Annotated in this window: 44 protein-coding genes, 4 tRNA genes and 2 pseudogenes; 23 read left to right on the top strand and 27 right to left on the bottom strand. The window is 35.2% G+C overall.

The genetic code is table 11. The features are described from left to right. Nucleotides 1-27 precede the first annotated feature (27 nt). A complete protein-coding gene (gene gatA, locus V3565_RS00525) occupies nucleotides 28-1,527 on the bottom strand; it encodes an Asp-tRNA(Asn)/Glu-tRNA(Gln) amidotransferase subunit GatA (RefSeq protein WP_455478401.1) in 1,500 nt (499 codons plus the stop codon). 31 nt (nucleotides 1,528-1,558) lie between these two features. Then, a complete protein-coding gene (gene gatC / locus V3565_RS00530) occupies nucleotides 1,559-1,846 on the bottom strand; it encodes an Asp-tRNA(Asn)/Glu-tRNA(Gln) amidotransferase subunit GatC (RefSeq protein WP_455478402.1) in 288 nt (95 codons plus the stop codon). 135 nt (nucleotides 1,847-1,981) lie between these two features. Between gatC and ruvX the strand changes: the two genes are divergently transcribed. Beyond that, nucleotides 1,982-2,461: a Holliday junction resolvase RuvX gene (ruvX, locus tag V3565_RS00535; protein ID WP_455478403.1), complete on the top strand. Its 480-nt coding sequence runs from the start codon at nucleotides 1,982-1,984 to the stop codon at nucleotides 2,459-2,461. Here the strand turns inward: ruvX and V3565_RS00540 are convergent. After that, nucleotides 2,446-4,071: an acyl-CoA dehydrogenase family protein gene (locus V3565_RS00540; protein WP_455478404.1), complete on the bottom strand. Its 1,626-nt coding sequence runs from the start codon at nucleotides 4,069-4,071 to the stop codon at nucleotides 2,446-2,448. The two genes, ruvX and V3565_RS00540, sit on opposite strands and share 16 nt — an antisense overlap. A 128-nt stretch (nucleotides 4,072-4,199) precedes the next feature. On the opposite strand from V3565_RS00540, the gene V3565_RS00545 reads away from it, so the two are divergent. From V3565_RS00545 to dprA, 4 genes are read left to right on the top strand one after another with little or no spacing between them, the layout of a single operon-like run. Beyond that, nucleotides 4,200-5,165, top strand: a complete 966-nt coding sequence (locus tag V3565_RS00545; protein WP_455478405.1) for an aspartate carbamoyltransferase catalytic subunit — start codon at nucleotides 4,200-4,202, stop codon at nucleotides 5,163-5,165. Beyond that, nucleotides 5,162-6,463 (top strand): dihydroorotase, encoded by a 1,302-nt coding sequence (locus tag V3565_RS00550; RefSeq protein ID WP_455478406.1) that lies wholly within the window; start codon nucleotides 5,162-5,164, stop codon nucleotides 6,461-6,463. The genes V3565_RS00545 and V3565_RS00550 overlap by 4 nt, the downstream gene beginning before the upstream one ends. Nucleotides 6,464-6,477: 14 nt before the next feature. Next, nucleotides 6,478-7,110, top strand: coding sequence for a glycerol-3-phosphate 1-O-acyltransferase PlsY (gene plsY / locus V3565_RS00555; protein ID WP_455478407.1), 633 nt, complete (start codon nucleotides 6,478-6,480; stop codon nucleotides 7,108-7,110). After that, entirely contained in the window at nucleotides 7,085-8,299 is a 1,215-nt protein-coding gene (dprA, locus tag V3565_RS00560) for a DNA-processing protein DprA (RefSeq protein ID WP_455478408.1), read from the top strand. Before plsY ends, dprA begins: the two co-directional genes overlap by 26 nt. Here dprA and V3565_RS00565 read toward each other — a convergent pair. Continuing rightward, entirely contained in the window at nucleotides 8,229-8,435 is a 207-nt protein-coding gene (locus V3565_RS00565; protein WP_455478409.1) for a hypothetical protein, read from the bottom strand. The genes dprA and V3565_RS00565 overlap by 71 nt on opposite strands. A gap of 244 nt (nucleotides 8,436-8,679) precedes the next feature. On the opposite strand from V3565_RS00565, the gene topA reads away from it, so the two are divergent. From topA to V3565_RS00585, 4 genes are all read left to right on the top strand, one after another. Then, nucleotides 8,680-11,232, top strand: a complete 2,553-nt coding sequence (gene topA / locus V3565_RS00570; RefSeq protein WP_455478410.1) for a type I DNA topoisomerase — start codon at nucleotides 8,680-8,682, stop codon at nucleotides 11,230-11,232. A 3-nt stretch (nucleotides 11,233-11,235) separates the two neighbouring features. After that, nucleotides 11,236-13,482: a ribonuclease R gene (gene rnr / locus V3565_RS00575; protein ID WP_455478411.1), complete on the top strand. Its 2,247-nt coding sequence runs from the start codon at nucleotides 11,236-11,238 to the stop codon at nucleotides 13,480-13,482. A gap of 351 nt (nucleotides 13,483-13,833) precedes the next feature. Further along, entirely contained in the window at nucleotides 13,834-14,001 is a 168-nt protein-coding gene (gene rpmG / locus V3565_RS00580; protein WP_455478412.1) for a 50S ribosomal protein L33, read from the top strand. 196 nt (nucleotides 14,002-14,197) lie between these two features. Continuing rightward, a complete protein-coding gene (locus V3565_RS00585; RefSeq protein ID WP_455478413.1) occupies nucleotides 14,198-14,746 on the top strand; it encodes a thermonuclease family protein in 549 nt (182 codons plus the stop codon). Between the two features lie 491 nt (nucleotides 14,747-15,237). Here V3565_RS00585 and cobT read toward each other — a convergent pair whose 3' ends face one another. The 3 genes from cobT to glpD form a co-directional block, all read right to left on the bottom strand. Then, a complete protein-coding gene (gene cobT, locus V3565_RS00590; protein ID WP_455478414.1) occupies nucleotides 15,238-16,245 on the bottom strand; it encodes a nicotinate-nucleotide--dimethylbenzimidazole phosphoribosyltransferase in 1,008 nt (335 codons plus the stop codon). 369 nt (nucleotides 16,246-16,614) lie between these two features. Further along, complete coding sequence (gene dusA, locus V3565_RS00595; protein WP_455478415.1) at nucleotides 16,615-17,595, bottom strand: tRNA dihydrouridine(20/20a) synthase DusA; 981 nt, start codon at nucleotides 17,593-17,595, stop codon at nucleotides 16,615-16,617. A 466-nt stretch (nucleotides 17,596-18,061) separates the two neighbouring features. Continuing rightward, nucleotides 18,062-19,588: a glycerol-3-phosphate dehydrogenase gene (gene glpD, locus V3565_RS00600; RefSeq protein ID WP_455478890.1), complete on the bottom strand. Its 1,527-nt coding sequence runs from the start codon at nucleotides 19,586-19,588 to the stop codon at nucleotides 18,062-18,064. Between the two features lie 340 nt (nucleotides 19,589-19,928). Here glpD and V3565_RS00605 point away from each other — a divergent pair, with 340 nt between their 5' ends. From V3565_RS00605 to V3565_RS00620, 4 genes are all read left to right on the top strand, one after another. Next, nucleotides 19,929-20,780, top strand: a complete 852-nt coding sequence (locus tag V3565_RS00605) for a DsbA family protein (RefSeq protein WP_455478416.1) — start codon at nucleotides 19,929-19,931, stop codon at nucleotides 20,778-20,780. 205 nt (nucleotides 20,781-20,985) lie between these two features. Next, nucleotides 20,986-21,471 carry an acetyl-CoA carboxylase biotin carboxyl carrier protein gene (accB, locus tag V3565_RS00610; protein ID WP_455478417.1) on the top strand — a complete coding sequence of 162 codons (486 nt, stop codon included), beginning with the start codon at nucleotides 20,986-20,988 and terminating at the stop codon, nucleotides 21,469-21,471. Between the two features lie 14 nt (nucleotides 21,472-21,485). Next, nucleotides 21,486-22,844, top strand: a complete 1,359-nt coding sequence (gene accC, locus V3565_RS00615; protein WP_455478418.1) for an acetyl-CoA carboxylase biotin carboxylase subunit — start codon at nucleotides 21,486-21,488, stop codon at nucleotides 22,842-22,844. Nucleotides 22,845-23,035: 191 nt separating this feature from the next. Further along, nucleotides 23,036-23,109 (top strand) — tRNA-Thr (locus tag V3565_RS00620). Nucleotides 23,110-23,296: 187 nt separating this feature from the next. On the opposite strand, the gene V3565_RS00625 is transcribed toward V3565_RS00620, so the two are convergent. Beyond that, the gene (locus V3565_RS00625) at nucleotides 23,297-23,491 is read right to left on the bottom strand and encodes a hypothetical protein (RefSeq protein WP_455478419.1); all 195 of its coding nucleotides are present in this window, start codon (nucleotides 23,489-23,491) and stop codon (nucleotides 23,297-23,299) included. A 1,840-nt stretch (nucleotides 23,492-25,331) separates the two neighbouring features. Between V3565_RS00625 and V3565_RS00630 the strand changes: the two genes are divergently transcribed. After that, nucleotides 25,332-25,421, top strand: a tRNA-Ser gene (locus V3565_RS00630). Nucleotides 25,422-25,751: 330 nt separating this feature from the next. On the opposite strand, the pseudogene V3565_RS00635 reads toward V3565_RS00630, so the two are convergent. The 8 genes and pseudogenes from V3565_RS00635 to V3565_RS00670 form a co-directional block, all read right to left on the bottom strand. After that, a pseudogene (locus tag V3565_RS00635) lies at nucleotides 25,752-25,964 on the bottom strand (DUF721 domain-containing protein); the annotation flags it as partial. Further along, nucleotides 25,934-26,116, bottom strand: a complete 183-nt coding sequence (locus tag V3565_RS00640) for an AAA family ATPase (protein ID WP_455478420.1) — start codon at nucleotides 26,114-26,116, stop codon at nucleotides 25,934-25,936. The pseudogene V3565_RS00635 and the gene V3565_RS00640, both read right to left, overlap by 31 nt. Further along, entirely contained in the window at nucleotides 26,100-26,657 is a 558-nt protein-coding gene (locus tag V3565_RS00645) for a hypothetical protein (protein WP_455478421.1), read from the bottom strand. Before V3565_RS00645 ends, V3565_RS00640 begins: the two co-directional genes overlap by 17 nt. A gap of 310 nt (nucleotides 26,658-26,967) precedes the next feature. Next, nucleotides 26,968-28,956 (bottom strand): annotated as a pseudogene (locus V3565_RS00650) (transposase domain-containing protein). Beyond that, nucleotides 28,953-29,411, bottom strand: a complete 459-nt coding sequence (locus tag V3565_RS00655) for a hypothetical protein (protein ID WP_455466856.1) — start codon at nucleotides 29,409-29,411, stop codon at nucleotides 28,953-28,955. The pseudogene V3565_RS00650 and the gene V3565_RS00655 overlap by 4 nt, the downstream one beginning before the upstream one ends. Further along, nucleotides 29,408-30,346, bottom strand: coding sequence for a ParB/RepB/Spo0J family partition protein (locus V3565_RS00660; protein ID WP_455478422.1), 939 nt, complete (start codon nucleotides 30,344-30,346; stop codon nucleotides 29,408-29,410). The genes V3565_RS00655 and V3565_RS00660 overlap by 4 nt, the downstream gene beginning before the upstream one ends. Next, nucleotides 30,346-30,756, bottom strand: a complete 411-nt coding sequence (locus V3565_RS00665; RefSeq protein ID WP_455478423.1) for a hypothetical protein — start codon at nucleotides 30,754-30,756, stop codon at nucleotides 30,346-30,348. The genes V3565_RS00660 and V3565_RS00665 overlap by 1 nt, the downstream gene beginning before the upstream one ends. Nucleotides 30,757-30,831: 75 nt before the next feature. Continuing rightward, on the bottom strand, nucleotides 30,832-31,125 hold the full coding sequence (locus tag V3565_RS00670; protein ID WP_455478424.1) for a helix-turn-helix domain-containing protein: 294 nt from the start codon (nucleotides 31,123-31,125) through the stop codon (nucleotides 30,832-30,834). Between the two features lie 147 nt (nucleotides 31,126-31,272). Between V3565_RS00670 and V3565_RS00675 the strand changes: the two genes are divergently transcribed. Then, nucleotides 31,273-31,794, top strand: a complete 522-nt coding sequence (locus tag V3565_RS00675) for a helix-turn-helix domain-containing protein (RefSeq protein ID WP_455478425.1) — start codon at nucleotides 31,273-31,275, stop codon at nucleotides 31,792-31,794. Nucleotides 31,795-32,429: 635 nt separating this feature from the next. Here V3565_RS00675 and V3565_RS00680 read toward each other — a convergent pair. Further along, nucleotides 32,430-32,927, bottom strand: a complete 498-nt coding sequence (locus V3565_RS00680) for an Hsp20 family protein (RefSeq protein WP_455478426.1) — start codon at nucleotides 32,925-32,927, stop codon at nucleotides 32,430-32,432. Nucleotides 32,928-33,199: 272 nt separating this feature from the next. Here V3565_RS00680 and V3565_RS00685 point away from each other — a divergent pair, with 272 nt between their 5' ends. The 3 genes from V3565_RS00685 (at nucleotide 33,200) to V3565_RS00695 (ending at nucleotide 35,371) form a co-directional block, all read left to right on the top strand. Further along, nucleotides 33,200-34,120: a serine aminopeptidase domain-containing protein gene (locus V3565_RS00685; RefSeq protein WP_455478427.1), complete on the top strand. Its 921-nt coding sequence runs from the start codon at nucleotides 33,200-33,202 to the stop codon at nucleotides 34,118-34,120. A 712-nt stretch (nucleotides 34,121-34,832) separates the two neighbouring features. Further along, entirely contained in the window at nucleotides 34,833-35,195 is a 363-nt protein-coding gene (gene cpdR / locus V3565_RS00690) for a cell cycle two-component system response regulator CpdR (RefSeq protein WP_455478428.1), read from the top strand. Between the two features lie 101 nt (nucleotides 35,196-35,296). Beyond that, nucleotides 35,297-35,371 (top strand) — tRNA-Val (locus V3565_RS00695). Nucleotides 35,372-35,990: 619 nt separating this feature from the next. Here the strand turns inward: V3565_RS00695 and V3565_RS00700 are convergent. Continuing rightward, nucleotides 35,991-37,373, bottom strand: a complete 1,383-nt coding sequence (locus tag V3565_RS00700; protein WP_455478429.1) for an amino acid permease — start codon at nucleotides 37,371-37,373, stop codon at nucleotides 35,991-35,993. A 923-nt stretch (nucleotides 37,374-38,296) separates the two neighbouring features. Then, nucleotides 38,297-38,373 (bottom strand) — tRNA-Arg (locus V3565_RS00705). A gap of 291 nt (nucleotides 38,374-38,664) precedes the next feature. Between V3565_RS00705 and V3565_RS00710 the strand changes: the two genes are divergently transcribed. Both V3565_RS00710 and V3565_RS00715 read left to right on the top strand, forming a co-directional pair. Further along, nucleotides 38,665-39,438, top strand: a complete 774-nt coding sequence (locus V3565_RS00710) for an NAD kinase (protein ID WP_455478430.1) — start codon at nucleotides 38,665-38,667, stop codon at nucleotides 39,436-39,438. Nucleotides 39,439-39,582: 144 nt separating this feature from the next. Next, nucleotides 39,583-40,965, top strand: coding sequence for a DEAD/DEAH box helicase (locus V3565_RS00715; protein WP_455478431.1), 1,383 nt, complete (start codon nucleotides 39,583-39,585; stop codon nucleotides 40,963-40,965). Nucleotides 40,966-41,027: 62 nt separating this feature from the next. On the opposite strand, the gene gltX (V3565_RS00720) is transcribed toward V3565_RS00715, so the two are convergent. From gltX (V3565_RS00720) to V3565_RS00750, 7 genes are all read right to left on the bottom strand, one after another. After that, on the bottom strand, nucleotides 41,028-42,407 hold the full coding sequence (gene gltX, locus V3565_RS00720; RefSeq protein WP_455478432.1) for a glutamate--tRNA ligase: 1,380 nt from the start codon (nucleotides 42,405-42,407) through the stop codon (nucleotides 41,028-41,030). Between the two features lie 9 nt (nucleotides 42,408-42,416). Further along, nucleotides 42,417-44,078, bottom strand: a complete 1,662-nt coding sequence (locus tag V3565_RS00725; RefSeq protein WP_455478433.1) for an NAD+ synthase — start codon at nucleotides 44,076-44,078, stop codon at nucleotides 42,417-42,419. A gap of 114 nt (nucleotides 44,079-44,192) precedes the next feature. Then, nucleotides 44,193-45,572 carry a class II 3-deoxy-7-phosphoheptulonate synthase gene (locus V3565_RS00730; RefSeq protein WP_455478434.1) on the bottom strand — a complete coding sequence of 460 codons (1,380 nt, stop codon included), beginning with the start codon at nucleotides 45,570-45,572 and terminating at the stop codon, nucleotides 44,193-44,195. Between the two features lie 72 nt (nucleotides 45,573-45,644). Continuing rightward, the gene (gor, locus tag V3565_RS00735) at nucleotides 45,645-47,036 is read right to left on the bottom strand and encodes a glutathione-disulfide reductase (protein WP_455478435.1); all 1,392 of its coding nucleotides are present in this window, start codon (nucleotides 47,034-47,036) and stop codon (nucleotides 45,645-45,647) included. Nucleotides 47,037-47,266: 230 nt separating this feature from the next. Beyond that, entirely contained in the window at nucleotides 47,267-47,818 is a 552-nt protein-coding gene (locus V3565_RS00740) for a DUF2059 domain-containing protein (protein WP_455478436.1), read from the bottom strand. Nucleotides 47,819-47,917: 99 nt separating this feature from the next. Further along, entirely contained in the window at nucleotides 47,918-48,631 is a 714-nt protein-coding gene (gene rpiA / locus V3565_RS00745; protein WP_455478437.1) for a ribose-5-phosphate isomerase RpiA, read from the bottom strand. A gap of 451 nt (nucleotides 48,632-49,082) precedes the next feature. After that, entirely contained in the window at nucleotides 49,083-51,305 is a 2,223-nt protein-coding gene (locus V3565_RS00750; protein ID WP_455478438.1) for a ComEC/Rec2 family competence protein, read from the bottom strand. 111 nt (nucleotides 51,306-51,416) lie between these two features. Between V3565_RS00750 and gltX (V3565_RS00755) the strand changes: the two genes are divergently transcribed. The 3 genes from gltX (V3565_RS00755) to V3565_RS00765 all read left to right on the top strand — a co-directional run bounded on the left by gltX (V3565_RS00755) (nucleotide 51,417) and on the right by V3565_RS00765 (nucleotide 56,050). Continuing rightward, nucleotides 51,417-52,844 (top strand): glutamate--tRNA ligase, encoded by a 1,428-nt coding sequence (gltX, locus tag V3565_RS00755; protein ID WP_455478439.1) that lies wholly within the window; start codon nucleotides 51,417-51,419, stop codon nucleotides 52,842-52,844. Nucleotides 52,845-53,109: 265 nt separating this feature from the next. Next, a complete protein-coding gene (gene gltA / locus V3565_RS00760) occupies nucleotides 53,110-54,405 on the top strand; it encodes a citrate synthase (protein WP_455478440.1) in 1,296 nt (431 codons plus the stop codon). A 1,324-nt stretch (nucleotides 54,406-55,729) separates the two neighbouring features. Next, entirely contained in the window at nucleotides 55,730-56,050 is a 321-nt protein-coding gene (locus V3565_RS00765) for a hypothetical protein (protein WP_455478441.1), read from the top strand. A gap of 848 nt (nucleotides 56,051-56,898) precedes the next feature. Here V3565_RS00765 and V3565_RS00770 read toward each other — a convergent pair. Then, a complete protein-coding gene (locus V3565_RS00770; protein WP_455478442.1) occupies nucleotides 56,899-57,285 on the bottom strand; it encodes an Mth938-like domain-containing protein in 387 nt (128 codons plus the stop codon). Nucleotides 57,286-57,671 lie beyond the last annotated feature (386 nt).

Here is a 57,671-nt window from a genome sequence, read left to right on the forward strand (position 1 = left end):
AATTTGTTTACAAGATTTGAATTTTCTTCAGGATTTATTGTTGTCTATCCACCACTTTTCAGCATGAAACGTTCCTGCTGCTTGTTCTATCACGTAGGCTATCTTAAAAATTACTTCTTCAGCAAAAGGTTTACCAATTAATTGTAATCCTAGCGGCAAACCATTTGAGGATAAACCGGCAGGAACAGAAATTCCTGGTAAACCAGCCATATTCACTGGTACAGTAAAAATATCGTTGAGATACATTGCAACAGTATCGTTTTTTATTTTTTGATCAGCAATGCCAAAAGCCGATGTTGGAGTTGCAGGCGTGAGAATAGCATCAATACCAGAAGCAAAACATTGATCAAAATCACGCTTTACTAATGTTCTTACTTTTTGAGCTCTAAGATAATAAGCATCGTAATATCCTGACGAAAGAACATAAGTACCAATCAAAAGACGCCGTTTTACTTCATTACCAAAACCAGTTGAACGAGTATTTTCATACATTTCAGTAATATCTTTTCCCGGCATACGAAGACCAAAACGAACGCCATCATAGCGTGCTAAATTAGAAGATGCTTCTGCAGGAGCCACAATGTAATAAGCAGGTAAAGAATATTTCGTATGAGGTAATGAAATATCACTGACCTCAGCCCCGGCCTCTTTTAACCAATTTACTCCTTTTTGCCAAAGCTCAATAATTTCTGTAGACATTCCTTCAAGGTAATATTCTTTTGGAATACCAATTTTCATTCCTTTAATTGATTGACCTATATAATTTTCATAATCTGGTATTGGTAAATTAACTGAAGTAGAATCTTTTTCATCAAAAGAAGCCATTGATTTAAGTAAAATAGCACAATCACGAACATCTCGTCCTATTGGTCCAGCCTGATCAAGAGATGAAGCAAAAGCTACAATCCCCCATCGTGAACAACGACCATAAGTTGGCTTTATACCTACGGTACCCGTGAATGCTGCTGGCTGACGTATAGATCCGCCAGTATCTGTAGCGGTTGCACCAGCGCAAAGCCATGCTGCAACAGCAGCTGCAGAACCTCCTGAAGAACCACCTGGCACAATTTTTGCATCGGATCCTTTTCTCCTCCAAGGGCTAACAACCGGACCATAATATGACGTTTCATTAGAGGATCCCATGGCAAACTCATCCATATTAAGTTTACCCAACATGACTGCCCCATCTCGCCATAAATTAGCAGTTACAGTTGATTCATATTGTGGTTTAAAACCATCAAGGATATGCGAACAAGCCTGAGTATGAATACCTTGTGTTGCAAAAAGATCCTTAATTCCTAAAGGAATTCCTTCTAAAACGCCACCTTGTCCTTTAGCTAAACGCTGATCTGATTCAGTAGCCATTTTTATTGCATGATCTGCTACTATCGCCACATAGGCATTTAAAATAGGATTAGCCAATTCAATTGCTTTTAAATAAGCCTCTGTTAATTCAATTGCTTTAAAATCTTTTTTTGTTAAAGCATTACGAGCTTGTGCAATTGTTAGAGTTGTTAAATCGGTCATATTAATTCTCAAATTTTAAAAATATAAAAAATTACTCAACAATTTTTGAGACAAGAAAAAAATTTTCTTCTGTAACAGGCGCATTTGCAATAATATCTGTCACTTTGTTACCATCTGTAACACTATCTTCACGCATTCGTAAAGTTATAGGCATCACTGATGTTAACGGTATAATCCCACTAACATCAACTTCACTAAGTTGCTCTACAAAACCTAAAATAACATTGAGCTCTTTAGCTACACGTTCTGCTTCGTCATCATGGACAGCAATGCGCGCTAAATGTGCAACCCGCTTGACTGTTTCTTTATCAACAGACATGTTACGCCTTTCTGCTTTTTTTCTTAATATTCACTTATTCATATTGTGACTATACAAGGCTGTGTTTGCAAGCACAAAAATATTGATATATCAAATAAAAATATAGATACGAACCTGAAATATTAAATATACTATATGACCATTATTAGCATAGACGAAATTACTACACATCTTTTACCTAGGCAAACGATAGCCAGCTTAGACTTGGGCACAAAAACTATTGGAGTCGCTGTTTCTGATATTAGTCTAACTTTTTCAAATCCACGTCCTGTACTTAAAAGAAAAAAATTTACAGTAGATGCTCACACACTTATAAAAATTTTTGAAAATGAAAATGTGGGGGTTGCTATTGTCGGCTTTCCTCTTAACATGAACGGGAGTATCGGTCCTCGCGCCCAAGCAACTAGAGCTTTTGTAAGCAACATGGCATTGTATACAAAAATTCCATTTGTCTTTTGGGATGAACGTCTATCGACGATTGCTGCACAACGTTACCTTCTAGAGATGGATGTATCACGTGCTAAAAGAGCAAAGCGTATTGATTCTGCTGCAGCTGCTTTCATATTACAGGGTGCCCTCAATAGAATTAAGGCTATGCATCAAATAGAAGGATAAAGAGTATTTAGTAAGTGTCCTGCATTATATCGTGCGATCAGCATACCATAAGAAGACCTCCATTGTCCTCCAAGACGGCTTTCCATATAGGCATTTGCTACATGCTCTATGTCTACATGATGCAATGACGCAGATGCAGCTGCATATGCCACCTGTTCAACAAAAAATCTACCAGCTGCTTCATTTGTCAACGCCATATCTGCAGCAGACTTAATAATTTCAATTGCACGTGACCCTGCTGGACCAATGTCAGTTGCAATTTTTTCCAATAATTTTTGAAATAATCCAGGCGCTTTCTTAGCTATGAGAATTGCATCTTTTACCAATTGATTAGCAGAACTATTCCTAATAACTCGCGCAGGTCCATCACGTAACATTTGCGATAATGGATTACTTTCTATGAAGCTTTCAATGCCAAGCTGTGAAATAATTTCTCCGATAATGGGAACAACTAACTGGCTCACATGGTAAGCGATAATAGGTGTCATGATTCGTGCAAATGCAGCTTCTGAACGATCATTTGCAGCATTATCAAATGCTCGCGCTAAACGCAAAACCAATGCTTGTGAAGCAGCAATGTCAAGTGCAACATCTGCAAAAATACGTTCTGTCAATGGTGGTAAAGATTGATTCGGATTTTTTTGTCGAAAAAAATCTATACCAAATTGAAGTGCTGCCCGCAAAACACCAGCTGATATTACAGATTGATCGAAGCGCATCATAGTTTCAATATCTTTTATTACCTTAGTACCCTCTCCAGCATTACCTAAAAGCCAACCGAAACTGCCTTGAAAATCGATAACACCTTCTGGTGTTGAAAATTCTCCAGAACGTTTTATCAAATGACGAACTGATATACCATTCAATGTACTGTTTTCTCGCATTCTAGGGACTAAAAAGCAGCTCAAATGGCCATCTAACTCAGCGCTAACAAGGTATCCATCCACAATAGGATTAATAACATTGGTTTTTACAACATTCAAACGATACAGATCACGTCCCATCTTCTCATCAAAAGAAACTTTCTGGATATTTGGAAAATTTACAGAGTATTTTTCATGTTTCTCAACATCATCAAAAGCACAAGTAAGTGAAGCTGCCCTTTTGTTATTAATAGGATTCGATGATAAATCATATTGACGTGATAAAAGTACATTTTGCCATTTTCCGAATAGCTCAGTATCACCAATTAACACCGCAATGGCAGCGCTTGTTATAATAATCTCATTCAAATGTCCCGTTTCTAAACTAGCAGATAAAGCTAAGCGAATAGCACGCGCTTGATAGCGTACTCCATTTTCTGAGGTTGTATTTTCCCATAATGAAGTAGCTAAACCAGCCTGTCTAGAATGTTGTTGAAGTGCTTGGTAAGAGGAATGTAGCTCTAATCGTTCCGTTATTCGCCCCCATTCGTCATTGTATCGCAATACCGGTCGATAATGATTCGCAAAATAAGAAAGATCCTGTGCTTCCTGACTAGCTACAAAATCTCCCATTTCTTCAAAACTTGCTAATAAAAATGTAGGCAAAGTAGAAGCAATACGAAACATAAGTGTATCACTAAGAAATGTATTTTTTTTTCGGGCATTTTGCATAGACACAGCGCTCATAGGCATATTCCTATTATTCCAATTATCCATATCATAGACTATTTGTTTTTTTGCGGTTAAAAAACATTTATTACATTCAAACAACTACCTGTTTAATCTCTTTTTAAAAAGAGATAGAAAAGAATGCTATGACTCAAAACACTTTTTTTTCCATTTTCCCCTACCAACATCTTTTAGGTATTAAAGGTCTGAGTTTGCAAGACCTTACCACATTACTTGATCGTGCAAACAATAATGTTATCCTCTCTAAAGGAATTGATAAAAAAAGATCTACTTTGCATGGGCGCACCCAAATTAACCTCTTCTTTGAAGCTTCTACCCGAACACAATCTTCGTTTGAATTAGCTGGTAAACGATTAGGAGCAGATGTAATGAGTATGTCTATTGGCAATTCATCTGTAAAAAAGGGAGAAACATTAATTGATACAGCAACAACCCTTAATGCAATGAAACCAGATATATTAGTCATTCGTCATAATTGCGCTGGAGCAGCAGCTTTGTTAGCCAAAAAAGTTAATTGTTGCGTTATTAATGCAGGTGATGGAGCCCATGAACATCCAACACAGGCTTTGCTAGATGCTCTGACCATTAAAAAAACAAAAGGCCGTATTGAAGGATTAACAGTTGCAATTTGTGGTGATATCTTACATTCACGCGTCGCACGTTCCAATATCCTTTGTCTTAACACTTTGGGAGCACGCGTTCGTGCCATCGCTCCTTCAACACTTTTGCCTACAGGCATTGCAAACATGGGCGTTGAAGTTTTTAACACGATGAAAGAAGGACTAAAAGATGTTGATGTTATCATGATGCTTCGCCTGCAACATGAACGTATGACAGGTTCTTTTATTCCTTCTATTCGTGAATATTTTCATTATTTTGGTTTACATAAAGAAAATTTATCTTATGCCAAAAAAGATTGCATCATTCTACACCCTGGTCCGATAAACCGTGGCATAGAAATTGCATCTGACGTAGCAGATGGACCACAAAGTGTCATTCACACACAAGTAGAGATGGGGATCGCCGTTCGTATGGCCGTCATGGACGCCTTATTGGATTCGCGCCTTAACGCAAGTGGAGAAAAAAAATGACGAAACCAATAGTTTTTCAAAATGCTCGTATTATTGATCCTTCACGTACAGTCGATGAAATCGGTACAGTTATTGTTGAAAATGGATTGATTACAACTGCTGGGAAAGACTCTCTAAATCAAGGATTTCCTGAAGGAGCAGAGATAATTAATGCACAAAATAAAGCAATTTTACCTGGACTTGTTGATGCTCGCGTCTTTGTTCAAGAATTAGAAGATGAACACCATGAAACAATTGCGTCAACAAGCAAATCAGCAGCAGCAGGTGGAATTACGTCCTTTCTTCTTATGCCAGACACCCATCCAATCATTGATAATGTAGCAATTGTCAAGTTTATCACGCGTACAATACAAGAAACGTCATTAATAAATATTTATCCCGTTGCTAACATTACCCAAGGTTTTAATGGACGAGAGATAGCGGAATTTGGCTTATTAAAGGATGCAGGAGCAATTGCCTTCAGTGAAGGAAAAAAAACAATCCAAAGTTCATCTGTTATGCGGCGTGCAATGGCATATGCGTGCGATTTCAATGTTACACTGATACATGAAACACAAGACAAGGATTTAATAGGGCAAGGTGTTATGAATGAAGGTTTACTAGCAAGTTGGCTTGGACTTTCTGGAATACCTCGCGAAGCAGAAGTCATCCCACTTGAGAGAGATCTGCGATTAGCCATATTAACAAAAACACGCTATCACGCTGCACAAATATCAACGGCTATGTCTGCTGATGCCATTCGCTTTGGCAAAGAACATAATGCGAAAATTTCAGCTGGTGTATCCATTAATCACTTGTCTCTTAATGAAAATGATATTGGTGAATATCGAACACCTTTTCGTTTAATGCCCCCATTGCGTACGGAAGAAGATCGCATAGCAATGATTGAAGCAATAAAAGATGGAACAGTAGATATTATCGTTTCTTCCCATGATCCGCAGGATGTTGATAAAAAAAATTTACCATTTGATGATGCAGCTACCGGTGCCGTTGGCATGGAAACTTTATTGGGTGCAGCTTTACGCCTTTATCATAATGAAACTATATCTCTGCTACGATTAACTGAACTGTTATCAACTGCACCCGCAAAACTTTTTGGACTCGATGCCGGAACACTTAAAAAAGGTGCCCATGCAGACCTTATTTTGGTTGATCTTGATGAACCATGGATCGTATCTAAAGATAAACTTTATTCACGTTCAAAAAATACACCTTTTGAACAGGCACGATTTCAAGGACGAGTGTTACAAACTTTTGTTAAAGGACAATCAGTTTTTAAGCTTGAGCAACAAAATTAATGAGAATTGTAAATATGGAAATAGAAATATTTTTTCAATTTTATACATTGTTTATCTTCTTGATATCCTATCTCATTGGATCTATCCCGTTTGGACTTCTTTTTACACAATTGGCTCAACTTGGTGATATAAGAAAGATTGGTTCAGGAAATATTGGAGCTACAAATGTTTTGCGAGCAGGAAATAAAAAGGTTGCTGCTTTTACTCTTTTGTCTGATACACTAAAAGGAACTTTTGTTATTCTTGTTGTACAATTCTTAAACTATCCAGTAGAGAATGATAATATCGTTGTTTTAGCTGGTTTTTTTGCTTTTTTAGGACATCTTTTTCCAATATGGCTTAAGTTTAAAGGTGGAAAAGGAGTTGCTACTTACTTAGGCGTGTGCCTAGGCTTCTACTGGTTAGCAGCAATTGTGTTTGTTATTGCGTGGATAGTGATTTTTTTTCTTACACGCTACTCTTCATTATCCGCACTTGTTTCTGTTATTATTACCCCAATATTTATTTATTTTTCCTATCCTTACCTCTATGTTTGTTATATATCACTCGTAATGAGCATGCTTGTGATTATAAAACATCATACAAATATCACTAGATTATTAGCTGGAAAAGAAAGTAGAATTGGCAATCAAAACAAAAATAAATAAAGGAATTCCGCTAACGGATCGTCAACGTTTAAACTGGTTACGGTTATTGCGTAGTGAAAATGTCGGAGCGGTTAGTTTTCGTAATTTAATTGATCATTATAAAACAGCAGAAAATGCTCTAGATGCTCTTCCTGAGCTTAGTAGAAAGGGTGGTCTTTGTGCACCTATCCGAATAGCTACACTAGAAGATGCTGAAAAAGAAATGCAAAAAGCTGAAAGGTTAGGTGTTCAATTTGTTTGTCTAGGAGAACCCAATTATCCAGCGTTTCTTAAAACAATAGAAGCATCACCACCGCTTATTTCTATAAAAGGAAATTTTTCAGCTTTTCAAAAGCCTTCTATTGGGGTTGTTGGTTCCAGAAACGCTTCAGCAGCTGGAAAAAAATTAGCTGCTCAATTCGCTAATTTTCTTGGTAATTCTGGATTTACCATTATTTCTGGATTGGCTCGTGGAATTGATAGTATTGCTCACCAAGCAAGTTTGCTCACAGGCACAGTTGCAGTTATGGCCGGTGGAATTGATCATATTTATCCCTCTGAAAACAAAAAACTGTATGATGATATTATTGCAAATGGCGGGGCAATTGTTAGTGAAATGCCCATTTCTTGGAAACCACGCGCTATTGATTTTCCAAGAAGAAACCGTATTATTGCAGGTCTATCGCTCGGCCTCTTAGTTGTAGAAGCTACTATGCGATCGGGGTCATTAATTACAGCACGTCAAGCTGCCGAAATGGGACGATTGGTTTTTTGCATTCCCGGTTCTCCACTTGATCCAAGATCAGTTGGTACAAACAACCTCATAAAAGACGGTGCTCTATTAACTACACACCCCTCTGATATCGTAGAAACACTCACACCATTAATTCCAACTACCGTCAGTCCGCAACTTGATTTTTTTGAAGAATCAACATTTTCTCAATTTCAACAGGAAAGTCTGAATCCACTTGACGCAACAAATTTGCCCGTTCATTTAATCGGAGATGACGCAGAGCGTGCTGCTGTTCTCTCAGCTCTCTCGACAACCCCGATTGATTTAGATACACTGAGCAGTCACTCAGGAGTCTCGTTGCAAAACCTCTACCTTTTGCTGGTTGAACTTGACCTTGCTGGAAAACTTATTCGACACTCTGGCGGTTATGTGTCATTGTCGAATTTGGATCTTCCCCAAGAGCCTCAGCACTATTAATAATACTTTGCCCTTCTTTGGCTGCCATATCTAAAAGTAACGCTAAGAATGGACTACGAGCTTGACGTGCCATCTGATTCATTTGTTTTGACATGTCTGTGATATATTGGATAACTTTTAAATGATTTATAAACATAATCTTCTATCCTCGAGCATTCCCTCCCCCATCTCTCAATAGACGTTATCTTAGTATTTCGCCGTATGCTTTTATATTAACTATACAAAATAAGTCTTACTACTTATATAGGGTGCACTTTAATAATAACAATCAAAAGTTGTATAATATAATGTTTTTTACATCCTCTTAACCAATTGCCATTAGCTATTCCTACGAAAGGGGTTTATAAAAAGAATTTTTATTTCAACATTCGGGTAAAATTATGAATATCGTTATCGTTGAATCTCCAGCTAAAGCAAAAACAATTAACAAATATCTTGGATCTCAATATAAAGTAGTTGCATCATTTGGACATGTCCGTGATTTATCTGCAAAAGATGGTTCTGTTTTACCTGATAAAGACTTTTCTATGAAATGGGATGTCGATACTGCTGCTGCTAAACGTTTGAATGAAATAGCAAAAGCTGTCAAAGAAGCTGATAGCCTAATTTTAGCAACAGACCCTGATCGTGAAGGAGAAGCTATTTCATGGCATATTTTGGATATTCTTAGTCAAAAAAAAGTTTTAAATGGTAAGCCTGTTAAACGGGTTGTATTCAATGCAATCACCAAAAAATCTGTTCTTGATGCTATGAATAATCCGCGTGATATTGATACATCACTCGTAGATGCCTACCTTGCGCGTCGCGCTCTCGATTATCTAGTTGGTTTTACACTATCACCTGTTTTATGGCGTAAACTCCCTGGTGCACGCTCAGCTGGTCGTGTTCAATCAGTTGCTTTACGTATTATTTGTAACCGTGAATTAGAAATAGAACATTTTATTAAAGAAGATTATTGGTCTATTATAACACATCTAAAAACCATCCAAAATGATGGTTTTTATGCAAAATTAACAACATTTAATCAAAAAAAGATTGGTAAACTTGATATTAAATCCCAAGAACAAGCAAATCAAATTTGCCTGATGTTAGAGGAAGCAAAATATCGCACTTTAAGCGTCGAAGCGAAGTCCACAAAGAGAAATCCTTTTCCTCCATTTACAACCTCTACTTTACAGCAAGCAGCTTCTTCAAAACTAGGTTTTTCGGCTTCTCGCACAATGCAAATTGCTCAAAAACTGTATGAAGGTATTGAGATTAACGGTGAAATGGCCGGACTTATTACCTATATGCGTACTGATGGCGTGCAAATAGCACCAGAAGCTATTGATTCAGCACGACAAGTAATTAATGAATCTTTCGGCAGTAATTATGTTCCTGAAAAACCACGTTTCTATTCAACAAAAGCAAAAAATGCACAAGAGTCACATGAGGCGATCCGTCCGACAGATTTTCAACGACTTCCAAATCAAGTATGTAATTTTCTTGATGGTGATCAAGCAAAACTCTATGAATTGATATGGAAACGCGCTATTGCTAGCCAAATGCGTTCTGCTGAAATTGAACGTACAACAGTTGAAATTGAAGCACTACAAGGAGAAAACCGCGCAAATTTACGCGCAACAGGTTCTGTTACTCGTTTTGATGGTTTTACTTCTGTCTATACCGATCAACAAGATGAGAAAGACAATGAATCAACACATCTACCACAGATAAACACTGGCGAAGCACTTACAAAAGAAAAAGTTGAAGCTATACAACATACTACGGAACCCCCTCCCCGTTATTCTGAAGCTTCATTAATTAAAAAGCTTGAAGAATTAGGAATTGGCCGACCTTCAACCTATGCATCCACATTGGCGACACTTTGTGATCGTGGATACATCGTAATTGATAAACGAAAACTTATTCCTGATGTTAAAGGACGTATCGTTACGGCTTTTCTTGAAAACTTCTTTAATCGCTATGTGGAATATGATTTTACAGCAAACCTTGAGGAAAAATTAGATCTTATATCGGATGGCAAATTATCTTGGAAAGAAGTTTTGCGTGATTTTTGGGATGAATTCAATGCATCCATCACAAATATTCAAGAATTGCGAATAACAAATGTTCTAGAGACTTTGAATGTAACGTTAGCGCCCCTTGCGTTTCCTATACGTGAAGATGGAAGCGATGTTAGATCCTGTCCTTTTTGTATCAATGGCCAATTATCATTAAAATTAGGTCGTTATGGTGCATTTGTTGGCTGTTCCAATTATCCTGAATGTAAATATACACGCCAACTCGGTACAGATACAGGAGAAGAAAATAAAGCCGCACGTAATGATGAACCTGTTATACTTGGTGTGGATCCGGAAACAGGTAAAGATGTCTCTTTACGCAATGGTCGCTTTGGACCATATATTCAGCTTGGTGAAAATAAAGAGATTAAGCGTGTGGGATTGCCAAAAGAATGGCAAACAGAAAATATTACTTTTGATAAAGCTTTAGCTTTACTATCCTTACCTCGTGAAATTGGAATGCATCCTGAAACAGGCAAAATTATTATAGCCGCAATTGGACGATATGGCCCTTATCTTTCTCATGATGGAAAATATGCTCCCCTTTCCCATCCAGATGAAGTTTTCGATATTGGCATCAATCGCGCTGTTATAGTTTTATCTGAAAAACAAGAAAATAAAACCAAACAAGGTAAAAAAGCGCCCACGGCACTAGTAACATTAGGAAACCACCCAGATGGTGGCTTAGTTACTGTACGTGATGGACGTTATGGCCCATATATCAATTGGGGTAAAATTAATGCAACATTACCAAAAGATAAAGATCCAATTAATGTAACACTTATGGAAGCATTAGAACTTATATCAGCTAAAGCATCCAGTAAAAAAACAACCGTGAAAAAAGCTTCTTCTCAAAAAAAAGAGAAATAAATTTTGGTTAAAGGTAAAAAAATAAAATATTTTCAATCGGTTAATATGGAACAACTTCCTAAAAAGGCAGACATTCTTTCTTTCATTAATGATAATCCTCACAAATCAAGCAAGCGTGAAATTGCCAAAGCCTTTAATTTAAAAGGCGATTCTTATATTTGGTTAAGGGGTATATTACGTGATCTAAAAAATGATAAACTACTAGTGAAACAACGTAAAAAAATAACAAATAAAGGGAAGTTACCTCTGGTTTCCTTAGTGCGAATCAGCGCGTGCGATGAATGTGGAGGTTTTATTGCACAGCCCCTTGAGTGGGAAAATAATCCAAAGCCTAATATTAAAATACTTCCTACTCATCGTATAAAAGGGGCAATTATTGGTATTGGAGACAATGTTCTTGTAAAAATTGTTCAAAGTAAATCTCCTCAAAACCCTTCTTATACAGGGCGAATTATTCGTAAAATTGACAAGCCTCAACAGAGTACTACATTTGGCATAGCAAGAAAATTAGAAAATGGCCAATGGCATCTTGATCCTATAGATTATAAAATAAACAAACTGATTGTTGATAAATCTCATGAAATAAAAATAAAATCTGGTGACCTCATTGAAGTAGAAATTAAAAAAAATACTGATAATAGGTATCATAAAGCAAAAATAAAGAATGTTTTAGGACATATTGATAGTGAAAAAATGCTATCAATAATTTCTCTTCTTTCAAAAGAAATTCCTTATATTTTTCCTGAAGATGTTCTTGAGCAAGCTGCAAATATAAAACCAGCAAGCCTAGATGATCGAGAAGATTGGCGTCAATTACCGCTTGTCACAATTGATCCATCAGATGCAAAAGATCATGACGATGCAGTTTATGCAACAAAGGATCAAGATCCTGCAAACAATGGAGGATGGATTATTATCGTCGCCATTGCAGATGTTTCTTACTATATCAAAACAGGAAGCGCTTTAGATAAAGAAGCCATGAAACGAGGAAACTCTGTTTATTTTCCTGGTTACGTTGTGCCAATGCTACCAGAACGTATTTCTAATGATTTATGCTCTCTTTGTGAAGGACAAGATAGAGCAGCTTTAGCTGTTCGTATGGTCTTTGATGCAAGTGGCAACAAACAACAACATAGTTTTCATCGTATTATGATGCGTGTGGTAGCAAAACTATCTTACCAAGAAACACAATCTGCAATTGAAGGAAATCCAAATAAAAAAACAGCTCCCTTACTCGAAAGTGTCTTGCATCCATTATGGGAAGCATATGGTATTCTAAAAACAGCACGTGATCGTCGACAACCATTAGAATTAGAAATAGCAGAAAAAAAGGTAATTCTTGATAAAAATGGATGCATCACAGACGTTGTGATACAATCACATCTAGAAGCACATCGTTTAATTGAAGAATTCATGATACAAGCCAACATTGCAGCTTCTGAAACATTAAAAGAACACCGCCAGCCATTCATTTTTCGCATTCATGATAAACCTTCTTTTGCAAAACAGGAAGTATTGAGGAATTTTCTTCGAAGTTTAGGAATATCACTTGCTAAAGGAGAAGATCTTACATCAGCACACCTGAACAGCATATTATCAAAAGTTGCCAATACCAAACAACAAGAATTAGTCAATCAAGTTATTCTGCGCTCGCAATCTCAAGCTGAGTACAATCCTAAAAATATTGGCCATTTTGGTTTGAATCTACATAGTTATACACATTTTACATCACCGATTCGTCGTTATGCTGATCTTATTATTCACCGCGCTCTTATCAAAGCATTGAAGTTAGGAAATGATCACGTAATAGATGCACCAGAACAAAATCTTGCAGAAATAGCTACGCAAATTTCCTTATATGAGCGCCGTGCAATGATAGCTGAGAGAGAAACGATTGATAGACTTGTTGCACACTATTTAATGAACAAAATCAACTGTATTTTTACAGGTCGTATTTCTGGAGTTACAAAAGCGGGTCTTTTTATCTCGCTTGAAAAACTAAATACCGATGGTTTTGTACATATTTCTACACTAAAAAATGATTATTATTACTTTGATGAAGTACACCATACCCTTATAGGACAACGAAATCATAAAGGCTACCAACTTAGTGATATAGTCAAGGTAAAGCTCATAGAAGTACAACCTTTTGCCGGCACTTTGCGCTTTGAAGTATTAACAAAACCTCAACCAATACCTTTTTCATCTATGCCCTACCATAAGAACAAATTGTTAAAGAAAAAATATTAAACAGATGAATTCACTTTTTTCCTATTCCAAATCAGCTTGCATCAACTGTATGGATACGAATTCTTGTAGTGCCTATACTCGGTAATATTTTACTGTCAATATCTATCATGGTTTTAGAAAATTATGTAAAGAAGAAATGTCTATTTTTTTATGGATTACATATAATTTTCTAACAATAGTGGATTATTTAGAAAAGCTTATACATTTTTGTACTAATCCAACGCTGAAAAAATTAATCAGCTCTTGACTTTTTTTAGAACATCCGTAGTGTCATAGGGAAATTTTATTGCATCATAAATAGATTTTGATCGCAAAGTGATACCATTTTCAATGTAAATAGGATCCATCATTATGGCCAAGGCAGCAACCGTTAAGATAAAACTTTTGTCGACTGAAGGCACAGGTTTTTTCTATGTAACAAAAAAAAACAGCCGCACAATGACAGATAAGATGTGTAAGCGCAAATATGATCCCGTTGCTAAAAAGCATGTCGAATTTAAAGAGACAAAGATTAAATAATTAATTTAGACTACATAGGTAACAGCTGCTATAATTAAGAGTTAATTCTCTTTCTGTTATTCTGGGGGTGGGTGTTTTTTCTAAAATAGAGAGAACATCGGCGTGTTTTTTTGTTCCTAAAAGTCTTGTATTATGTGTATTCGAAGACTTTTTTATTACCACTCCAAAGGTAATGTTGTAGTGTTTTTTTAATTTTATGAAAAAATTCCCTTATTTTAATATCAGAAGATTCAATTTAAAGTTTATCATTTTAGCTTCTCCCATTATAATCATTATAACAGTTTATGTTAGAAGTACCCCAACACTCTTTCAGGAATTTTTTTTTGTTTCTAGATCATCTATTACAGGTGAGGCATCGGTTATTGATGGTGATTCAATTGTAATATCTTCTATTATGATCAGACTCTCAGGAATTGATTCTCCGGAAATACACCAATTCTGCGGTACAAAGAAAACACGTTATCCATGCGGACTTGAAGCAAAAAAATATTTGGAAAGACTCATAGCACATCAACCTGTTACATGTTACTGGAGAAAAAAAGATAAATATCATAGAATTTTAGCTACATGTAGGACAAAGAAAATCAACAACATCAATGCAGCAATTGTGCAAAATGGCTGGGCAGTAAGTTATTATGACTACCCTGAAGAAGAAGAAAAAGCCAAAAAAGAGAAAAAAGGAATATGGCAATCAAATTTCCAAAAACCAAATATATGGCGAAAGGCTCACTCTCAAATACAATAAATAAAGTATTTTATTTTTATCTCTTCATCAAACAATAGCAACTGTAAAAATTATTAAGCTTGAGAAAGAAACTTATTGGTGTAGTGTTTTATTCAACATCTATATCATGTTTCTTCTACTTCTTACGAACAAAAGCTATAATATACTTATCCAATTTCTATTGGAACGCAGATCAAGTACTAGGATTGCGTGTGCATAAAAATTCTATTCTTTTTAATGAGTATTTCAGATAAAGATTACGTAATTTTATCAGTATAATTAGTAATGAATTTGACAAAAATCTCTATTTGCTATTGTTACGATAGAATTTGATTTTTTAAGCTATAATTAAAAAATTAATTGTCAAAATTGTTATCCGCAATATCTCATCTTCTTTTGTAATACAACAAATTAAATACACAACGGATCTGCTACTCGATTACATAAAGCTACATAAAGAAATAAACAGACAAAAAAGTTTTTTCAATTTTTTGTAATAAAGATATCCTTCTTTAAACAATAAAGTCTTCTTGCTCAAAAGTTGCCATTTGCGCATGAGTTAAAACAGCGGCCTTAACAACACCAGCAGCTATAGCTGCACCTGTTCCCTCACCAAAACACATATCAAGATTTAAAAGTGGTTTTTTTCCAATTTTTTCTAGAAGTTTATGATGGGCTGGATCGAAAGAAACATGACCGACAATGGTATGATCAAGAGCACTTGGGTGCATTTTATGGAGTACTGCCGCTGCCGCTGTTGTTACAAATCCATCTAAAATAACCGGTATTTTTTCCATCCTTGCAGCTAAAATAGCACCTATCATTGCAGCAATCTCACGTCCTCCTAAGCAACGCATAATTTCAAAAGGATCATCAAAATGATTCTGATGCAAAGAAACTGCAGTCTTAATTGCTGTTATTTTACGTTGATAAAATTCCTTCTCAGATGCTGCACTATTCTCTATCCATTCCTCAATTTCTCCACCAAATAACGCGAAACATAAAGCTGAAGCTATTGTTGTGTTACCTATCCCCATTTCACCTATACATAAAAGGTCTGTTCCACCAGCGATTGATTCCATCCCGAATGCCATTGTAGCAGCTGCACTGCGCTCATCCATTGCAGCATCTTTAGTAATATTCATTGTTGGATATTCTAGTGCCAGATCAAATATCTTCAATCCAAGATCATAAGCTATGCAAATTTGATTAATAGCAGAACTACCTTCTGCAAAATTTTGCACCATTTTTCTTGTCATAGACTGCGGAAATGATGTAACATTTTCATCGGTGATACCATGATTTCCAGAAAAAATAGCGACCAAAGGTCGCGTTATAATGGGCTTTTCAGCGCCTCTCCATCCTGCATACCAAACTGCAACATCTCCTAATTTTCCTAGTGTTCCTTGCACTCTTGTTAAATTTTTTTGTCTTTTTTTTGCTAAAATCACGAAAAATTCATCAGCAACAGGTAAATTTGTAAGCAAAGCACGAAAATCATCAAATGGGCTGACAGTCATGAAGATACCTTTTTAAATCTATGATATACATTAAAATTTTATTATATAAATAAGATGTGAATAATTTTTGATTTTTTTTTAAAGAAGTGTTTCAAATATACTGAATATTATTAACAAGATCATTTGTGCAGTAAGTTTTTTAACAAAATGGCGACTTTGGTTAATTTACAGATATAAGAAATATCATAAATTCCCTAACTTACCTTCATATTTAATTGGCATTTAATTAACCTGCTATTTTTTGTGTATAATGAGCACTTTTGTAACATTATTTCCAAATCCACAAACGCGGATCGCCTGTATGTCTTCTTAAGGCAATATAACTATTACACTTAATCTTGAATGTATATTTATCTGATCAAATTATTTTTAAATGAGATGAGAAAAAGCTTCTTTCAGAGTATGTACTCCTGCATCTCTTCCTGTTGCATCACTAGATAATATTTGCCGCCATCGACGCGCTCCATCCCGCCCATGAAATAAACCAATCATATGACGCGTCACATGAGAAAGTTTTCCCCCTGATGCAATATATTGGGCAGCATAATCACACATAGCATCGATAAGATCACAATCACAAATATCGTTCTTGGACTCACCATATATTTCAGCATCAATATGCTTCAATAAAATAGGATCATGATAAACTTGTCTGCCAACCATAGCACCATCGCACAAAGTTAAATGCTCTTTAATTTCATCAATAGATTTAATTCCACCATTTATCCCAATAAATTTATTAGGATATTTATGTTTTAATTTATAAACTCTTTCATAATTAAGTGGAGGAATATCACGATTTTCTTTCGGGCTTAATCCTTGTAACCATGCTTTACGTGCATGTACCCAGAGCGCATCACATCCAGCATTCCAAACTTGACTAGCTAAAAGATCTAAAGCTGACTCCTCATCTTGTTCATCCACACCAACTCGACATTTAATTGTTACAGATATAGTAACAACTTGTTTCATTGCTTCTACAGCACTCGCCACAACATTGGGATGTAACATCAAACAGGCACCAAATACACCTGCCTGAACACGATTTGATGGGCAACCGACATTAAGATTTATCTCGTCATAACCGAAATCTTCTGCAATTCGTGCAGCTTCTGCCAATTTTTGTGGATCTGATCCTCCTAATTGCAAAGCAACTGGATGCTCTCTATGATTAAAAGCCAATATTTGTTCACGATCACCATGAATTACAGCATCTGCAACAACCATTTCAGTATAAAGCAGTGCTTTTTTTGTCAAAAGACGATAAAAAAATCTGCAATGCCGATCAGTCCAACCTAGCATTGGTGCGACTGCAAATCTTACTGATGATGAGGGAGTATAAAACATCATAGGAGAATTACTTTCATATTTCTTAGCGTCCTGCTCATGTATATTTTTTTATTATCAATAAATTGTCCTATCTTTTACCATCAATCAACGATATAAAATACACCTTGCATTTAATTCTTTTTCTTAATTAACTAAAAATTTTGCTAAAACAAGTACAGTAAAAACAGACACCCCCTCACAGAACGGCTTCTAGATGTATGATATACCGACTGGAGTTAAAATACAAAATATAGCTATAGGAAACCTGTCTAAATGTTTTTTTCTCCACTCATATTATCTCATTCAAATGTTAAATTATGTATTATCCAGCATAATATCTAAGATATCCCCATTTTGATAAACATGTATACCAAAGCATTACACAATTCATAAATAATTATGGCCTATTTTCTTTCAGCGTTCTTAAACTTATCATGCAAACATGCCATAGTAGCGCAACACAAACTGTATAAAAGCTGAATTATCGTCAATTTTGTTCTATTTCTTTTTTACTTTTCATATAATTTGAAAGAGTATCGACTTCTTTTTTATTAAAAAAAAGTCCAAGTTTTGAACGACGCCATAACACATCTTCACTCGTTTTTGACCATTCTTTTTCCATTAACCATTTTACTTCTATTTCATAGAGTCCATGTCCAAAATATCTTCCTTTATCTGCCTTACCATTTTCAAATATCATAAGAGCCTCCGAACCATAAGATCTAGCTAGTCTACGACACGTAAAAGAATCCAAATCCGGAATAAAATGAGCAATCTTATTTTCGATTATGTCCAGCCTATTATATGGAAAATCACCTCCTGGAAGTGTTGAATGAGCTGTCCACGCTGCTCCCTTTTTACCAAGTGCTTTTTCAATAAATTTCATCGCATCTTCAGCTAATTTGCGGTAGGTCGTAATCTTACCACCATAAAGATTGAGGATCCGTGGAGCATTTTTTACCCCAATTTCTTTTAAAACATAATCACGCGTTATTTCTTGCGCTTTTGAAGACCCATCATCATAAAGTGGACGAACACCAGAATAAGTCCAGACAATGCTATCGCGCGATACAGGCTCTCTAAAATAGATACTTGCTGCTGTGCAAATGTAGTCAATTTCTGTATCTGTAATATGAACATCAGAAGGATCCCCTTGGTAATCACAGTCTGTTGTTCCAAGCAATGTAAATTTTTCTTGATACGGAATAGAAAATATTACACGCCCATCATCATTTTGAAAAATATAAGCATGATCATGAGTATAGATCTTAGGAATAAGAATATGAGAACCTCTGACAAGTCGTATTGGTGAATACTCTTTACAATCCAATAAATTTGCTAGAATATTATTAATCCAAGGTCCTGTCATATTTGCAACATAAGAAGCTGTAACATAACATTCCTTTTTGCTTAGCTTATCTTGAAGCAATATAAGCCACTTTTCTCCGTCTATTTTAAGAGAAAGAACTTTTGTTTGTACCTTTATATCAGCACCATGCTTTTCTGCATCACGTGCATTGGCAATAACTAAACGCGCATCATCTACTCTTGTATCAGAATATTCAAAACCTTTACGATACTCCTCTTTGAGGATAGAGCAAAATTTTTTCGAAAAATTAACTGTATTGCTACGCCATAAACTTTGATTCCAACCACCGAGATAATCATAAATGAAAAGCCCACAACGTAACATCCAAGCAGGACGTAATTTTTTATGATAAGGAAGAATAAAACGCAAAGGACGTACAATATGTGGAGCTATACGCAAAATGACTTCACGCTCTTTTAATGCTTCGCGAACAAGTCTAAACTCACAGTGTTCAAGATAACGAAGACCACCGTGAATAAGCTTGGATGATGCACTTGATGTTCCCGATGCAAGATCATTCATTTCAGCTAGTCCAACTTTAAATCCGCGTCCAGCTGCATCTCTCGCTAATCCACATCCGTTTATTCCTCCACCGATAATAAACAAATCATAATGCGTTGTGATTTCCATAATTTTGCTTTTCATATCAGAGTTATTTCGTTTCATTGTGCTCAATAAAGCAACAACCACAAGTCAATATCAATACCCTTAATGCGAATGTATTTTTTTCGAAGTAAATATGCACAATAATGTTCCTGATATCATCATAAACTAAAATAATATTGGATAAATAAAGAAAAAATATCAGCTACTATACAAAACATAACCATTACAAAATATGCATTACATAAAAGCTGTTCATAAAAAATAAAAATTGATGTTTTTTCCGCAATTCACTAAACTTATACAACTATTAAATACTATACTATACAATACTTTCCATATAGCGTAATCTGCACAATAACAAAAACGTAATGGAATACAAATGACCTATAAACATCAATACTCAAAAATAACGTTCATCATAAAATTTTTAGCTATATTAAATTTTTTAATCTGCACGCCTTCATCAAATGCAATATCAAAAGAGAACACACAAAACTATTTGAATACAGAAGATATTAAAAAACAACTCTTAGAAGACTCTACTTTCTTATCTCAGCTAAAAGAAAAAGTCGTACCCTATACCAGTGATCACGATATTCAAAAAATTGTAAAAGACTATTTGCTTGAGAATCCAGAAATTATGATTCAAATGCAGCTTATTCTTCAAGAAAAATTAGAAAAAAAATTCCAAAAACAAGCTTCGATTATCAATTCGTTGAAAAAGGAAATTTTTCAATCTTCTCATGATGCTGTTTTGGGAAATCCAAATGGTAAAATAATGCTTGTTGATTTTTTTGATTATAATTGTAAGCATTGTAAAAGTTCCTATTCCCACATAGAAAGCTTAATAAAAAAATATCCAGATTTACGAGTTGTTATTAAAGATTTACCATCCTTAGGATCTGATTCAAAAGCAGTACACGCTGTTGCTTATGCCTTTCGAAAAGAATTCCCCCAAAAATATCCAAAATTTCATAAAGAACTTTTAGCCAATCAAGATCGTATAAATGAAGCTCAAGCTATAAAAATAGCAATTTCATTAGGAGCAGATAAAAAAAAATTACAAGATGCAATGAAAGATCCTGATTTCAAAAATTCTTTTAGAGAAAACATCCGCATTGCCTCTGCACTAAATATTACTGGCATTCCTTCTTACATTATCGGAGATAAAGTATTTATTGGAGCTGTAAGCGAAAATACTCTAGAAGAGGCAATAAAGAGTACACAGTGAACACACTTCCTCATTGCATAAACTTTATGAAGAATACCGTAAGTTAATTAATTTTATGCTTTTTCTTTCTTATAAACAAGCTTATAAGTAGAATTTTACCTCACATCCCAATAGAATCCTTTAAAAGGTCACCACCAATCTAAAAATGTTCTATCATGAAGAATAAATAGTGATAATCTTTATTGACCAAGGAGTTAAGAATCAAATGGTAACAAAAAAGATGGATGCGACAAAACATACCCCAATTGACACAAAAATTATCCGTGACCTTGCTGAAATTTTGAATGATACTAATCTGACTAATATTGAACTTGAACAGGGTGGACTTCGTATTTGTGTGTCACGTCAAAGCAGCATATATGCTCCCGAACAAACAATCCATGCCCCTGTTTCTATTCCTGCTGTATCTGCTCCATCAGCTCCGATAACTGAATCTCCCACAAAAGAAGACAAATCTGAAAATGCAATAACATCTCCAATGGTTGGAACAGCATATCTTGCACCTGCGCCTGGTGCACAATTTTTTGTACAAGTAGGGCAAGGTGTATCTGAAGGACAAACATTGCTTATTATTGAAGCAATGAAAACGATGAATCAAATTTCATCGCCACGTTCAGGTACGGTAACCGCTATTTTTGTTAAAGATGGGCAACCAGTTGAATTTGGTGAACCACTTATTATTGTCGAATAAAATAAGGAGCAGATATGATTCGAAAAATCCTCATTGCTAATCGAGGAGAAATTGCTCTTCGCATTTTGCGGGCTTGTAAAGAGCTTGGAATCAAGACCGTTGCCGTTCACTCGACCGCTGATGCTGATGCAATGCATGTTCGTCTTGCAGATGAAAGTGTTTGTATTGGCCCTTCTCCAGCACGCGATTCCTATTTAAGTGTTCAACAAATTATTGCGGCCTGTGAAATCACGGGGGCTGATGCCATTCATCCAGGCTATGGTTTTCTTTCTGAAAATGCAAAATTTGCCGATGTTTTGGAAGCACATAATATTACATTTATAGGTCCAACGGCTGCACATATACGAATTATGGGTGACAAAATTGAAGCAAAGAAAACTGCAAAAAAACTTGGAATTCCTGTAGTACCAGGTTCAGATGGGGCTGTTACTGAAGAAGCTGAGGCTTTGCACATTGCTAATGAAATCGGTTACCCAGTCATCATAAAAGCTTCTGCAGGTGGTGGTGGACGTGGCATGAAAGTCGTCTATTCTGAGAAAGAGTTTGCTATAGCTCTCAAAACAGCCCGTTCAGAAGCCCAATCAGCTTTTAACAGTGATGCAGTTTACATAGAAAAATATTTAGAAAAACCACGCCATATTGAAGTTCAAATTATAGGTGATGGAGAAGGAAATGCCATCCATTTGGGAGAAAGAGATTGTTCACTTCAGCGACGCCATCAAAAAGTATGGGAAGAAGCTAGTTCTCCTGCTCTTAATGAAATTGAACGGAAAAAAATTGGTGATACTGTTGCTAATGCTTGTGCAAGCCTTGGATATCGTGGAGCTGGAACTATTGAATTTCTTTACGAAAATGGTGAATTTTACTTCATTGAAATGAATACTCGTTTACAAGTTGAACATCCTGTAACTGAGGCAATTACAGGCATAGATCTGGTTCATGAACAAATTCATATCGCATCTGGGCATGGTCTTTCAGTTGTACAAGATGATATTTGCTTTTCTGGCCATGCTATTGAATGCCGTATCAATGCAGAAGACCCGGTTAACTTTACACCATCACCAGGAATCATTACACATTTTCATACTCCTGGAGGTTTAGGAGTGCGGGTTGATTCAGGTGCTTATTCAGGTTATCGAATCCCACCTTATTATGATAGCTTAATCGGAAAACTTATTGTTCATGGACGTACACGCTTAGAATGTACGATGCGTTTGCGACGTGCTTTAGATGAATTTGTAGTTGATGGAATTAAAACAACATTACCTCTATTTCGCGACCTTATCAACAATCAAGATATTGCAGACGGTAATTATAATATTCATTGGCTAGAAAAATATATTTCTAACCAATCGCTCCCTTCAAATTCATAATCTGATAATAAAATAGTGAATCTTCATCAAGAATTCTTTTAAGTGCTATATAAGAGGTAACAGCATTTCTGAAAAAGATAAGGATATAATTAAGAATGTGCTTATTTTATAGTTTTTTTTCAAAATATACGCTAAAATTTATAATTTCCTATTTTCCTTTTTATTAGTTTGTGCTACTTCCCATGTTACTGTGCCCTTATAGCTCAGTTGGTAGAGCACCTGATTTGTAATCAGGGGGTCGGGAGTTCGAGTCTCTCTGGGGCACCGTGTTTGTGAGCATTTTCCTTTATTTTTTAAATGGTTATTTAAAATTATCAAAAAGATCAACCACCTTTCGTGATATTGTTGCGGTATTGTTAGGTGGAACTATAGCTATAGCAAATTACAAATAAAACATTCTTCTCAAGGACCTCAAAGAGTATTTTTTTGTTAAGAATTGCAATTTGTGATCATTATTTTTTGGTAATAGCATTATTCGAATTGACCAATAAATAAAATGTAGTGACATCAAAATTAATTTGATGTGTCCGTACAGAATAAGAAGCGATCTCAAACGTAAAAACACACTGCACACTAAACCTGCTAAATGCCTGATCAAATCCCAACTTTTCCCCAATACTAGCAAATAAATCAACGATTCTAAGCATCTTTTTTCCAAAAATCATAAACCTCTGGAATCGTTTCCCCCAAATATGTCTCAAAATCAATAGCACTAGGATTACACTTAAAGAACTCTTTAATTTTTGATTTCTCTTAAAACAACTCAAACAACACTACTCTCAGATATCTGCTGTACCTTTTTTCTTTCATACTATCATAAACAGCTAATAAGTAAATACGATTACCATCTAAACGCCGCTTTTCTTTTACAGACTCCTGCTAACGCTCTCGTAAAGTAATTTTTATCGAATCTATTACCCTTTCAGAGTCTTTTTTAAATGATTCGATACTTGGCAATATCGAATTAATAGAACTATTGCTATTATCCAAAATGCTTATATTAAATAATATATAATATTTTCAAACACTGTTCCAGCTTGTAATCAATTTAATCGTATATTACTTAGTCAAAGAAAATGACATCGGAAATTTTATTATCTAAAAGATAATAAAATATATTATCTTAATCCTTTTGTATTACTGATATTAATATTTTTTTATTAGAGAGTATGTGTAAAATTCTTTCATTGCTTAGATATTTTCTGAATTCTTTTTTTGTTCTTCATTTAATCGAAAAGAAAAAGGAGTTTTCATTTAGAATCTCTGTAAATAAGTATAAAATCTCATATGATTCCAACCAGCACATTGCTAAAAATGGAAATAAGCATTGAGTTGATTTTCTGTTTGCCTTTGCAATTTTATAAAAAAATAAAGATAGTAGCTCATAAATAAATTTTATCGAATATGTACATGAATTCAAAAAATTAGCAGCAACACGTACACAGCCAATTTGAATGCAACAATATCTCACAATTCAAATCAATCTTTCGCTAGATATGAAAACAGTGTGATATCTCTTTACATAAAGGGCGCTGACCGTGAAAAACTTGCTCTTGAATTGATCAAAAAGATTCATAAAAGTTAAGAATAAAGACAAAAAAGCACTTATCAAATTAATAAGCAAAAAAATTCTTGATCTTGTAATAACTTATTGATTTTAATACAATTATACACACTCTCATCATTACTATTCTCTTCTTGTCGTCTCCAGTCTTTATTTTTATTGCTTGAACGTATTAAAAATAAAAAATATACAGAGAAGTAACGATAGATTTGTAGCTATATCGTTGAAATTTAAGCATATCAAATAACATGTTTACGTATACCTGATCAAAATATTTTAGAGCAATGTGTTTGTTTATTTAATCATAAATCAGTGATATTGCATATCAAACTAAGTGACCTAATATTTCTTTATTTGAGAAATTTTTATTATAGACTAGTAGAAATGGCTCTAGAATAAATTATGTCTACGATTGACAATTTGCTAAATAAAAAAATGATCACAACATCAAAGGTATGAAAATGCAATATTTATAAACGCTATTATAAAATAAGCTAAAATTATGAAGCCACTTTATTTTCAAATAATTTAAAAAATAGCTTAATTTAAAAAATAGCTCTTTCTGCTTAATTCAAAATAATTTTGAAACAATTGAGTATTTTATAACAGAATAACATTTTTTTTACGATATATTACACTCATAAGTAAAAATAAAAAATTATTTAAAAAAAACATAGAATTTTTATAGCTTCATTGTATTGATCTCTCAAAGCTCTATAACAACATTACACAAATCTTTATTCGTGTTGTAGGGATTTTTATCTGACAATGATGTTATTTAATATAAGCAAAATGCTCAAAAAAATTGTGGATTCAGAGTTGCTTTTGATCTATGTTCGAGCGGTTTTATTAAAAACATTTTAAATACACATTTAAATAATTGACCTTTTGCAAGAATTTTGTAAATAAGGCGTGGTAAGTTTGGAGGGGTGGTCGAGCGGTTTAAGGCACCGGTCTTGAAAACCGGCGTGCAGGAGACTGTACCGTGGGTTCGAATCCCACCCCCTCCGCCACTGGATTTTTATATACATATAACTTATTTGTAGCTTATTATAACTTGTGTAGCTTGCCACCTCGTTTTGCACTATTTGCCACCTCATTTTGCACCAATTTATTTTTTTTCACGGGGTTTTTAAGGGGTTCTCAAAGGTCATTGAAAGCTCCCTTTAACGCGTTTTTTTGCTCCTGTAGCTTGCCACTTCGTTTTGCACTATTTGCCATGTAGCTTGCCACCTCGTTTTGCACCAATTGATTTTTTTTCAAAGGGTTTTCAAGGGGGCTTTAAAGGGACTTTTAAAGCCCCTCAAAGAGTCTTTATTTTCTGTTAAAAATGATGTTTCGGTATTATTTTTTTCTGCAAAAATAGCACAACCAAATTCATAAAGTGATTGGTACAGTTTTCTATTTGTAATCCCCTCAAGAATCTTTTTTACACATTGTTTATCTTCTTCAGTTGGCACTGGGGTTGTTGGTAAACAATCAGGAAAAGATATAGATCTTTGTTCTATTTTTATACGATCGATAGCTATGTATCCAAAAAAGCCATTAATCCTATGCCATTAATATCAACAAAATGACGCAATTGATTAATCGCTTCATCTGTAAGATTTTGCGCTTCATCGATAATCAACAGCGTACCACTTCCCACACGCTCTAATTTCTTGCCAATAGCACGCGTTAAACGGGTGGGATTATATTCCCACCACATCTAATTCTGCTGCCATATCATTCAAAATACCATGAACACTGCGCGTATGCGGACTAGCTGTCACAAGATAAACATGCGGACGAGTCGCTCGATAATGGCGGCAAGTTTCCGTCTTGCCGCTGCCCGCATCAAGCGTAATCATCACCATATCGCCCGTACTTTGCGCCAACGTTAAAGTGTCAATGATTTCATGCGCAATACGATTCTTTTGAAAGGCAGGCTTTTCGGGGATCAGTTCCAAAAGACCTGCCGTCTCTTTTAAAGCATCTACCCATTGTTGAACCTTCGCATTTTGCTTGCCTAATTGTCCAGCATAACTACCCGAATACCACTGTGAAAAGGTTCCATCAGGCATACCAATGCGCCGCGCTACTTCTGCCTTCGACCAATCATTCATAAGTGCCAAAGCTCTCACCGCATCCACAAGCTCATTCCATAAAGCAATATCATCACTATTGCGGTTTTGTGCTGATCCATCGGGCTGGATTTTTGGTCGCGCCCAAGTGTTTTTATCAACTGTTGCATTTATCGCGTACTTCATGTACATTCCCCTCTGTATTGATTTAGACATTGAAAGGGGAAAGGCTCAAACCCGCCCCTTTCTTTCGTCTTAAATGAACATTCAAAGCCGTACGCAATACTCAACCGGCCACGTTAAATCCCCCTCTTCTTTTTATTACTGGGGTAACTTGATAACCTCATGCTCCTTACCTCTTAGGGCAAAGACACCTGAAAATTTGATTGTATTGATTTAGAAATTGAAATGGATAAGACTTCTCCCCCCTTTCTTTGTTAAATCTTCAAGCCCGCACATGAACCTCAACCGGTCCTCTTAAATTTCCCCCTGCTCCTTATCCCTCTTGCCGAGGAAACTTTATCACTTCATGCCCCTCATCAGACGCCGAAAGCTTTCTCAAAGCTTTATGCAACTGTTGACTAAATTCTTGGGCGTCCAAAGCTTCATCATCGTCCACTTTAAGGGCTAAATTCCCCACATTGCTTTGAACCAATCGGCTAACCTTTGGCTTTATTTTAGGCACAACCTTTAAATCATCGTCCTTTCATTCAACCTGACGGTAAACATCTGCAAGCTGATCGGGAGCAAGTTTAGCAGCCAACTGTTTTTCTGCTTTAACAGCTTTCACGTAATCTTTGCGCAAGCGTCCATTTAAACGTGCTGCCTGTTGATCGTAAAAACCAACATCCGAAAGACAAGCTGCCATGCAAATCAAACGGTTATTCAGGTCATAAACCCGCAAATCCTGATGTAAATTATCTGGATCAAAACGGACAATCACCTTTTGACCCGCATGCTGATTAAGCGCCTGCGACCAATAACGATTGCCATAAAAATGTATCTCCCCCGTCCCTTTTTGCGTGCGAAGTGCCTCTGATGTCAAAAGCCATAAAGCCCGTTGTGCCGCCGTTGCTTGCCGGATAATCGTCCCCTCGGCCTGTAAACTTTCTTCAAATGTGACATCAAAACTCCGCCCCGCACAATTAAGCGCTTTACGCCCATTTTGCGCATTATGGGCAACAATTTGTGCTCCAACATGCGCTTTGAATTCCTCAAACCCTATTGCACGCCGCCCATAATCTTCAGGCTTGGCATCAGGTTTATTCCCCGTATAAGCTCCAGCACAAAAAGGATGTTTCGAAATCGCTTCTGCCAGATCACGCCATGCTCGCTCAATTGGTTTTGATTGCCCGCTATAAGGTGTGGTCCATTGCAGTTGAACACCCAATGTCGTCAAAAGTCCTTGCGGATCGTCTGGCTTAATTTTAAAGCGAAAACGATTTTGCACACCCCCCGAAATCCATTTGCTGGTAAAGGCACGACCATTATCCAAAGTCATAAGCTCCGGAATGCCATAAGTTTCCACCATATCACCAATCACCAAACGAACAATTTCCCAAGTTTCAGAATCCGATAAACGCCATGATAAAATCTTCCCAGAATAAAGATCTTGAATGGCGATCAAATAAAGACGAACAGGTTTTTCTGACCAAGGAACCCGAACAAAAACATCTAATTTATGCCCATCCATATTCACTGCTTGCAGAGCATGAAGCGTCGAACGATCACGTCGTTGTGCAGGATAAAGCTTTTTTGCCTTTTCTTCTCCCTCACGTGCTAATGTCACAACCGCTTTGGAAACTTCTTTATTGAAACGACGCCGCAAAGCCCGCTCTGAAGGAATGGGCACCCAACCTTTTTCCTGTGCAACCGCAACCATGCGCCGATAACAAGCCGAAAATGCAGGCTTAGAAGAACGTAAATAATCCGAACATAAAACTTCCCAAGCCCCCTCATGACATATTGCAAACTGTGAATAATTATCTTCACCGCAAGCTGATGCTAATGCTGGCAACCAATCACTACGACTATGACCTTCTACCCTCTCGCGCCAATTAAAAAGCGACCTGCGGCTTACGCCAAATTTAATCCCCGTGCTGGTTGCTGCATCATGCACACCTACACCAGCTAAGAGTAAATCATCCATAAAACAAAGCGCCTTCAAACGCTCTTCACAGCGGTTTTTATGTGCCTTCGAAAGGCCATCATAGCGCAACCAAATCCCCTCTTTTTGCGTACTTTCTTCCGTATTTTGAAAAACGGCAATCTCTCTTTGCTGCATCAGTAAAACTGCCCGCGACCGCTCTGGCAATAAAGAGACGTGGTACTCCCAAACCGGCTTGGTTTTTCCTAAAATTTGGCGAAACAACTGTGTATTTAAACGCCATTTTTTAAGTGCGAGATTATTAAGGCCGACTTTTGTTTTTGGCAACTCTGGCAGGGCTAATGCAGCTAATTCTGCAATGCTAAACCATTCTTTCATGGCTGCCCCCGCTTAATCTTCACGGGTGTAGCCCGCATGGCTTTTAATTGCGCGGCAATCTTCCTTTGTTCCTGCTGGAGCCTAGCAATCTCTGCTAACCGCGCTTCATCCCCTTGCAATAACAATAAGCCATCTTCACTCACAACCTCATCCCACAGCCAAAACGCTCCCGTAGCGCGAACAAAAGCCTTAAAGCGTGGTAAAGAAATATCCACCTGCTTACTTTCAGCAACATAAGCATCCAAACTCGCCTTACTTAAACAGCCAATCCCCAAATAATGGGCCATGCGTTCAGCAATCACACTCCGTTCAAACGGGCATTCACGCAAAGCTTTAGCCATGGCACGTTTTATTCGTGAGCGAAATCGTTCTAAATCAATCTGTGCAACAGGCTCACGACAAGGAAAAACCGGCTGTTGAAAAAAATCAAGCTGTTGAGAACCATGCCTCTTCATGCCTGCTCCTCCCCCCGTTCTCTTGCAAGATAATCACAAAACCGCGCCTTTGTTTGCGCATCCGCTCTCTGCCAAACACCCAACAATTGGGCAAAAATCCGTTCCTGTTCATTGATTTGTGGCGGTGTATTAATGCCATTGACCAAATCAACAGCCCGCCGTAAATCCCCCTCAACCTGTTGCAAAGCAATCGCCACACGCCGCTGCGCAACCGGCTCCATCTTCGCAAGCTTCAACAATTGCGCCTGATTATCCGCCAATGCCGTGCCACGCAAAACCGCCCGCAATTCCGGCTGTAAATGCTGGGAAATGCGATTGAGGAGTTTTACCGACTCCTTCGATAAACCAATGCGATCCGCCACATGTTTGGCAAAGTGCAAACTTTGCACTTTGCCATTTAAGTCACCATCATTTGGCAAAGGGTAAACATTACCCTTTGCCACTTTGTCTCCTTCACACCCAGTTTCATTATGATCTGAAGAACCATCTTTTGGCAAAGGGTCAAGTTGACCCTTTGCCACTTTATCCTTTGTATATTGATTACCGTGGTCACCACCACGTTGAATCTCCCCATACTTCTTTTCCCATAAATCGCGGTAGGTCTGGACAAACAAGGCACGGTCAATCACCGACAATTCATTACGGAAAAGGTTTTCTGCGACTTCTAAAAGCGCGGCATTGTCCTTATCAGCCTGCACCACAACAGCATCAATTTCCCGATAACCCAAAAGCTTAGCAGCACGTAAGCGGTGCGCACCAGCAACAAGGGTATAATTGCCCCCTTTAGCGTTGGGCGTATGGCGCACTGTAATCGGATTCATCAATCCCTCTCGCGCCATAGATTGCGCAAGCGCCTTGGCATGCTCATCATCTACAGGGCGAATCCGCTCAGGCACAACAATAAGATCAAGATTAAGTGTTTGAAACTGTGCCATCACGCTGCCGCCTTTCTGATCTCTTGTAAAAACAAATCCTGCACACGCTTTGCCCATTTGTGATAAGCTTTGGCAAAAACAGGCTCTGTTAAACGGCGATTAATCACTTGGAGAGATAAAGAAATAGAGGTCCGTTGCCGATCTTGCATAGCGACAATACGCCGTCGTGGTACCCCAAACTGATAATGAAAAAGATGAATGACAATCTGCCGTGCTAACATCGCATCAAACAAATGATGCGGCGGGTCAATAATATATCGTACAGGTAAATGGCGAAAACTGCTTTGCACAACCTTATAACAGCAAGCAAGCATCATTTCTAATCGCTCAATTTCTGAGTAAGGATTGATGATCTCATCTTTTGCAGAACAGCAATTTATCTTATCTATTTTGTATTGATCTTTAGACATTGATAAACCTTTTTGTCTTATGGTATTTAAAGCTTATGGGAAATGTGTTTGAAACACGCATTCTTGCAACCAATTTTAAGCAGCATTATTGCGCAATGTACAATGGGCTATGGAATCTGTATTAGAATCTTTTGCTGCTTTGAAAATGCGATTGCGACTTTTAGGGTAGCGGTCGCTGAAGATTTGCTCAACGGGCAAGCCGATAAAATCGGCAATAGCACGTTCAGCTTTTTCATTGGGCCGTTTCCAAATGTGTTGAACACTGGAAGACGGTATTTTGTAAGATTTTGCGAGTTCCGCTAGGGTCATATTCCTACGGCGTAGCTCGGCTAAAATACTATGGCGATCCCATATTTGGGTCATGGTCATAACTTTCGCTCCTGCTTCAAACGGATGCTGCAACAGCCGTCTTTGTGGGGTTAATTGTAGAATATATGCCCGCTATATCGGGCGGTAATAAAAGGTATAATTCAAATATTGCATTATGTCAACGCAATATTTGCATTATTATGTGATTTGGCAAAAAAAGAAATTGAACCAAAAACAGAACAGGCAAAGCGATTACGTTTGATACGAGAAGGCTTACAGCTCAATCGGGATCAGATAGCTACCTGTTTAGGTATTAATAAAGCAATTTATGACCACGCTGAAAGAGGCACCACCTTTCCCAATGTGGAATTTTTGGCTGCTTTATCACAGAAATTAAAGGTTAACTTAACTTGGCTAATTACAGGTGAAGGCGAAATGTTCACGGACGTAACGAAAGTGACAGATTTAGAAGCACCTACCATCCCTGCTGGACTCATGAAAAAGCTTGGTCGCATAGCTTATACGACCTATCGTGATGCAAAAATAAAACTCCCCCCTGAAGATATAGCGGAAATCGCGGCGGAGCTCTATGAAAAATTGCAAGAGCTTGTTCAAAACATCAATGATACAGAAGAAGTTGAGCTCACTTTGCCTCTTCTCAAACTGCATTTAAAGCGTCAAATCGAAGCTGAAAGAGCACATATAACAACTACACAAAATACGGCTTAATGCCTCTCTAAAATAGAAAATGAAAGTGGAAATCTTTTTACATTAAAAAATTCATATAATATATTGATAAATAACATTTTATGCTCTTATTTTTGAGATTTCCACGCATATATGGAAATCTTTTTTGCTTTTTTGGTCATTTTGGGTCGTTTTTGGAGTCGCTTTTACGATTTGTCTGATTTTTTTCAAAGTGCTTTCAAATCCGGTTTTCTGGGCTTTCACAGATTTTTTAAAATTCTTCAAAGGATTTTCAAAGACCTTTCACAGACTTCTCTCATTTTTAGCACAAAATTCCGATTTTTGTGATTTTTCGCTCTTTTTTGTAATTTTAGGTGTCAAAATTCAATTTGACAAAACACGCATTTAATGGTAAAAAATGTACATAAAAACAATGAATTATCACTTATTCCTAACTAATCCCACCTCTTCCCACTTAGTGCAAAACATAGTGTCAAACTACAGTACATACGTAAAATTTTGAAAATCTGTCCCTTTTTAAAATAATACGCGGTAAAATTGCTACCATAGTTCAAAAGATATAAATTGTAATTAAACAATTTTTTAACAAAATACACAAATAACGCGAAATTTCTATCTCGCGTTATTTCTCTATTTAATAATATAATGAATTGTAATTATTTATTTTTTTCAGATTCTAAGCGAGTTTCGCCCACACCATTACCGCTATCGTTTCCTACAGTATATGGTGACACTTGTACAGCTATCTTTTTGGGTTTTAATTCAGCTGGCATTTCTCTTTTAAGCTGAATATGAAGAAGACCATCACTGAGTTCTGCTCCAGTAACTTTAACATGATCTGCCAAATGAAACCGCCGTTCAAAAGCACGCGAAGCAATACCTCGATAAAGAAACTCTCGTTTTTCATCGTCATTTTCAGGCATTCTCTCACCCTTAATAATCAGCTGATTGCAATGCGTTTCAATATCTATTTCATCCCGAGAAAAACCAGCAACAGCCATAGAAATCCTATAAGAATCCTCGGTCAAACGCTCAATATTATATGGGGGATAAGAAGAAACATCATCCGGCTGTGTTCTAGAATCAAACCAGTTCAAAAGATGATCAAAACCTACCGTTGAACGATAAAATGGTGAAAAATCTACTTGACGCATAACATTGCCCTCCTTTAGAGCGACTATCATTGACTCACAAAGTTCCCAAATGGCAAACTTGCCTGTGAACCAGCAGCCCCATCGTGGCGACCGCATTTTTTATTTGGTAATCGTTCTTCCCTATTTCAACTCTTTTGTGCTGTAATTCTTTAAAATACATAAAAGCAATATAACCATTTTTTAACCCTTCACCATCATTACATCTATCCAAGTCTTTTTTTCACTTTCTCACGCACTAAATCGTAAAGATACGCTATATTTAAGGATACAAATTGGAAATACCTATTTATCATTTACAAAACAGAGATTCTTCCTCTCCCAACATTCATAATGGATACTTAAAAATAGGTATTGATCGCAAAATTCGTTTTACGATAACGCACCCTGATGTAACAAAATACAAGGGAACAGTCGTTATTCTTGAAAGCTATACAAGTGCTATAGAAAAATATTTTTTACCAATGAATGAAATTTCTAAACGCGGTTTTTATACAGCAATATTTGACTGGTTTGATCACGAAAAATCACAACTTAATACAATAAAACAGAACAAACATAATTATTTCGATATTAATAATAATATTAATAAATTAGATAAATTTCTTAAAAATATAGTTTATAATAATTGCCCGCCTCCTTACTATATACTAGCCTATGATATAGGAGGATTGATAGCGCTTAGCGGAGTGAGTCTTATTAACCATAAGTTCAGTAGAATGCTCTGCGTTTCTCCTCTTTTTGCTCCATTCGGTTATAAAACAAATAGCTTTCAACATAAATTAACACAGTTTTTTTCCGATATAGGTCTTGGTTTTTTACCAATTAAAGGCGAAAAAAAATTAAAACAAAAAAATACGAAATTTTACCCCACTGATAAAACATCTTTTTCTTCCAGTATCTTTAATCCCTCCCCGACATACCAATGGATGGCATCAATACTCAATACTATTGATGTCATGAAGAAAAATATAACTAACGGACAGTTACAAATCCCTACACTATTCATTCTTGCCGATAAGAACAACATTGTAAACAATATCGAAGTGCGAAAATTATGCCAGCATACACACCTAACAGATAGTATCACAATTATAGGTGCTGCACTTGATACAATCATGCACAAAGAGCACCACAAAAAACAATTTTGGGCTGCATTTGACGTATTCATTTCCAATGACAAGCCCACAGCGTAATATTTTGTAATAAGACAATAATTTTATCATACCATGAAGAACTTATTTAAATTTTACAGTAGGAATGCGCATTATTTCAGGGCTCTGCAACAACTTATGTAATATTAAAACTAACCGCTTGCCTGCAGTGTCAATCAACTCAAATAATTTATAAGATGCACAATCTCAATTTATAAAAAAAACTTCAACGACATAATATAGCTATCTAAATAAAAATCCTTCTCTAATACCTGCAAAGATATACAAACGATAAAGGAAAACTATAGCAGATAAAGAGAATTAATATCCATTGTTTTGCAAAAATTTAATCATAATAAATAGCATACAGCACATACTAGTACTGATTCGTAGTTAGAGGACGATGAAGGAGCTTCAAACACCAGCAAACCATATTTCTACTATAATAAAGCATTTTTTATGTTCCTCTGGTTACAAGAAGGCTATTTTTAAGAGAATCAAACACACTGGAAACAAAATATGAAATAAAGCAAACTAAAACTATTTATAGACAGCCTCCCCTTTCAAATATCACTATATTAGAAATTTAACAGATTCAAAATTAGTATTTGATATTTTTGATAAATACCTAATAATTAACTATTTCGCCATTCATTACAATTATGAACATTTTATCTCTTTTTTTATAAATACTCTATATTGTATAAACCAATATGGAAAAGACTCTAATAAATGGTGCAATTGGAACATAAATATGAAACGAATCTTGCTCGCAGAAGATGATAACGATATGCGTCGCTTTTTAGCGAAAGCATTAGAACGTGCAGGCTATGAAGTTAAAGATTTCGATAACGGAGCTAGTGCATATGAGCGTTTACAAGAAGAGCCATTTTCTCTTCTACTCACCGATATCGTAATGCCAGAAATGGATGGGATTGAATTAGCGCGACGTGCCACCGAAATTGATCCCGATTTACGAGTGATGTTCATTACAGGATTTGCAGCAGTTGCATTAAATTCAAGTAGTGATACCCCTCCTGATGCAAAAATTCTTTCTAAGCCGTTTCATTTACGAGAACTAGTTAACGAGGTCGAAAAAATGCTTATAGCTGCTTAGAAATAGCAATTTTTTAAATTATACTATGCTTGATTATATGAAAAATGAAATTAAGCATTGACGTTTGTAGTTGTATATGGTGTATGCAGCATCATTAGGATGGGTGTGTAGCTCAGTGGGAGAGCACTACGTTGACATCGTAGGGGTCATAGGTTCAATCCCTATCACACCCACCATTGTTTTTTATTACAAATAAAAATTATCCCTGTTTATATTTTTTAGAAATAGAATAAAATTTTTAAAGGTAAAGCATCCCAAAATCAGCATAAAAAAAGCCAAAAAACTATAAAGTGATCTTGCTATGATATAATATATCACAATTATTTACGAACATAAATCAATTGATGATGGCATTCATGCTTATTTTTATACCATCTATAAAATAAATTATTTAGTTTTTTTGTATAATATTTTTGTAATCTCACAAAGAAAAATTATTTTATTAAGAACTATACTTACCGAGCGAGAATGATCTGTCCATTATATATAAAAAAGTAAATAATAGATGATCATACGTACAGACTCAAATCAATACTTTTAATAATCATAATAAAAACATAGAGCACAGATCTTATCATCTTATCTAATAGCTAAGACATATTCTATTTTTCAATGTTTAGGAATTTTGTTTATGAACTAAATAAATTACAAAGCAATTTATTTAGTTATTTGTAGTACAAATAAAACAACACATATCTGAAAAATTAATCCAAAATTTAAAGACATGATTCTATAACATAATTCTACTACAAAATAACTAATACTTGTACTTATTATTGAATTAATACTTAGTTTTCACTTTAACACATCTTGTCGTTTTTTTGAATTATAAAATCTAAGCAGATAAAAACATATTACAAGCCAAATAATCCAAATAACACCTATAATTAAAACTGGCCGTGTATCATCAAAAAACCATAACAAAGCAAAAATAAAGACCATAAACAAAAGAGAAAAAACCGATCCTATTGGCCAAAATGGAGCTGGAAATTTTAATTCACGCCGCACATCTTCAGGCATTTTAACTCGCATAAAAATTTGTGACAGAATAATCATTACCCAAACAAAAACTGTCGCAAATGTTGCCATTGCTGCAATAAGAAAAAAAAGCCGATCATGATAAAAATAATTAAGGATAACACCTAAAAGAAAAATACCTAAAATTAATAAAATTACAAAAATTGGTATACCATTCTTTGATAAATATTGAAACTTCTTTAACGCATAACCTTCTTGGGATAGCCCATGTATCATACGACAAGCACCATACATTGCACTGTTCATTGCAGAAATAGCTGCTGTAACGACAACAACATTTAAAATATTAGCTGCTGATGAAATTCCAAGGCTTTCAAAAATTGACACGAAAGGACTATCCGTAAGGACAATCTCATTCCAAGGATAAAGTGACATTAAAATGGCTAATGTCATGATATAAAATAGCAAAATACGGATAGGAGTAGAATTAATTGCCTTTGAGATAGTTTGATGAGGATCCTGTACTTCCATTACTGCCATCCCTATGATTTCTATGCCACCAAAAGCAAAGACAACAACACTAAAGCAAGCTAAAAATCCAAACAAACCATTGGGAAAAATGCCACCATTTTTCCATAAATTATGAATGCTAACATGAGAAAAAGAAGTACTTGTATTCCAACCCCATACAATTATTACTATTCCTAAGATGATCATAGTAATGATAGCAATAATTTTTATAGAAGACAGCCAAAACTCCAATTCACCATATACTTTTACTGCGGACAAATTAACACCAGTAATGATAAGAGTAATACTAAGTGCCCATATCCAAGGTGCGACATCAGGATACCAAAATCCCATATAAGTTGCAAAAGCGGTAATATCGGCCAAACCAACGAGGATCATCTCAAAAACATATGTCCATCCTGTTAAAAAACCAGCCAATGGTGATATGTAATTTGTTGCATAACGAGCGAAAGAACCTGGTAGAGGATTATGAATAATCATCTCGCCAAGAGCTCGCATAACCATGAAAATAGCCCAACCAGAAATGCAATAAGCGATCAAGACGCTTGGACCAGCAAGCTTAATTGCTTGCGCAGATCCATAAAAAAGTCCTGTTCCAATAGCAGAACCGAGAGCTAAAAAGACAACTTGGCGCTTGTTCATACCCCGTTTAAGTTCATTTATTGCCATTTCTTTCTTTCTTTAAAACACTACCATAACTGCCATAAAAGCAAAATCTATAAACCAATAAGTATCTAAACTGATTGGAACGCAAAAAAAACTCTAACACACATGAAAGATTTTGAATTTTTGTTGCTTCAATTTCATAAAAGAGTAAACTACAAGAGCGACTAACATACAGAAACTTATCTTTGGTTACGATACAATGGATACCGATTCCAATTTAAAAATCGTACCTTTTCGCCTTCTCAATTTAAAGAGCTATTGATAACAAAAAATCTACCATGACGATACTTTCCAAATACCTTCACAGCAATGAAACCTAACAGTTGTCGTGCTTAGCAAAAAAAATCCATAGGAGCAAGCATCATAAAAAGATAGCCTAAAATAATATGATTCATGAAAATATTTCCCACACTCATCACATTATCATCAACTTATTACAAAGAGAAAAAATATTTGATGTGTATAAGAACTTAATATCCAAGCACATTACATTTTTTACAACGTTTTTTTATCGATAAAGACCTATTGCTTGTATCTTTATGGATTACAGAGGAGTCTGAATAAGCCAGATCTATCTTCCTGATCATGAATAAAAACTTGTCATCACACAAGATAGAAGTATCATATCCGCAAAACGTACCACAACAACCGTATAGGATTTATTGTTGCTCAACACCTTATACAAGTCTACAATCGAAAGGATAATAATAAGAAATACAGTGTATCAACTCAGTTTTACGCACTACATTACATATGGGATAACAAATGGATTGTGTAACAACAAACCTACTTACAACATACTTTAAAATAGCATCATATCAATTCCAGGCACTATCCGTACCTCCTAACTAACAGTAGCATACTTGTACACTATCCTAATACCTAAAGCAAAAAATAACCGATATATTGATTAATTTAATGCACTATGGTGCACCCGACAGAATTCGAATCTGTGACCTCTGCCTTCGGAGGGCAGCGCTCTATCCAACTGAGCTACGGGTGCCTTAAAGATAATTAATAAACCAGCTTCAGTCTTTTAACTTATTATGCTCATATCTGCAATGAAGAATTAACATGCTAGAAAAACGTAAAAAAATGCGTAGCCATACAATACACGCGCAGTTTACACAATTTTTTTGTTACCCTACAAATCCTGTCTAATCTTAAGTCTTAAAGCAGATTACTTTTTATACAAAATTCCTCTTTTACAAAAAGAGTCCTTGTATACAACTTCAAAATTTTGAAAAAGTAAGATACAAAATTTAAGTTATCAGTAATATCAGGATAATTTTTAATGACTAAATTACCAAAACGCTTTCATTTCGTTTCTGCAGAAACCGAAGAAGCCGTAAAAGCCACTAATAAACTAATTTCCATTTATGGTCATTCATCTCTCTCAGAAACCGATGTTGTTGTTGCCATTGGTGGCGATGGAACAATGCTACAAACAGTACGAAATGTTATGAATATTGGAAAACCTATTTATGGTATGAACCAAGGTTCTGTAGGATTCCTCATGAATGAATTTCATGAAAAAAATTTACCAACCCGCATTGCTGTTGCACATAAAAAACAAATCCATCCCTTACGTATGATAGCAGAAACTGAATGTAAAAAATATGTTGAAGCACTTGCAATCAATGAAGTATCTTTATTTCGTCAATCTTATCAAGCAGCTAAAATTCGCATCAGTATTGATGACAACGTGCGCATGGAACAATTGAGTTGCGATGGTATCCTCGTTGCTACACCAGCAGGATCTACTGCATATAATCTATCAGCACAAGGATCTATTTTACCCCTTATGGCTCCTCTCATGGCACTAACCCCTGTTAGTCCATTTCGCCCTCGACGTTGGCATGGAGCATTGCTCCCCAATACAGCAACAGTACGTTTTGATATGCTTGAACCTAGTAAACGTCCCGTAAATGCAGCAGCAGATAATGTTGAGGTAAAGTCTGTACATTCAGTTACCATTTCATCAGCTACTGAAGTAACGGCTTCCATCCTTTTTGACTCTGACCATTCATGGGATGAACGCATTTTATCAGAACAATTTCGTTATTAATGATTGTATGCTTTCTACGTGTTTCTAACCATTATAGTTGACTTTTTTGTAAATGCACCTTAACCATTCTTAACAGTGTAGAATGCTTAATTTACTAATAATTCAAACCACTAGACTAAAATTGCAAAGCAATTGATAAAGAAAATGACATCACCTTTAAAAAGTTTCAATGACTTAGGTCTTTCCATAAAAGTTATTAAAGCAATAAAATCAGCTGGATATACAGTACCAACTCCTATTCAAAGTGGAACAATTCCTCATGTGCTCCAAAAAAAAGATGTCCTAGGGATCGCTCAAACAGGAACAGGAAAAACTGCCTCTTTTGTTTTACCTATGCTCACACTACTTGAGAATGGTCGTGCTAGGGCACGAATGCCTCGTACTCTTATATTAGAACCAACGAGAGAACTTGCGGCTCAAGTCGAAAAAAGTTTTGATAAATATGGAATAAATCATCGTTTAAATGTCGCACTTTTAATTGGTGGTGTTTCTTTTGAACACCAAGATCGTAAACTTGAACGAGGTGCCGATGTTCTTATAGCAACACCAGGCCGTCTTCTTGATCATTTTGATCGTGGTAAGTTACTCCTTATGGGTGTTGAAATCCTTGTTATTGATGAAGCTGATCGTATGTTGGATATGGGCTTTATCCCTGATATTGAACGCATCTGTAAACTAACTCCTTTTACACGCCAAACTTTGTTCTTTTCTGCAACAATGGCACCAGAAATCATAGAATTGACAAAGCAATTTTTACATTCACCCGTATCTGTAGAAGTTACAAAAGCATCTTCAACAGCTACAACAATTACACAATGGCTTGTTAAATCTGGCGAAAAAGCATGGGATAAAAGATCTGTTTTACGAGAACTTATTCACAGTGAAGGCGATAAACTGAAAAATGCTATTATATTCTGTAATAGAAAAAAAGATATTTCTCAGCTTTTTAAATCACTTATCAGACACAATTTTAATGTAGGCGCACTTCATGGGGATATGGATCAATATTCTCGTATGAGTACATTAGCCGATTTTAAAGATAATAAACTCACACTTCTTGTTGCTTCTGATGTTGCTGCACGTGGCCTTGATATCCCAAATGTAAGTCATGTATTCAATTATGACGTTCCTATACATGCTGAAGACTATATTCATAGAATTGGCCGTACAGGACGTGCAAACCGTAGCGGAAAAGCGTTTACGATTGTCACAAAAGACGACCAAAAATATATTAATGCCATTGAAGAAATGAGTAATGAAAAAATTGAGTGGTTTAATGGAGACTTATCTACTTTAACAACAAGCGATCACGAAAATGATACAGAATTATCGAAGAAAACTACACAAAAAAAGTGCTCTGTACAAACTAAAAAATCTTTAAAACATAACAAGGCAAACTGTATTAAGACTGCAAATAACAAACAAAACCCATCTGAACGACATCATTCTCAGAAAAATAAAAATCATACTCCTATTGGATTCGGGGATGATATCCCAGCGTTTATGTTAACAAAGATCCGCACTTGAATTAAAAATTTTTCCTTTTTGTATTATCATTAAAAACTGATAAAATACCCATATCACAGCTCTTATTTCCCTTGAATGGTTAATCTTTCTATTATCTTATCACGCCCTAATAGCTGTAAAATTTTTCCCATTTCAGGACCGTGATTCATTCCTGTCAACGCTTGGCGTAATGGCATAAACAAGGATTTACCTTTACGACCCGTTTTTTCTTTTAACGCTGTTGTCCAAACCTTCCAACTGTCATCATTCAATATGCCCTCAGGAAAAAAATCAACAGAGTGAAGAACAAACTCACGATCTTCAAGTGCAACGGCATTCGTGATACTATTATCATGAATAATTTTCCACCACAAAACAGAATCACTAACTTTCTCGATATTTTCTCTTACAGTATTCCAAAAATATTCTGCTTTCTCTCCATAAATAGAAAGATTCTTAAGCCGTATTTTTACGTCATCATAGGTTAATTCACGGACAAGCTGACTATTTAAAGAAAAAAGATCTACGATATCAAATTTCGCAACTGATCTTGATGTATCCTCGAGACTAAAATTCTCTAAAAGAACTTTTTGACTGGGATAGGGCTGTACATTTTTTGAAGTTCCTATCAAAACAGAAAGACACTGAACAGCAATAGATTCAAATCCATCCTCACGCAAAGAACGAATGGAAAGGTCGTCATTGCGTTTTGAAAAACCTTTTCCTAAAACTGTCGATAATAAATTAATATGAGCAAAAGTTGGTGATTTTGCGCCAATAGCTTTAAAAAGAGCAATTTGCATACCTGTGTTGGTAATGTGATCATCTCCACGAATAATGTGTGTTATTCCCATATCTATATCATCAATTACAGAAGGTAATGTATAAAGATAGCTTCCATCTTCACGGATTAAAACGGGGTCTGAAAGAGAAGACAAATCAATTGTCTGCTTTCCTTTCACAATATCTTCCCAATAAATTTCTGTTCTTTTGGTTTGAAACGGATCAATATTAAAATTAGGAAGAAGAAAACGCCAATGAGGCTTACGTCCTTGAGATTCCAAGATTTCTTTATCTTTTGGCGTCAACTTTAATGCTTTACGATCATAAATAGGAGGTCTTTTGCGCAACAGCTGAATTTTGCGACGTCGCTCTAATTCCTCTGCTGTTTCATAACAAGGATACAGAAGACCTCTTTGTTTTAAAGTTTCTGCAACCTTATGATATCTGTCCACACGTTTAGATTGATGATAAATTTCATCTGGTTTGATACCAAGCCATTCCAAATCAACCATAATGCCATCAACATATTCCTGTTTAGAACGTCCAACATCTGTATCATCATAGCGCAAAATAAACATTCCATTATTTGCCTGAGCATACAGCCAGTTGAACAAAGCGATACGGGTATTACCAACATGAATATAGCCTGTTGGTGATGGGGCAAAACGAACCTTTATCATAAATAATGCTCAACTTTTATCACGAAAATGATTGACTATGGGATAACGACGACCGCGTCCAAAATTCTTACAACTTATTTTAACACCAGGCGCGGACTGTTGTCTTTTATATTCAGCTAAATAAAGAAGATGTTCAATTTTTTCAACAGTTTCCTGTAAATGCCCACGTTTCACAATATCACTAATACTCATGTCATTTTCTACAAGAGATTGTAAGATATCATCTAAAATAGGATAAGGAGGAAGAGAATCTTGATCTTTTTGATTTTCCCGAAGCTCTGCAGAAGGTGATTTCACAATAATGTTAGGTGGAATCACAACTCCTTTTGGCCCTAAAAAATTTTGTAAATAATTTTTATTGCGCCACTTAGCTAATTCATAAACCTGCATTTTATAAATATCTTTAATTGGATTGAATCCTCCATTCATATCACCATAAAGTGTCGCATATCCAACAGCCATTTCTGATTTATTTCCTGTTGTTACCACCATTGAACCAAATTTATTCGAAATAGCCATTAAAATAATCCCACGTATACGACTTTGAAGATTTTCTTCCGTAACATCAGATGGCAATCCTAGAAAAATTGGTTCCATTGTATTCAAAAAAACCTCAACAGGTTGCACAATTGGTATCACTTCATAACAGCATCCCAAAAGATTCGCACAATCTTTAGCATCGTTCAATGAATCTTGTGAAGTATAATGATAAGGCATCATTACAGAACGAACTCTTTCAGAACCGAGAGCATCAACTGCTATTGCCGCACAAAGAGCTGAATCAATCCCTCCAGAAAGTCCAAGAACAACGTCCTTAAAGCAATTTTTATTTACGTAATCCCTTAAACCTAAAACACAAGCTTGATAATCAGCAGCTAATCCATCTAGAAGATTTTCATTCGGACCAGAAATACACTGCCACCCAGTAGATCTTCTTTGCCAATGGATAACAGAAATATGACTTTCAAAATGTTTCATTTGACACACTATTCTTCCTTGTCCATTTAACGCAAAAGACCCACCGTCAAAAACTAATTCATCCTGACCACCAATTTGATTGGCATAAATAATTGGTACACCAGACTGAAGAGCATGTTTACGAACTATCTCGATACGTTTTAGTGTCTTATTACGATAATAAGGAGAACCATTAAGAATAAGAATAATCTCAGCACCCTTATTGCTAAGATCCGCACAAATAAAGGAATTATTCCAAATATCTTCACAAATTGCTATTCCTATCCTTACTCCACGATAAATAATAGGTACAGGATATGAACCAGGAGAAAATACACGTTTTTCATCAAATTCAGCATAATTAGGTAAATCAAACTTCAAACTTTCAGCAATTATCCGTCCCTCACCAAGAAGCATAGCACCATTATAAATGTTATCATTATGCCTTAGCGGAATGCCAATTATAATTCCTGGACCATTTTCTGTTATCTTTGCTAATTTTTTAGCAACATTTTCACATGATCTTGTAAAAGCAGGCTTAAGAACAAGGTCTTCCGGTGGATAAGCACTGATAAAAAGCTCAGAAAATAAAACTAGATCAGCTCCCTCTTCTTTAGCTTTTTGATACGCCATTACCGCAAGAGAAAAATTCCCTTCAATATCGCCAACAATAGGATTTAATTGGGCAACTGCTACCCGCAAATCATTTTTCATAAGCCCTAGTATCATTCCACTAACTTAGTGATAATAACTATATTCTAATCACTAAGAAAGATTTTTCAAAAAATTTAAAATAATAAACCATTATATAGTTACATAATTGTCTTCTTAACCATTAACAGTAACAGATAATGGACTAATATCACGACTTTTTTTAAGAAGTTCAGCAACAAGAAAAGCTAACTCTAATGCTTGATTTGCATTCAATCGTGGATCACAGTGTGTATGATAACGACTAGATAAATCATCCACAGAAATGGCATGTGCACCACCCGTACATTCAGTTACATCACATCCTGTCATTTCAATATGAATACCACCTGGATATGTTCCTTCCTCACGATGTATTAAAAAAAATTTTTCTACTTCTCTTAAAACATAATCAAAGGGACGTGTTTTATATCCATTCATGATCACTGTATTGCCATGCATTGGATCACACGACCATACAACCTTACGCTCTTCTCGCTCAACTGCACGAATTAATCTCGGAAGATAATTTTCGATCTTATTATAACCAAAACGAGTAATAAGAGTTAATCGACCAGGTTCATTTTCAGGATTAAGAATATCAATCAACCTCAAAAGCTCATCAGGCTCAATGGAGGAACCACATTTTAATCCAATAGGATTCTTAATACCACGACAATACTCAACATGAGCATAATCAATCTGGCGCGTACGATCACCAATCCACAACATATGACCAGAAGTCGCATACCAATCTCCGGAAATCGAATCAATTCGCGTTAAAGCCTCTTCATAGCCAAGTAAAAGTGCCTCATGACTAGTATAAAAAGATGTCTCACGTAATGAAAAATTTGTTTTGGACGTAATTCCTATAGAGCGCATGAAATCAATTGCTTCAGAAATACGCCCCGCTAACAATTCATAACGTTCACCTTGTGGACTATTAGAAATGAAACTCAACATCCACGCATGCACATTTTCTAAATTAGCATACCCTCCCTGTGAAAAAGCACGTAAAAGATTAAGCGTTGCTGCTGATTGACGATACGCCATGGACATTCGCCGTGGATCAGGAGTACGAGCATCTACATTAAATTCAATGCCATTAATAATATCACCTCGATAAGCAGGAAGCTCAACTCCTCCTTTATTTTCTATATCAGAGGAACGTGGCTTTGCAAACTGACCAGCAATGCGTCCAATTTTAACAACTGGCTTAGAACCGCCAAAAGTCAAAACAATTGCCATTTGTAAAAAAACACGAAAAAAATCACGGATATTATCAGCTTCATGTTCCACAAAACTTTCCGCACAATCTCCACCTTGTAGTAAAAAAGCCTTACTTTCAGCAACTGCTGCTAATTCACTCTTCAAATCACGTGCTTCCCCTGCAAAAACTAAAGGAGGATAGCTGCGCAGCTTTTGTTCAACATCTGCCAAAATAGCTTGATCCGGATAAATCGGAACTTGTTTTATTGGCCGTTCTCTCCAAGAGTCAGGCGCCCACTCTTTCTTCATTGTACTCACTCCAGAGCCTAAACTCCCAGCCCATAATATTAAAATCTTTATCGCTTACCGTAGTACTTTTCTTTAATTTTCTATTTTCTTACCATTTTCGTATATATAGCTCGGCTTATACATTGTTACTAATTCTTCTGCCGCAGTTGGATGCACTGCCATAGTCTCATCAAATACATCCTTTGTAAGTTTTCCCTTAAGAGATATCCCTATGAGTTGCGCCATCTCTCCAGCACCTTCTCCCAAAATATGCGCACCTACAACAATACGACTTTCACCATCCACAACCAGCTTCATAAATGTTTTTTCTTGACTGTCAGATAAAACATTGCGCATAGGTCGAAAAACAGTACGATAAATCTCTACACGCTTATAATGGCGCACCGCATCCTCTTCTGAAAGACCTACTGTCCCAATCTCAGGCTGTGAAAAAATTGCTGTTGTAATCAAATCATAATCAGGTGTAGTTGGAGTATCTTTAAACACAGTATTAACGAAACACATTGCATCATGAATTGCGACAGGTGTCAGCTGAATATGACCAGTTACATCGCCAACAGCCCAAATATTAGGAACATTTGTTGCCATCTTTTCATCAACAACAACCGCACCAAATTCATCTAATTTAACACCCGCCCGCTCAAGTCCTAGACCTTCCGTATTTGGCACACGCCCTGTAGCCAACATAACTTGATCAACATTGATAGTTCGCCCACTCGATAAAACAACATTATAACAATCACCTATAGCCTGAACTTGAAAAATAGTTTCTCCATAAATAATGGAAATTCCCTTCTCAATCATTGCATTACTAAGCAACTGCCGCAAATCATAATCAAAACCACGAAGAATTAAGTCTCCACGATGAAGAAGTGTTGTTTTGACACCTAATTCGTGAAAAATATTAGCGAATTCAACACCGATATATCCACCGCCGACAATTATTATCGATTTTGGCAGTTTTTGAAGATCAAAAATTTCATTAGAAGTAAGACATAACTCACTGCCTGTTATTCCAGTATTTTGTCCAATTTTTGCTCCCGTCGCAATTAAAATTTTTTCTGCCCTTACCCGTTCACCTGTCGCAGAAAGCTCTAATGTGTGATCATCTATAAATACAGCACGACTCTCGTAAATATGGACATTATTATTTTCCAATCCCTTGCGATACAACCCCTCTAATCTTGATATTTCCTTATTTTTAGCTGCGACCAACTTTTCCCAATTAAAAATTGGATCAGCGTATTTCCAACCAAAACTAACGCTTTTACCAAACTCTCGTGCATATTGGGATGCATAAACATACAATTTTTTAGGAATACAGCCGCAAATAACACAAGTTCCCCCTATACGATATTCTTCAGCTATAGCAACACGCTTCCCAAGTTCTCCAGCGAGACGCGCAGCACGTACACCACCAGAACCGCTACCAACAACAAATAAATCAAAGTCAAAAGATTCCACGCAATATTCCTTTATTTTTTCTCATATATCTGCAATAATAAACCATTGTCACTGGTGACGAAATATAAAGATTTTTATACTCCAAATATATATCCTAAGATATAATTTTTTGTATGTACAATACTCAATGAGACTAACTCGTTTAAAAACAGCATTCAGACTACTGTTTTTAAACGAGAGAGGAAATTGTCAACAGAGAAAGTTGTCGGCACTGTAATAATAAAATTATCCTAATCCGCTAAAAAATCAGATTTTGTAGTAGTAGAAGATTTATTAAGATCAAGTATTTTAGACATTTCATTTTTTACATTCTTTACGAGATCCTGCATAACAATATAACGCCATCCATCAAATGCAGCATAAGAATCATGTGCAATGCTTGGAGCTTTTGCTAAAAACTTTTTACCAGAATCAGAATTGTAAAATGCCGCAATTGTCTCAAGTTCTTCTCGAGTAAAATACTTTGCGTATACATGAGCAATTTCTTTTTCTAAATCAGAACGTCTTTTAGCCAAAAAAAGTGCCTGTTTATCCACAATTTCAGAAATATCAGACGCTAAATTTGGATCATTTCCTGTCAGTTCGTTTTTAAGATCACGAGCCGCAGTTGGTAAAAAACTATCGAATTGATCAGTTGCATGCATAGCATTGATAGCTTTTTTAGCTGAATCTAAATGCTTATCACTCACACCTTGCGCACAAATCATTCCAATGTTCGAAATCAATACTGTAACGGCACAAAAATATACTACAAAACGCTGAAAAGAAAGTATCGTTTTCATTTAATAATTACCCCGATTGATAAATTATAATTCATTTTTTTACTTTATATAAAACCCTAAACGTTTATTTTTTATTTCTATAATATACCAATATGTAAACTATCTTCTTTGAAAATTAAATGGCTCTAAAATTTTTATTTTGCCATCCACCATCGCTACAATTGCAGACGAAGCCAAACCTAAAAAAAGACCATGCTCAACAACACCAGGAATTGCAAGAAGTGCGTCTGATAATAATTTCGGCTGCATAATACATCCACATAATGTATCAAAAATAAAGTGACCGCCATCCGTTTTAAAAGGATTTTTTCCATTCATACGCAATGTAATTTTTACCGAAATCCCTAAATCATTAGCTACTTTTTCAATAAGTTTACGTGTAGAATGAACACCAAATGGATTAATTTCAATCGGTAATGCAAAAGCACCAAGCGTTTTTACTACCTTTGTTTCATCTGCAATAATAAGCATAGAACGAGATGCGGCTGCTACAATTTTTTCATGTAACAACGCTCCACCTCCTCCCTTAATAAGATTCAGCTCTGGACTAATTTCGTCTGCCCCATCAATAGCAAGATCGAGTTCAGGTATTTGTTCTAAAGTAGAAACAGATATACCAAATTCACGACATAATTGCTCAGAAGACCGAGAAGTTGCAACACAAGTCACCTGCAACCCCTTAACAACACGCTCACCAAGAAGGCGGATAAATTCATTCGTTGTAGAACCAGTTCCTATACCAAGCCGCATACCATCTTGAACAAACTCTAGCGCTTTCGCTGCTGCAATTTTTTTTAACTCATGAACATTCATAAATCACTTTATCCTTTTGCCAATCAGTCACATTCAACACAAACTGATAACAAAGCACCATATTGTTGCAATCTATTAGCAATTTATTTTCCAATTTATTGGTAAAAAAGCGCTAATTATTATAGCAACACATAATAACAATAAACATAGAATAATTAACGATTTTATCTCTTTTAAAGCTTATTATACATTTTTTCAATTTAACTGAACCCTTACAATTTATTATCCCATCATCAATAATGAGTGATAAGCATATAATTTTATAAAATTATAACTTATTCAACGATAAGAAAATAATTTATTTAAAAAAAATATTAACAGCTCATAACTTCTAAATAATATTAGCAATTATATAATATTACGAGAAAAATACTGAAATATAATCCAAAGAGCTTCGTATCATTTCCTATTCTACTTAGTGTTATGCACTAAAAAATTTATAAAAATTTGATCATTGGTATAGTTTTTGTGAATATCTTCTGTGTATATTCCACGGTCTATAAAATCCCATAGAAGACCAAATAATATCTCCACTTTTTGTCATCATGACGCTCCCTCGTAACAACAATTCTTGAAGCGTAAACGTTACCTGTGTCTTCTTGTCACATGTTTGGTTATCTATAGAAAATAGTTCAATTACGATACCAGATTTTATGCATTGGTCTGTTTTTTTACGTAAAATAGTGATTTTTGATCCATTTTTTAACAAGGATACACAAATATGATCATCACAAATAAATTGTCCATTAAACGAAGGTCCATATTTTGTTGGCTTAACTACCTCATCTACGCGAAATGATTTTTTCCATATGGATGTTGTAAACTTAGAGATATGGTAACGATCAGTATATAATTTCTTATCATTGATGATACCCACAAGCCTCATATTATTTGCTATAATCAATTGTGTAGGTGAATGTACTAAGCAAAAATAAACACCGACAAAGATAAAAAAAACAAAAAAGAATCTGATGGATGTTTTGCAAAAAGTTAGTCCGATTAAGCCAACACTAAAGAAAATTAACGCAGATAACGGTATAAATCCAGGATTCAGAGTAGGAGAGATAGCCTTTATTGCATAAGCAATTTTTACCATAAGACCAATGCCAAACCCCATAATTTGCAAAGGAAGCCACTCAAAATTAAAAAGCATAGCAAATGTTGCTATTAATCCGAAGGGCATGACAATAATTGACATAATAGGCAAAGCTAAAGAATTACTTATAACACTCAAATATGCAATATTAGAAAAATGGTAGGCTGAATAAATTCCACTTGCCGTTCCCGCTATAAATGAGGACACACATGTTGAAACAACTGATAAAAAGGCAAAATGAACTACTTTACCCCCAACATAAAACGGTGTTGTTTTCCTTATACGAGAATGTAACCTTTTACTCCACCAGTCAAAGGCAGAAATCAAAGCTGCTGTTGCGGAAAAAGACATTTGAAAGCTAGGACCTAATATTTCATGCGGTGTAATAGCTAAGGTTATCAAACCAGCGATAGCAAAATTCCGCATTGTTAGAGCAGAACGATTACACAATACCGCAACCAACATAACAGAAACCATTGTAAAACTTCTTTGTGCTGATACAGATATGCCGGATAAAACTAAGTAAAAGGCCATAATCATTAATGCAACAATGGCAGCAAATTTTTTAGAAGAATAATAGGATGAAAAAACTGGAAAAAATGCCAACAAACTGCGAATACTAGCTAAAATTATACAACTAATAAGAGCCATATGCAGACCAGATATTGACAAAACATGCGCTAGTCCAGCCGTACGTAACGCTTCATTTGTATCATGTGAGATACCACCTCGCTGTCCTGTTATGAGAGCAGCAGCGATACTGCCATTTTCTTCTCCAATAGCCACTCTGATTTTTTGAGTCATTTTCGTACGTAAATTTTCAATTTTTTGTAAGGCTATAGATAATATGGTATCCGGCTGTGGAACTGATATCTTGACTGGTTCTCCCATATAAATTCCATGAGCACCAATTCCCTTAAAATAATTATGAAAACTAAAATCATATCCCCCTGGATACACAGGCCCAGACAATGCACGAAATTTTACTTTTCCATACAGCCCATCACCAATCACTAATCCAGGTGGCAAACGCCTTGCTGTTAAACGAACACGATTTGGTCCATGACGTAATACAGGATTTTCTGTATTTAAAACATCCAAATTTAAACGAAATCCTCCTTTTTGCATTGCCTCAATAGCTATAATTCTTCCAGTTAATGTGGTAATAACATCATTGCTTAGCATTGGCGTGGACACACGCCACGTCTCTATTTTTGCAACCAGAGCACCTAGTATAAAACAAAACAAAAATCCCGTTATAAGCCATATTATTCGATAAAATCGGACAATGTACAATATTCCAAGACACAGACCAATCAACACGATCAACTGTTTACCACTTGGCTCTTTATCTAAACTAAAATAAAAAATGATGCCTGTGCAAAAAAATACTAAAATCAATAAAAAAAGGAATCCAAAAGAAATTTCTTTATTTATGCAATCTATCAACCATTCCCTAAAAAAAATTATTTCTTTTTTTAAAGGTAAAAATAGAAAAACTCTTTGTTCATTATAGTCGTCGTTTTTTTTCTTGTTAAAGGTAGAGACAAGATCCTTAATTTTGTTTTTATTTAGCATCGTCTCCCTCTTTGCTTTGTGATATGACTATTGCATACTCTATTACCTATGCTAACATAACCTCTTCATATAGTTGTATAAGTAATATCTTAATTTTAAAGGAAGATATCCGTGTCAGTTATTACCCGTTTTGCTCCCTCGCCCACAGGATTCCTTCACATTGGGAGTGCTCGCACTGCCCTTTTTAATTGGTTGTATGCAAAACACACCGGTGGTAAAATGTTTCTACGAATTGAAGATACAGATCGGGAACGCTCAACAGAAGTAGCGGTACAAGCCATTATAGATGGTTTGCAATGGATGGGGCTTGATTATGATGGCACCCCTATTTCACAGTTTGGACGAGCAGAACGTCATCGCCAGATCGCCCAACAATTAGTAGAAAACGATAAAGCTTACTATTGCTATGCTTCCCCTGAAGAATTAGCTGAAATGCGTGAAAATGCTCGTAAAGAAGGACGTCCACCACGTTATGATGGGCGTTGGCGAGATCGTGATATTTCTCAAGCGCCTAAAGGTATAAAACCTGTTATTCGTATAAAAGCACCACAAGATGGAGAAACAATTTTACACGACCGAGTCCAAGGTAATATCCACTTCCCGAATAAAGATCTTGATGATTTTATTATTTTACGTTCTGATGGATCCCCAACTTATATGCATGCCGTTGTTGTTGACGATCATGATATGGGAGTAACACATATCATCCGTGGTGATGATCACCTCACAAACGCAGCTCGACAAACAATTATCTTTAATGCAATGGGATGGGATATTCCTGTTATGGCTCATATTCCACTTATTCATGGTGAAAATGGTGCAAAATTATCAAAACGTCATGGTGCACTAGGTGTTGATGCCTATAGAACAATGGGATACCTTCCAGTTGCTTTGTGTAATTATCTAGTCCGTTTAGGTTGGAGTCATGGTGATGACGAACTGATTTCAATCGAAGATATGATTTCTTGGTTTGATATTGATGATATTAATAAAGGTGCAGCGCGTTTTGATCTGAAAAAATTAGATTCTATCAATGGATACCATATACGCATGAGCAGTGACCAAGATCTTTTTGATGCAGCTCTTAGTATTTTACCAGAAATTGAAGGTGGATTAGAAATATTTGAACGACTTGATGAACGGAGTCGTTCTCAATTTCTAGCAGCAATACCAGCTTTAAAAGAACGTTCAAAAACACTATGCGAACTTATTGACAATGCCTCATTTATTTTTGCACAACGTCCATTACTTCTTAATAAAAAAACGAAAATACTCTTAGACAAAAGTAGCAAAACCATCTTAAAAGATGTCTATCTTGCTTTAAAATCTTGCTCAAATTGGGACATAAAAACATTGGATGAATCCCTCCGATGTTATGCACGGACGCAGAATCTAAAATTTGGATCTGTTGCTCAACCGCTTCGAATAGCTCTTACCGGACGCGAAATATCACTAGGAGTTTTCGATGTCCTCGTTTTATTAGGACGAAATGAATCTCTTAATCGTATTAATGATCAACTTTTAAACAATATTGCATAAACCACACACATATAGTTGTATTTAATGCAATTAACCATTTGAATACAGGTATCTTGACGTTAAATGAAATTTGTCTTTTATTCCTAAGTGATCGGAATATACATTTAGAAAAACTGCAAATAAAAAAATATTTTTTGATTGCATGAATCAACTTTTATAGTAAACCTACCTCAATATAGGTAAGAAACGCTTTAATTATGTATCTCCCTATTTCGTGGCGATTGTAGATTGATTTTGAAGGATGAAGGATCTGAAAGGAACATCAATGTTTGTGAATAAAGCACACATTACCGTGAATGATAAAAAAATAGAACTACCCGTACGTAAAGGAACTATTGGCCCTGACGTCATAGAAATTGCTTCTCTCTATAAACAAACAGATACTTTTACTTACGATCCAGGCTTCACGTCAACTGCTTCTTGTGAATCAAAAATCACTTATATCGACGGCGACAAAGGAATATTGCTTTATCGTGGTTATTCTATCGATCAACTGGCCGAGAAAGGAGATTTTCTCGAAAGCTGCTATCTTTTACTTTACGGCGAATTACCAACAAAACAAGAAAAAATCGATTTTGACCATCGTATTATGCAGCATACAATGGTACATGAGCAATTTTCACGATTCTTTCATGGTTTCCGTCGCGACTCTCACCCTATGGCCGTTATGGTTGCATGCCTTGGAGCTATGTCTGCATTCTATCATGACTCCATTGATATTACTGATCCTCAGCAAAGAATGATTGCTTCTATTCGCCTTATTGCAAAAGTTCCAACTCTTGCTGCTATGGCGTATAAATACAGTATCGGACAAGCATTTGTTTATCCACGTAATGATTTAAGTTACGCTGCAAACTTTCTTCACATGTGCTTTTCTGTTCCTTGTGAAGAATATAAAATTAACCCCATACTCACTCGAGCTATGGATCGAATCTTTACCCTTCATGCAGACCATGAACAAAATGCTTCTACATCTACTGTACGTCTTGCTGGATCATCTGGAGCTAATCCGTTTGCATGTATTGCAGCAGGTGTTGCATGCCTTTGGGGACCAGCTCATGGTGGAGCCAATGAAGCATGTCTAAAAATGTTACAAGAAATAAATTCGGTTAAAAGAATTCCTGAATTCATTGCGCGTGCAAAAGATAAAAATGATCCCTTCCGCCTCATGGGATTTGGTCACCGAGTCTATAAAAATTATGATCCACGTGCAAAAATTATGCAAAAAACTTGCCACGAAGTTCTAAAAGAACTGAATATTCAAGATGATCCACTTCTTGATATTGCTTTAGAACTGGAAAATATTGCTCTAAACGATGAATACTTTATTGAAAAAAAGCTTTATCCTAATGTCGATTTTTATTCTGGTATTACACTGAAAGCTTTGGGGTTTCCCACCGAAATGTTTACTGTTCTTTTTGCATTAGCACGCAGTGTTGGTTGGGTTGCACAATGGAAAGAAATGATTGAAGATTCTGCACAAAAAATTGGAAGGCCACGTCAGCTCTATACGGGATATGCCGAACGTAAATATGTTCCTATAGAGGAGCGTATGCGATAAATAAAAAAACAATCAATTAATAAATTTACACAATTTATTAGAGAGTTGTTCTGCATGGTTAGATATTCAATTTAACGTAAAAATTTACGATCATTGTTGCAATATCTGTAATGATAGTTTTTGGTCTCTGTTAAATAATAAGTAGAATCCATGATTATTTTTTCGTGGATTTACTTTTAACAGGGATAAGGGTTAAGTGTTAGTATATATAAGAGTATTAGTTTCATCACAAATTTTCTAAATGTGCATTCTTTTATTTTTTGAAAAGAACATTTAAATTAACAAAAATCCTGATTGTTAACCAATAAGTTACCAAATAACTAATTTAGAAAAATGATTATTTTAAAATACTTTCATGGAATATTATAAAAATTTATGATCTGGTTGAAAATTTAATGGTGCGTTTGCAATTTAAAAATTTTTGCCCCAAATAATATATAGCATTACTTAATTTGTAATACGCTGCTTCATCTTACACTACTCATAATATTAGACATAATTATTCGGATATGAAAAACTATATTAGAATCTTTTTGTTCTATCATAGAATTTTTATTATATTTAAATAATTATACTTGTTTATAAATCTGTACTCTTAAAGGTAATCATCTTAAAATTTATTAAAGACTTTATGCTATCATAGATTACTTTACCCTTTATCTTCAATGACACTATTTTTTTTATTGCTTTAACCCTAATTGCTATAATAAAAGCACAAACTTATAACCTAAATGATATTATCAATTATTACTATAGAATATAAAATCAATGCATACAGCTTATAAAAACAACAATAAGATGTTTTACGGCTTCAAAAAAAATTATCAAATAGTTTTTAAAATGCTTTCTTAAAAATTTCACTAAAATATATTATATTTATAATATATTTTTATACTTATTAAGTATATAGTATAATAATATATCACAAAATATACAATTATTCTTTACAGTAAATTTATTTATAAACTATATTTATAAAAAATTGCTTATAAATTAATATACTTATCATATTTGTTTATATAATAAATAATAAAATAAAAAATTTACTGCGATATTATTTTAATATAGTTATTTTTATTTAATTTATTATCTATTATTATAAACAATTCTCTACTAAAAACTGACGAATAAATTCAACAATATAACTAATGAAATAAATAACTATTTCAAAGTATTATTGTATTGATTAATAATAAAATTAAACAAATTATGAATATTTTTTGTTTTTTTTGTGACTGTTGCATTTTTACTATATCTATTCAAAACGAATTAATGTAAATTACATTTTGGATATTTATAGTGCAACTACATTTAGGAGGAAATTATGAATATAAAATATTTTCTTGGTCTTTGTGCACTTGGTTGCAGTTTAACATTTGGAGCACATGCATTGGAGTTAACGGTTAAAGAACCAACACCAGCTGTTGCGATCTTAAATACTTCTGAGATACATTTAAACCTTGGTAAAGAGGTTAGCGGGTCTGTGCATAACGTTACAGAATATACTCCTCTTTTCAATAAATACCGGATTCCTACAGAACATCTCAACGGATTATTTAAATATGGTGAAGCTTTAATAGCTGCTATAATAGGGATTGTGCGATCAATTATGCATATTTGTACTGAAATGATACCCATAAGATAATAATTTATTATATTCTGTTATTTTATTTTCTAAAATGAAAATATGTAATATACTTTAAGAACATGTGAAAACTTTCCTCTGTATCCGTTTAACTGGTATAAAAGAGGGAAGTTTTTGTAAATCAATTGTCTAGGTATTATTACAGATACGGTGGAATGCTTTTTTGTAAATAAAAATTGTATAACAGATATAAGTGTACATTATAAATAGTTCTTGCTCAAAATTACATCTAAAGTAATAGATTTATTTTTTTATCATAAGTTACCGTATTACATATTTAAATTGCTCTTTTTGGTTATGAAATATTTCTTATTTTATGCACATTATTTATAATTAACATAAATGCTCCAAAATAACTTAATGAAATCATCTTGTGAAGATTAATTTATGTATTAAAAATTAAATTTTTAATAGACTAAATATCACTATGATAAATTATCTTTATACAATAATAGTAGCAATAATGATGCAAGATAATTATAGTATTAACTTATTTAATCATAAATATAATTATATTACTACCAAATATATTTTTAATTATACTGTTATTATTGATAATTTTTAAAGATAAGACTTCATATGAATATAAATATTTCTAAAAAAAATTGCACGAAATTATTCGTAATAATTTACAATATTCTTTAATAACGAGAACAGAAAAAGTATAAAATATATATATATATAATCTCCAGCAATTTTAAATATGTTAGCTCTGAACGCTATTCATATAAAAAATATTAACCGCAAAAGACTAGCCATTAAATCTAAAAAGAAGTGAAAAACAAGATAACACATAACAACACAATTTACTAACACCAAGATAGCGTATCTGTTTTATTAAAAGCTAATTATTCTACTGCAAATAACAACGAAGCAACAGCACGATCTTCGGCTAACAGTACATTAAATGTACGTACTGCTGCTCCCGTATTCATTGTATCTGATGAAATATGCTTCTCCCGTAAAAGTCTTCGCAAATTTTCAGGCAATCGCAACAATTCAATCCCAGTGCCCACCAATAAAATCTCAATCTTATCCGCCTCTTCTAAAATACGAGAGATATCGCTTTGAGTTGGTACAGGGCTAGCCATGTCAATACCATAAATACCTGATGGTACACAAATAATAGAACCTCTATGCGACATATCAGCAAAGCGAAAACCACCATTTCCATAAGCATCGATTGGTGCACGTCCTGGAAAATGTGCTTCATGGATTTCAATTGCATGCAACATAAATAAAGTATCCTTTATTCCAAAAACTAAATTACGTTTTTATTACATCTCTAAAAATCAGCAACAAACAAATAATAACCCACATAGCACTGTTGTACAAATATCCTATATTAACATAATACGTTAACAACAAACCACATCATACATTAAAACTGCTTTATAGAATAGTTAAAGAATTTAAAGAAAATTATTAGCAATATCTAAATATACTTGAATATCCATCCCATATTAATAAGAAGAAACTCACCTCAATCTATTGACTTCAAAACAAACAACTTCAATCACATAAAACAATGATATTATTTAAAAAGTAGCAAAAAATACCAAGACACTCCACAAGTGCGATAATTAAAAAAATAAGAAATAATTATACAGATAATAAAAAA

The organism is Bartonella sp. B10, from assembly GCF_053794435.1.

Bases quoted from the DNA above. Each gene is read 5' to 3' on its own strand.
- topA (WP_455478410.1), top strand. From the start codon at position 8,680: ATGAATATCGTTATCGTTGAATCTCCAGCTAAAGCAAAAACAATTAAC.
- V3565_RS00625 (WP_455478419.1), bottom strand. From the start codon at position 23,491: ATGCTTAGAATCGTTGATTTATTTGCTAGTATTGGGGAAAAGTTGGGA.
- V3565_RS00645 (WP_455478421.1), bottom strand. From the start codon at position 26,657: ATGAAGTACGCGATAAATGCAACAGTTGATAAAAACACTTGGGCGCGA.
- V3565_RS00545 (WP_455478405.1), top strand. From the start codon at position 4,200: ATGACTCAAAACACTTTTTTTTCCATTTTCCCCTACCAACATCTTTTA.
- V3565_RS00770 (WP_455478442.1), bottom strand. From the start codon at position 57,285: ATGTTGCATGCAATTGAAATCCATGAAGCACATTTTCCAGGACGTGCA.
- V3565_RS00750 (WP_455478438.1), bottom strand. From the start codon at position 51,305: ATGCTAAATAAAAACAAAATTAAGGATCTTGTCTCTACCTTTAACAAG.
- gatA (WP_455478401.1), bottom strand. From the start codon at position 1,527: ATGACCGATTTAACAACTCTAACAATTGCACAAGCTCGTAATGCTTTA.
- ruvX (WP_455478403.1), top strand. From the start codon at position 1,982: ATGACCATTATTAGCATAGACGAAATTACTACACATCTTTTACCTAGG.
- plsY (WP_455478407.1), top strand. From the start codon at position 6,478: ATGGAAATAGAAATATTTTTTCAATTTTATACATTGTTTATCTTCTTG.
- V3565_RS00640 (WP_455478420.1), bottom strand. From the start codon at position 26,116: ATGTGGTGGGAATATAATCCCACCCGTTTAACGCGTGCTATTGGCAAG.
- V3565_RS00765 (WP_455478441.1), top strand. From the start codon at position 55,730: ATGAATATAAAATATTTTCTTGGTCTTTGTGCACTTGGTTGCAGTTTA.
- cpdR (WP_455478428.1), top strand. From the start codon at position 34,833: ATGAAACGAATCTTGCTCGCAGAAGATGATAACGATATGCGTCGCTTT.
- V3565_RS00585 (WP_455478413.1), top strand. From the start codon at position 14,198: ATGAAAAAATTCCCTTATTTTAATATCAGAAGATTCAATTTAAAGTTT.
- rpiA (WP_455478437.1), bottom strand. From the start codon at position 48,631: ATGAATGTTCATGAGTTAAAAAAAATTGCAGCAGCGAAAGCGCTAGAG.
- V3565_RS00550 (WP_455478406.1), top strand. From the start codon at position 5,162: ATGACGAAACCAATAGTTTTTCAAAATGCTCGTATTATTGATCCTTCA.
- V3565_RS00655 (WP_455466856.1), bottom strand. From the start codon at position 29,411: ATGAAGAGGCATGGTTCTCAACAGCTTGATTTTTTTCAACAGCCGGTT.
- accB (WP_455478417.1), top strand. From the start codon at position 20,986: ATGGTAACAAAAAAGATGGATGCGACAAAACATACCCCAATTGACACA.
- V3565_RS00540 (WP_455478404.1), bottom strand. From the start codon at position 4,071: ATGAGCGCTGTGTCTATGCAAAATGCCCGAAAAAAAAATACATTTCTT.
- cobT (WP_455478414.1), bottom strand. From the start codon at position 16,245: ATGACTGTCAGCCCATTTGATGATTTTCGTGCTTTGCTTACAAATTTA.
- V3565_RS00660 (WP_455478422.1), bottom strand. From the start codon at position 30,346: ATGGCACAGTTTCAAACACTTAATCTTGATCTTATTGTTGTGCCTGAG.
- V3565_RS00725 (WP_455478433.1), bottom strand. From the start codon at position 44,078: ATGAAAAATGATTTGCGGGTAGCAGTTGCCCAATTAAATCCTATTGTT.
- V3565_RS00605 (WP_455478416.1), top strand. From the start codon at position 19,929: ATGACCTATAAACATCAATACTCAAAAATAACGTTCATCATAAAATTT.
- gltX (WP_455478432.1), bottom strand. From the start codon at position 42,407: ATGATAAAGGTTCGTTTTGCCCCATCACCAACAGGCTATATTCATGTT.
- V3565_RS00715 (WP_455478431.1), top strand. From the start codon at position 39,583: ATGACATCACCTTTAAAAAGTTTCAATGACTTAGGTCTTTCCATAAAA.
- gltA (WP_455478440.1), top strand. From the start codon at position 53,110: ATGTTTGTGAATAAAGCACACATTACCGTGAATGATAAAAAAATAGAA.
- rpmG (WP_455478412.1), top strand. From the start codon at position 13,834: ATGGCCAAGGCAGCAACCGTTAAGATAAAACTTTTGTCGACTGAAGGC.
- V3565_RS00730 (WP_455478434.1), bottom strand. From the start codon at position 45,572: ATGAAGAAAGAGTGGGCGCCTGACTCTTGGAGAGAACGGCCAATAAAA.
- accC (WP_455478418.1), top strand. From the start codon at position 21,486: ATGATTCGAAAAATCCTCATTGCTAATCGAGGAGAAATTGCTCTTCGC.
- V3565_RS00740 (WP_455478436.1), bottom strand. From the start codon at position 47,818: ATGAAAACGATACTTTCTTTTCAGCGTTTTGTAGTATATTTTTGTGCC.
- V3565_RS00700 (WP_455478429.1), bottom strand. From the start codon at position 37,373: ATGGCAATAAATGAACTTAAACGGGGTATGAACAAGCGCCAAGTTGTC.
- V3565_RS00565 (WP_455478409.1), bottom strand. From the start codon at position 8,435: ATGTTTATAAATCATTTAAAAGTTATCCAATATATCACAGACATGTCA.
- V3565_RS00665 (WP_455478423.1), bottom strand. From the start codon at position 30,756: ATGTCTAAAGATCAATACAAAATAGATAAGATAAATTGCTGTTCTGCA.
- glpD (WP_455478890.1), bottom strand. From the start codon at position 19,588: ATGAAAAGCAAAATTATGGAAATCACAACGCATTATGATTTGTTTATT.
- dusA (WP_455478415.1), bottom strand. From the start codon at position 17,595: ATGATGTTTTATACTCCCTCATCATCAGTAAGATTTGCAGTCGCACCA.
- V3565_RS00670 (WP_455478424.1), bottom strand. From the start codon at position 31,125: ATGACCATGACCCAAATATGGGATCGCCATAGTATTTTAGCCGAGCTA.
- V3565_RS00680 (WP_455478426.1), bottom strand. From the start codon at position 32,927: ATGCGTCAAGTAGATTTTTCACCATTTTATCGTTCAACGGTAGGTTTT.
- gatC (WP_455478402.1), bottom strand. From the start codon at position 1,846: ATGTCTGTTGATAAAGAAACAGTCAAGCGGGTTGCACATTTAGCGCGC.
- V3565_RS00710 (WP_455478430.1), top strand. From the start codon at position 38,665: ATGACTAAATTACCAAAACGCTTTCATTTCGTTTCTGCAGAAACCGAA.